Genomic DNA, 57,671 nt, shown 5'->3' with positions numbered 1-57,671 from the left:
TGGCAATGTATCATAGCTGCGGCGCCATAGTTGGACTTGATCTGCGCCATATTTATCAGCGGTTTCTTGTTTATTCAAGCCTTGGAGCGCGCCGTAGTGACGTTCGTTTAAGCGCCATGATTTGTAGACGGGAATCCATAATTGCTCGGAGCCTTCTAGCGCATAATCCAACGTCTTAATCGCGCGGGTTAGGACGGACGTGAAGGCAACGTCAAATTGGAGGCCTGCTTCTTTGATCAGTTCTCCCGCTTTTTTCGCCTCTTCTACGCCTTGTTCTGACAAATCAACATCATGCCAGCCTGTAAAAAGGTTCAGTTTGTTCCATTCACTTTGTCCATGACGAATCAATACTAATTTCATTTCTTTCATCCTCTCCACGTTTCGTTTCATATTCCTTGTTCCCTACTTCACCAATTATAAAACGCCTGACCCAGAATGCAAGTCTGAGCCAAGCGCTTTTTTTATTCCCCTAAAATTTCAAAATCAAATCGGCCGTCTTGTAGTGTAATCGCGACTTCAGAATGTGGCATAATTTTTCCAGCGACGATTTCGCGGGCAAGTGGTGTTTCGATTTGACGCGTAATATAACGTTTTAAAGGACGCGCGCCGTAAATTGGATCGTATGCCTCTTCAGCGATAAAGCGTTTCGCATCGTCGGTCATCGTAATCTTTATTTCTTGACCCGCGAGGCGGACTTGCAATTCAGCGACAACTTTCTCCACGATGCCTTTAATATTGTCCAGTGTCAGCGGTTTGAACAGAATAATATCGTCTACACGGTTCAAAAATTCAGGCTTAAACGAGGCTTGCAAAACTTCGAGGACATCTTCTTCCAGTTTTTCAGAAATTTCACCATCCACCGTTCGTTCCAGCAACATCGTAGAACCGATATTCGACGTCATAATGATCACCGTGTTTTTAAAGTCAATCAGGCGTCCTTGGGAATCGGTAATCCGGCCATCATCCAGCACTTGAAGCAAGATATTGAACACGTCGGGATGCGCTTTTTCAATTTCGTCTAGCAAAATAATCGAGTACGGGTTGCGGCGAACGGCTTCGGTTAACTGACCGCCTTCTTCATAACCGACATAACCAGGCGGCGCACCGACAAGCCTTGATACCGCGTGTTTCTCCATGTATTCCGACATGTCAATCCGAATCATATGATCTTCCGAATCGAAAAGATTGAAGGCCAGCGCTTTGGCAAGTTCGGTTTTTCCGACACCAGTTGGGCCTAGGAAAATAAACGAACCGATTGGGCGTCGTGGATCTTTAATCCCAGCGCGCGCACGAATCACTGCGTCACTTACAAGCCCGACCGCGTTTTCCTGACCGATGACTTTTTCTTGGAGCGAATCTGCCAATTTCAGCAACTTCTCCCGCTCTCCTTCGACCAATTTCGCCACTGGAATCCCGGTCCATCTACCAACGATATCCGCAATTTCATTCTCCGTTACCTCTTCTTGCAAAAGTCGATCCTCATTCGCCGTCTTCTCGCGGTTCTCCTCTTCCAATCGCGCCAATTCCTTCTCAACCTCAGGAATGCGACCGTGACGGAGTTCAGCGGCTTTATTCAAATCATAATTGTTCTCCGCTTCCTCTAATTCATGACGCAAATGATCGATCTGTTCGCGAACTTCACGGATTTGGCTAATTTCATTCTTCTCAGATTCCCATTTGGATTTCATCTTGTGGGCTTCTTCTTTGTAATCTGCGAGTTCTTTTTGCAACATTTCCAAACGGCGCTCACTCGCTGGGTCCTTCTCTTCTTTTAGCGCTGCTTCTTCGATTTCCAGCTGCATCACTTTGCGCGTTACTTCGTCAAGTTCACTTGGCATCGAGTCAATTTCCACGCGAATCGTAGCGCAGGCCTCATCGACCAAATCAATCGCCTTATCTGGTAAAAAACGATCCGTGATGTAGCGATTCGACAAGCTCGCCGCCGCAACAAGCGCGTTATCGTGAATATTAACCCCATGATGAATTTCAAAACGTTCTTTCAAACCGCGCAAAATCGATACGGTATCCTCGACGGTTGGCTCTGGAACAAGAACCTTTTGGAATCGGCGTTCTAAGGCTGGGTCTTTTTCAATGTATTGGCGGTATTCGTCCAATGTTGTGGCGCCGATACAATGAAGTTCACCGCGGGCAAGCATTGGTTTCAGCATATTTCCGGCATCCATCGCGCCATCCGTTTTTCCAGCGCCGACAATCGTGTGGATTTCATCGATAAATAGCAAAATTTCGCCGTCGCTGTCTTTCACTTCTTGTAAAACGGCTTTCAAACGCTCTTCAAATTCACCGCGATATTTAGCGCCGGCAATCAAGGAGCCGATATCAAGCGAGATAATCGTTTTATCTTTCAGTCCTTCTGGCACATCTTTGCGTACAATCCGTTGCGCCAAACCTTCCACAATCGCAGTTTTACCAACGCCTGGTTCCCCGATTAAGACTGGGTTATTTTTCGTTTTTCGCGATAAAATTCGGATGACGTTGCGAATTTCGGCGTCACGACCAATGACTGGATCGATTTTTCCCGTGCGAACTTCGGCGACTAAGTCACGACCGTATTTTAATAACGCTTCATATTGTTCTTCTGCATTTTGTGTTGTCACTCGTTTTCCTCCTCTGATTTGTAAAATTGCTTCGTTTAGTTGTTTTTTCGGAATCCCTATCGCTTCTGTGATTGGGCTTTTTTTCTGGTTCATCACGGCTAGCAATAAGTGCTCCGTGGATACGTAATCGTCTTCTAATTTTTGACGTTCTTTCTCAGCATCTGCCACCAATTCGTACAGCGAAGAACTCATCGCTTGGCCGTACTGCACATTGCTTCCCGTCACGCTCGGTAATTTTTCTATTTCGTTTTGTATTGTTTTTAGTAACTGTTTCGCGTCTACTTCCGCGACTTCATACACCCGCTTCGCAAAATCGCTATGCTCTAAAAGTGCCGCGAATACATGTAGCGTGTCGATTTGTTGTTGTTTGCCTTCGATGGCTAATTGTTGAGCTGACGCGATCGTCTCCTGGACTTGTTGTGTAAATTTCTGCATTTCCATAAGTTTGACGCACCTCGTTTCAAATGATTATAGTTTCCATTATAAGTGGTCATCCGTGAAAAATCCTCCGCTCTAAGAACGAGTTTTTTCTAATCTGACCTTTACTGACCATATAGTTATTATAGTCTTTTTTATCCTTTTTGTCCAAGGAAAACGGTCGAAAAACGGATACTTTTTATTTCCAATTTTTTCGGTATAATAGAGTTATCAGGAGGCGATTTTTGTGGGGAGAAAAGATGATTACTCGATTCAGCTTGAAAACGTAACGTATTTGGCGCCGGAGGATTATGCTGGCACAACGATTCTCTTTGTGATTCAGGGCGAGCTGGTGGTTTCGCTTTCGGAGCATGATCTTTCGCTTGGTGAGGATGATTTGGTTGTTCTGAATCATAATGAAGCCTACACTGCGCGCGGTGCCAAAGATACGATTGTGATTCGCTTACATATTACGAGTCCTTTTTTCACGTCGTATTATGCGGATTATTTTCAGCTGGCTTTCGATTGTGTGTCGAGTCGGATTGATCCTGGCCGGGAAAAAATGATGACGTTATTGCGGAAGTATTTGGCGGAAATGATGATTGCGCAGTCGCATAAAGCGGAAAGTAGTAAATTGGAGATGCAGAGCGCGCTTTTTCAGATTATGTTGCTTCTGACACGATTTTTCAAGAAAGAGTTGCCGGCGCAGGATGGTGTTAGCGTTCATGATACGCGGATTACACGCATTACGCAGCAATTGGAACAGCAGTTTGATGAGCCGATTACGTTGCAGGATATCGCGGAGCAGGAATTTCTGTCTACCTCTTATTTATCGCGTTATTTCAAAAAAGTGACGGGGCTTGGCTTCCTGCAGTATTTGACGCAGATTCGGTTGAAGCATAGTTTGGAGGATTTGCGCACGAGTTCGGCTAATATTTCGCAAATCGCACAGAAAAACGGTTTTTCCTCGCCGAAGAATTTCACGACGTCTTTTAAGGCTCACTATGGAAAAACGCCTGCTACGTATCGGCAGGAAGCGTTGGCTGGTGGGGTCGCCGTTGCTGAGAAGTCGGAAGTGTTGACGACGCAAACGAAGCGTGTGGCGCAATCGCCGAGTATTTTGGCGCGACTGGTATCGTACCGCCAAGCTGCGGAGCAAGTGCATTTTGTGGATGAGGCGCCGTTTGAGAAAAAGACGATTTCGATTGCTTCTAGTAAGCCGACTGCGATTCCGGACGCGATGCATATTTTGACGATTGGTGAGTTGCGTGAGGTGTTGAAGGAGAATGTACAGACGCAGCTTGTGATGGCGAAGGATGAGCTTTCTGTGCGGTATGTCGGGATTCGGCATTTGATTCAGGGCTCGACGCTTCTGCCGGATAAGGAGACGGATGAAAAACTCCCGACTTCTTCTCCGTATGCGAACGCGGATTTGGCGATTGGGTATTTGAAAAAGCTGGATTTGGGATTGTTTATTCGGATGGAGTATCAGGAAATTGCGGTGGATGAGGAGGCTTTTTTTGAAAAATTGGAGCATTTTCTTCGTCACATGATGCACGTTTTTGGACGGCAATTTGTGAGTCGATGGTATTTTATGTATTTCGAGAAGCATTTGACAGTGATTCCTAAGAAGGAGTTGCAGCGTGTGTATGTGAGGTTGCGCGCGGTTTTGAAGCGTTTTGACGTGCGGATTCAGGTCGGGAGTTATTTGCCATTTTCGGAGCGACGGGAGGCGCCACTTTCGAACCATGAATGGATGGCGGAGACGGCGAATCAGATTGATTTTATCGCGTTTAATGCGAACCAAAATGAGGCGGTTGATTTTAGTAAGAGTGCGCACGAGGAATTCATGGTGACGCGGGATTATGTGTTGTCGAAAACGCGGAAATTGAAGCAGTATTTGCGGTCGCATCACTTGGATAAGCCGCTCATTCTCATTAATTGGAATACGTTGACGGGAAACACGCGTTATACGAATGGGACTTTTTTTCGGGGGGCATTGATTTTTCAGACGGTGCTTGCTGTGAGTTCGGAAGTAGCTGGGCTTGGTTTTTGGATTAATACGGAGCTGCATGAGGATGAGTGGAAGGAACGGAATATTCGATTGGATGGCCTGGAATTGTTCCATTTTTTCAACGGGAAACGCCCTGCTTTTTATGCGCTAAAATTTAAGGAACGGCTGTGTGGGGAGCTTGTGGCTTGTGGGAATGATTTTGTTTTGACGGAGTTTGAGGATGGGTATCAGTTGGTTTTGCTGAACTGTACGCATTTTAATCCGCTTTATTCGGTGGAGGATTCGCTTTTGCAGGATTATCGGAAGGAGTCGCATATTCGTTTGAAGGGGCTTTTGCCGGGGCATTATCAATTGCGGATGTTTCAGTTTGATCGGGATAATGGTGCGCTTTATTCGATGTATTGGGAGCTGAATAGTCGGCATGGATTAGATCAGGAAGTGCTAGATTATGCGGCACAGGCCTCGGTTCCAAAGCTTTCGGTGAGCGATGAAGTGATGACGGATGATTGGTCGTTTTATGCTTATTTGGATGTGAATGCGATTCATTTTTATGAGTTTCGGAGGACGATTTAAGAGTAGAAATGTGCCGGCGAAGTAGGAAAGCTCGCCGGCACATTTTTTATGCTTTTTGGATGGTTTTCATGTTGGGTATAAATACGACGAATAAGCATGTGACGAGCGCGGCTACTGCGATGGCTACGAAAACGGCTTGGTAGTTGCCGAATGCGCCTACGAGTTGGGCCACGATCATTGGTGCAAAAACGCCGCCGAGTGTTGCGCCTGTGTTGACAACGCCGGTCGCTGTGCCGACAATGGATTCATGCAACCGCTTGAGTGGTAAGGTGAACATGGTTGAGAAAATCATGACGGAGCACATGTAGCATAGGAAAAGCCAGAATGTGAGCACCGCGATGCTTTCGGATTGGTACACGAGGAGCGCGGAACCTGCCGTGATGAGCGCCAAGACAAAGATGACGCGTTTTTCGCGATGTTGGAAAAAGCGCCCGACGATGTAGGCTGTTCCGAAACTTCCGAGTAAACTGCCCAGTCCTGCGATGGCGACGATGATGGAGATCATGCCGAGTGAGACGCCGCGCTCGTCTGCTAAATAGGTCGGTGTCCAGTTGGCGATGGTGTATAGGACGATATTGATGCTACACATCGCGATAAATAGCAGGACAACGACGGGATTCGTGACTACTTTCCAAAATGGCATCGCAGGTTTGACTTTTGGCTGGTTGCTTTGTTTTTTCTCCTTATGCGTATTTGGCAGTTTCCAGATGACGAGGATTAAGGCTAATACGAATAGAAACGCGATGCAAAAGACGGCGCCGCGCCAGCCGAATGCTCCGATAACAATCGGGATAAGTAGCGGTCCAACGATGGATGCAATGCCTGATGTGGAGATTAAGATGGATTGGGCCCACGTTCTTTTTTCCATTGGATACGTGTCGGTGACGGTTCTGGCTGAGGATGTTGGATAGCCTGGGCCGATTCCCGCGAAGAAACGGGCTGCTATAAGGGCTATGAGCGTTGATGCTGAGCCAAAGACGATGGACGCCACGGTAATGATAGACAGCGAAATAATGAGCACGAATTTGGAGCCTAATTTGTCATTTAAATAGCCGAACGGGATTTGCATAATGGAGTAACCGATAAAAAAAGCTGAAAATATGTAACTCTTCTCGTCGATGCTAAGATGCAATTGTTCTGCGAGCGGGACTGCGATGACACCAATTACCAGTTTATCGATGTAAATCGCGATGTACCCTAGAAATAAAATCGGCAATATACCTTTTCGTTGTTGCGTTTTCTCCATGTTTCTCTCCTCCGAATGTAGCGCTTTCTTTTTATTATAGCACCATAATTTATCGTAACAAGGAATTATCTAAACATTTGAAAAATAGTAAAGAAAAGACGCCCCTTTTTGTCCATCGCTACTTTTACGATTTTCGAGAGGACAAAAATTAGCCGTTTTGATAGCAAAAATTCTCTTATATATTCACCGTGTTGTGTCTATAATGGACGGTGAGGGAACTTTTTAATAGAGATGGAGGAGATACGATGAAGCAACAATTATTGAAGAAGTTAACGGAAAAACAGGATCGAATGGTTGAGATACGGCGGTTTTTGCATGCGCATCCCGAACTTTCTTTCCAAGAGGAGAATACGGCGGCTTATATCGCGGATTTTTATAAAGGAAAAGACTGCGATGTGCGGACAAACGTTGGTGGGCATGGCGTTGTCGTGACGATCGATAGTGGCAAACCTGGTCGGACGCTCGCGATTCGCGCGGATTTTGATGCGCTGCCGATTCAAGAAGAAACTGGGCTTCCCTTCGCCTCCGAAAACCCTGGCGTGATGCATGCTTGCGGGCACGATGGGCATACGGCATACATGCTGATTTTGGCGGAAACCTTGATTGAAATGAAAGATCAGCTCCACGGCAAAATTGTGGTGTTGCATCAGCCGGCCGAGGAAACGCCTCCTGGTGGCGCGATCGCGATGATTCGAGACGGTTGTTTGGACGGTGTCGATGAAGTGCTTGGTATCCATGTCATGTCAACGATGCCAACTGGTGAAATCGCGTATCGGGAAGGTCCAATTCAGACTGGGCGAGCCTCATTCAAAGTCAAAATCACAGGTCGCGGCGGGCACGGTTCTTCGCCACATATGGCCAATGACGCGATTGTGGCGGCGAGTGAGTTCGTTGTCGCACTGCAAACGATTATTAGTCGCCGGCTCAATCCTTTTGACGTCGGTTCCATCACGATTGGTTCTTTTGATGGAAAAGGCAGTTTTAACGTGATTAAGGATGCGGTGACGCTGGAAGGCGATGTGCGTGCAATGACCGAGGCGACTCGAATATTGATTGAAAAAGAAATCCGCCGTATTTTAGACGGGCTAGCCGTGATGTTTGGCATTACGTATGATTTAGACTATAAAAATGATTATCCGGTACTTGTAAACGATGTGGCACTGACCGAATTCGTGGCGAAATCTTTGCAAGAAACAGCGATTGCAGAAGTAACCGAGATTACCCGATGCGAGCCACAGCCGCCTTCTGAGGATTTTGCGTATTACGCGCAGGAACGCCCAAGCTGTTTCTTTTACGTAGGTGCAATGCCTGCGAACGGCGTTTTTTATCCCCATCACCATCCTAAATTCGATATAAACGAAGCGTCACTACTCATTGCAGCTAAGGCGATGGGCGCGATTGTGGCGGACTATACAACCAAATAACAAGGAGTGAATACGATGCGTGCAAAATTAATGCAAATGATTGATCAACGAAGTGAGGAAATGATTGCAATCCGGCGCCACCTTCACGCCCATCCAGAGTTATCGTTTCAGGAACAAGCGACAGCCGACTACGTAGCCAAATTTTATGAGGGAAAAGATGTGGTGGTTGAACGCGAAGTTGGCAATGGGCACGGTATCATCGTCACGATCACAGGCGACAAACCAGGAAAAACATTGGGATTGCGTGCGGACTTCGATGCGCTTCCGATTCAAGAAGAAACCGGCCTCCCCTTTGCTTCAGAGAATCCAGGCGTCATGCATGCGTGTGGCCATGACGGGCATACCGCTTACCTACTAATCCTTGCCGACTGCTTGATTCAACTAAAAGACGAACTTCCCGGCACAATCAAAATTATTCACCAACATGCAGAAGAAACACCACCCGGAGGCGCGAAAAGCATTGTAGAATCTGGACTTTTAGATGATGTCGATACTATTTACGGCATTCATGTTTTCCCTTTTTTCAATGCTGGAGAAATCGGGTATCGGAGCGGTTTTTCAATGGCTGGTCGGAGCTATTTCAAACTCGGCATCCAAGGCACTGGCGGGCATGGCTCCTCGCCACATATGGCCAACGACGCGATTGTAGCCGCATCCTATTTTGTCACTGCGATTCAAACCATCGTCAGCCGTCGCCTCAATCCTTTTGATACCGGCGTTGTGACAATTGGTTCCTTCGATGGAAAAGGCAGTTTTAACGTGATTAAGGACTATGTCGAGCTGGAGGGCGACGTTCGCTACATGACGAGTGAGACGCGCGAGCTGATTGACAAAGAAATTCGGCGTATCGTGGCCGGTTTAGAAGCCATGTACGGCATCACCGCCACGCTTACTTACACCCATGATTATCCCCCACTTTACAACGATCCCGAAGCAACAAGCGACGCTGTAACCTACTTACAAAAAGGGCTGGGCGACTATCTCATCGCCGTATCCGAAGCCGAAATGCTCTCCGGTTCAGAAGATTTCGCCTACTACCTCGAAAAAATTCCTGGCGCGTTCCTCTATGTCGGAGCAAAACCAAAAGGCGTCGAAAACCCGTATTTCAATCACCATCCAAAATTCGATATCGATGAAGATTCGTTGCCAGTAGCGGCAAAATCGGTTGCTGAGATTGTATTGGGATATTACGATTTGAATTAAGTTCACAATTACTTGTACTTGAGCTACAATACCAATAGGCCTATGAAAAACTTTTCCATGCATTTTTGGAGAAGTTTTTTTACTTATGAATTTTGTTATTTTTTTATCGACACATTTCCCACGCATTTGTATGATAGCTAAAGAATGCATAGGATATTATGAATCTTTCGTGTCAAGTCATTATATTAACTATTATTATTCCTCTCACCATGCTAAGATACGTTGGTAATCGATTTAAAAATAACTAGAAAGGGAATTGTTAGAAAAATAGCATAGAACACCCTTGTCTTACTAACATATTTTCCACAGCAGCAAAAACAAAAAATGAAAGAGGTATATAACAAAATGAAGACTCCAATGAAGAAAATAGTCAGCTTTTTGACTGTAACATCCATATTAGGAACGGGTATTGTAACACCATTTAACGTCCTCTCTGAAACACCTGTACAAGCGGCATCCGCCAGCTCTAAAATGGCGAGCGATGCCGTAGTAGCACTTTTCGCAAACAATAACCCAAGCACCAATGTCCTTAAAGTGACGACCGATCAACAAGCCATTGATTCCGCACAACAATTAGTGAACCTTGCCGTAGGTATAACCGAGGACGTAAGAGCAAACATGCAGGTAGCTATAGATCAAGCAAAAGATCTACTGAAAATAAGAAATACACCAGCAGATTATAGTCTTTTTGCAGATGATGCAGATATAACATCCGTAGCTATTACAGGAATAATGGGTAAAGGAATTACAAGTGTACGCCTACTTATAGACGGTGTTGCGAAGGCGACTGGAACACTGCATCCGGATGGAACCTACAGCATTTCCACAAACGATTTCATCACACAAGGCTCAAAGGTAGAAGTAGCGGGATATAATGGTACAAGTGAAGTATCACGCAAAACAGTAAGAGTCAGCAACAATGAAAAACCTCTCGTTCCTGGAACCAATGACACTTTAGCAAAGAAAATGGCATCCGACGCAATATTGAACCTGTTCCAAAATAATAATCCCAGCACAAATACACTTAAACCGACGACTGCTCAAAAAACAATTGATTTTGCCCAAAATTTGATTAACGTAGTCATTGATCCAGTTGTAAAAGCAAATATGCAAAAGGAACTAGATAACGCACAAGTTTTACTGAATGCTGCGAATATTAGCTTAACTGTCACTCCATTTAAACTAGGTAGCGACAACTATGTCACTGGTCAATTTTCTGGTGATGTGGCCAAAATCAGCCTTACTGTCAATAACAAAGAGGGCGTTAAGGTTGGCGTTACACCATCAGTCCTTAAATATTACGCAAAAAATGTTATTCTAAAAGATACAGATGACGTGCTGTTGACCGCTTATGATACAAAAGGTACTGTACTAGGCACGAAAAAGGTCACTGTTGAAAAACAAGTGGTTACAACTGGATCTATTGATTCTATTACCCCATTTAAGATTGGCACAGATAACTATGTTACCGGAAAATATTCTGGCGATGTGGCGAAAATCAGCCTTACTGTCAACGGTGTGGAAGGCACTAAAGTCGGTGTCACTCCACCAGACCTTAAATACTATGCAAAAGGTGTTATTCTGAAAGATACAGATATCGTGAAGTTAACAGCATACGATGTCACTGGTAAAGTGCTTGACACAGAAACTGTCACCATCGCAAAACAAGTTGTCACAAGTGGATTTATCACTTCCATCGCTCCATTTAAAATTGGGACAGATAACTATATTACTGGACAATACACTGGGGATGTCGCAAAAATCAGTCTAACTGTCAATGGTGTAGAAGGTGTTAAAGTTCCCGTTACACCATCAGCCATTAAATACTACGCAAAAACGGTCATTCTTAATACAACGGATAAAGCTGTATTAACGACATACGACATCAATGGTAAAGTACTTGATACAGAGACAGTCAGCACAACAAAATAATAATAGCTTATTGAAAAAGAAGAATTTCTCCTCTGTGGGTGAAATTCTTCTTTTTTGACTATGAAATTAACTACGCCCCGTAAACAAACGCAACAAGAACAAGAATAAATTCAAGAAATCCAAGTACAGACTAAGCGCCAATACCGGCACATCTTGCATCGTCACATCGCGCTTCATAATCTGGTTGAAATCAAACAGGATATACAGCGAGAACAGCAACGTCCCTGCTCCTGCAAAAATCGTTGACATCAGCGAGCTCAGCGGGAAGAAGATCGAGATCAGCGAAATAACAACGACAATCAGCAACGCCGCGAACAATCCTTTTGCCATGAATGATAAGTCTGTTTTCATTTTCGCTCCAACAAATCCGAGTACAGTGAACGTAACGGTTGCCGTCGCGAACGCCATCAAGACTGCGTTTCCGGCCCCTGCATCTAAATAATATTGTAACGTTGGCGCCAAGACTAGCCCGGTCACAAACGCGAAGGCGAGTAATAACCCGTATCCAATTTTAGATGCGCTCTTGCTTTTACGTACGAAAATCATCGCGATCAGTAAGGCGAACTCCAACACGACAAGCGGGATATAAAACGCCCACGGTATTCCTCGTCCGATTACAGTTCCAAGCGTTGCCATTACTAAAGATATGACGAACCAGTTCAGTACTTTTTGCATAATTTCTGCTTTCGTTGCGCCTGTTACCGCATGCTCGGCGCTTCGATATGTTTCATTCATTATATTCTCTCCCATCCTTTGATTCTTCCGCTAGTATACCATGTTGCATCCAATTTTAAAAATAAATTCTGTGCCAAACAGCACTACTCCCAAATCGTTGAAACAGCGCTTCTTCTTTATTATAAATGGTTTTCATTTTGATTAGATTAAAGATGTTCTAAATCACTTCGATCATGCCAAAACCCATACCGCGCATCGAGCCGATACCGCCTTGGACAAAGTGGTTCAATAAGTATGGCTGTCCGACAAGTTCAAATTTACCGAGCGAACAGGCCACGTGAAGATTATAACAAATAACGACAGTTTTCTTAATCGCGACTTTGCGAAACTCTAACGCGTCGATGTCTGATTTGACATATTCCCCGAATTTATCACGTAGCTGAAAATATAAATTCCGCTTTAAAATGGCTTCGAAATCTTCTTCTTCCCACCAATAAAACCAGTCTTTCTTCGTTTCCTTGTTATGATCACGACATACGATGGGTGACAACGTTTTGAACGCCATGCGCTCTGAGACGATTTGTTCTTCCTGTACAATCTGGATATTTTTCACTTTGATTTGGTTCATCTGCGAAAATGGAAGCAATTTATCTTTCACATTCACTAATGCATTATAATAATTAATACCAAGTTCGGCGTCGGCCGTCGCGAAATTAATCACGATTTTTTTCTGTTCTAACTCAATGATTTCCCCATTAAACTTTGGTTTTGGAAGGTATACAGAGAACGTGAAGTTTTTTTGTTTATTCCCGCTGTACATTTCTTTGTATTTTGCCTCGTTTGATTTTGAGAGCCCTGCCTTCATCACGCTGACGACTTTACGCCGGTAGTCTGCGGGAATCTTATTGGAACTAAGCTCGCAACTTATTTTTAGTCTCATCCCAATCCTCCTCTTGATTGTTTCCACCCGATACTAATATATCACTATTTGCCATATACATCCAATGAAAACCTTCTCTTTCTTTCTCAAACTTTCTTTAGTACAATAAAAGCAGATGCTGTTTAAACAAATCAGCGAAATCGGAGGGAAAGACATGGGTAAAGCAGTGTATCATGATATATATTTAGAATTGAAAAAAGAAATTGACGAGGATCACTACGCTTTCAAGGAAATGTTACCTACAGAACATGTTCTTGTTGAACGCTTTCATTGTAGTCGCAACACGGTACGGCGTGCGATTTCAGAACTGGTCAAAGATGGCTACGTCCAAAGTGTGCGCGGTAAAGGCGTCATGGTTATTCATCAACATGAGTCGATTGAATTCATGTTTGGCGGCGTGGAAAGCATGAAGGAATCCCTGACTCGTAACCACAAAACTTTTCAGACCAAGGTCGTTCATTTTGAGGAATTGACGGTCGATGCGGCTTTGTCAGAGAAAACGATGCTGCCTATCGGGACCGAAGTTTACTATATCAAGCGCTTACGTTTGGTCGAAGAGGAAGCACTCATTCTTGACGTGAATTATTTTGACCGGAAAGTCGTGCGTGATTTGACGCCTGAAAAAGCCGCGCAGTCCATCTATGAATACATTGAAGACGAGCTCCGCGTGAAAATCGTGACTTCCAAACGCTACATTGTCGTTGAAAAAGCACTCACCGATGACAAGCAATATCTCGATTTAGCCGACTACGATTGCTTGGCGGTCGTCAAAAACTATGCGTACGACGCCGATGGGACCATGTTCGAGTACACCGAATCACGCCATCGCCCTGACCGCTTCGTTTTCTTTGATTCTGCGCAACGATTAAAATAAACTACTCCACCGTAACTCCACCTTTGTACGCTATAATGAGGTGAGTCGTGTTTTCAAGGAGGTTTACATGAAGAAAATATTAGTTGTAGAAGATGATCCGAATATTCTGGAAGTCACCCGCGCATTCCTGATGGCAGAGGGATACGAGGTCTTTACATCCGAAAATGGGATGGAGGCTTTTGGCATTTTCGAATCGCAGACGTTTGACCTGATTATCATGGATATTATGATGCCAAAAATGGACGGCTACACGCTTTGTGAGCTCATTCGGACCAAATCAGACACCCCTATTTTAATGCTAACCGCGCTTGGTGAAGAAGATTCCGAATTAAAAGGTTTCGAACTAGGCGCCGATGATTATATTCAAAAACCTTTTTCCTATAAAGTGTTACTAAAACGCGTGGAGGCCTTACTTCGCCGTACTTCTTTGGGTCAGACGGATGAAGATGCGTCGGTTTTGAAACTGGCTGAAATCGAGCTAAATACCGAGACATTTCAAGTCACATCAAACGGTCAACCGGTCGAATTAACCCGAAAAGAATTCGATATTTTACGATTGCTGATGAAAAATCCAGGCCGCGTCTTCACTCGCGAAATGTTGCTGGAACAGGCCTGGGATTACGAATACATCGTTGACACGAAAATCATCAACACCCACATCAAGAATCTGCGCAAGAAACTCGCCACCGACAAAATCCAAACAGTGAGGGGTGCTGGCTATAAAATGGATCACTAAAATTCGCGCTAAAATCAGTGCTAAGATTTTTTTCATCACGTTGGCGCTATTACTCGTATTCACCGCCCTGATTTACGCGATGTTGCTCTTATTCCTGCCTAACTTTTACCTCGATTATAAAAAACAAAAATTAGAAAATGGCGCGGATTTGGTCGTGGCGGCATCAAAAACTGGCACATTAGATGACGTCGAATCCGCGATTGATGATTTTGCGTCGACGAATAACATCTCGCCGTTCTTATTGAATAGCATGAATCAAATTATTTACATCCCTTTTACCGAGATTAATACGATGGGGAAAGCTACAACTGCCATTACCACAGAAGCTCCTGTCGCCACTTTTTCATCCACGGGTGATACGAGTGTTGAGAAGAATTTGACGATTGATGGCGTCCCTTACACCTTACGTTATTTTATTAATATTCAACCGTTGACGGATATTTCGTCTGTATTGCTGCTTTTTGCCCCCTACTTCTTGATTTTTGTGCTCATTCTCAGTTTTATCTCGGCTTACTTTTTCTCGAAAAGAACCGTGAAGCCGCTCTTGCGTATGAATGCTGTCGCGAATAAAATGGCGCGACTCGACTTCTCTGAGAATTTGCCGGTCAATTCAACGGACGAAATCGGCCAATTATCGCAACATCTCAATGAAATGGCGCATGAATTAGAAGGTACTTTGATCGATTTACAGCGAGTCAATGTGCAACTCGAAACGGAAATTGCGAAGGAACGTGCGCAGGAAGAGACGCGAAAACAGTTTATCACTGCTGTGTCGCATGAACTGAAATCACCTATCGCATCCGTGATGGGGCAACTCGAGGCGATGATTCACCGTGTTGGACCTTACAGCGATCGCGATACCTATCTGAAGCTTTCATACGAGACGATGGAGCAAATGTCCGCGCTCGTGCAAGACATGTTGGAAATATCTCGCGTGGATAGCGCTGATTTTGAGACGAGCAAAACTACCTTCGACCTTTCCGCGTTTATCATGGATTGCGTCCAACAAGAACAGTGGCATCCAGAAGCTGCGAATCGTCGCCTGAATAACCAAATCACGCCTGATATACACATTCATGCTAACCAAAAACTCGTCGAAAAAGCGATTTCGAACGTCATTCATAACGCCTTCCAATACTCTCAAAACGACGATACAATCGCCATCACGCTAACCACAACAACAGACGGCTGGCATTTTTCCATCTATAATGACGCACCAAAAATTCCAGACGAAGAAATCGCCAAACTTTTCGATGCGTTCTATCGTCTCGAGAAATCTGGGAATAAAACAACAGGCGGGAGCGGCATCGGGCTCTTCATCACCGCAACTTTCCTTGAGAAGTCAAAACTCGCCTATGCACTCGAAAATCAAGAACACGGCGTCCTATTCCGTATTTGGGAACCCAAATCCACTAAATCTACACATTAGGTCCACCATATCTCCATTTTCTTTCGGTAAAGTTAGTTTTATCAAAGAAATTGGAGGTTTTTTTATATGGATTTTATCAGAAGAGCATGCATCAGCATTTGGGCCAAGAAAGGGAAGTCGCTTCTCATGCTGATCCTACTATTTGTACTGTGTAGCCTTGTATTCGCAGGTTTCGCGATTCAATCAGCTACCGAAAAAAGCGCAGATATCGCCCGCAAAAAACTCGGTGGTGACGTCACGCTAAACTTAAATATGGACAAGCTAATGAAAGATATGGAAGCTGGAAAACAACCCGGCGAAATTCCCCCGCTTAAACTGGAAGCAATCAAAAAAGTAAAAGACTTAGAGCAAGTCGCAAGCTACCAATATCTCGTCGATGCTTCAGCCGCAAAAGTCGACAAAGGCCCCGTCAAATCCGAGAAAAAAGAGGATGCGGATGGCGGCGGAAATAGTATGACAGTCGCTGGTGGCGCAGACGGCCAAGCACAAATGCCAGACTTCATGCTGAGCGGTACGAACAACACGGATGGCCTCTCCACTTTTAAAAAGGGCAAAGAAAAAATCGTCTCTGGAAAAGGTATCACGAACAAAGATAAAGGCAATCTCGCTGTAATCGAAAAACGCTTTGCTGATCAGAACAAACTCAAAGTCGGCGATACGTTCAAACTAAAAGAAATGGAAACCAATAAACCTATCGAATTTACCGTTCATGGTATTTATACGAGCAATCAAGCCACCGGTTCCCAACAGTTCCCTGTAGATTTCATGGAGCCTGCCAATAAAATATACATGCCTATCGATGCCGCGATGCCATTCTCACATAACGGTTCCCTGACATCAGCAACCTACACCATGACCGATCCACAACTCATCAACGCCTTCAAAAAAGCAGCTTCTAAAGTAAGCGAGGTCGACAAAGATTTCTACAGATGGGATGCTAACGACGAAGCCTACAAAAAAATGATTACACCTATCCAAAATGTCGCTTCCTTCGCGAATATTATCGTTGTCATCACGGCACTTGCAGGCGGACTTATTTTAGCGCTACTCGTTCTACTATCGATTCGCGAACGCCGCTTTGAAATGGGTGTCCTACTATCACTCGGCGAAAATAAAGCCAAACTCATCGGACAATTCCTTGTCGAAGTCATCATTATCGGCATGATCGCCTTCTCCATCGCCTGCTTCACGAGCCAACCAATTGGGCAAGCGGTCACGAATCAAATGCTCGCAAAAGAAGTTCAACAAGCCAAAGATGACGAAGCTAATGAACCAAAATCAGGCGGAATGGTCGCCTCATTCGGTGGTTCCGACGAAGCCGATAAACCAAAAGGCGAAGCTATCGATTCAGTAAACGTCACCATTTCAAGACAAGACATGGTCGAAGTTGGCGGCATCGGCATGCTCGTTGTCATCATCGCAACCTTACTCCCATGCTTATTCATCATCAGACTCCAACCAAAAATGATCTTATCAAAAAATGATTAAAGGACAGGTGAACCAATATGGAAAACATTCTAAGTTTGAATAATATCTCGTACAAATACCAATCCGGTGGCAAAAGCCAAACCATTCTACTCGACACATCCTACTCCTTTGATGCCGGCACGTTCTATACCATTCTAGGCCCCTCAGGATCTGGAAAAACAACGATACTCTCCATCGCGTCAGGTCTCGATGTCCCAAGCGCCGGCCAAGTTTTATTCCAAAAACAAAGCCTCAACAAATCACTCAGCTTGCAAAAGTACCGCAAAAACCATTGCGCCATCATTTTTCAAGCGTACAATCTCATTCCCTACATGACCGCGCTGCAAAATGTCATCACCGCCATCGGCATCCAACACCCCGGCATGAAAAATAAGCGCGCCCATGCCGTCAAAGTTTTGACCGAAGTCGGGCTCACCGAAGACCAAATCAAGCGCCCAGTCTTGCAACTCAGCGGCGGACAACAACAACGTGTCACCATCGCCCGAGCCCTTTCCGGTAGCGCCCAGATCATCTTCGCCGACGAACCGACTGGAAATCTAGATGGCGAAACCGCAGAGAAAATCATCTACTTGTTCAAAGCACTCGCACATCAAAAAGGAAAATGCATTGTCATGGTAACGCACGATAAATCCATCGCTAAACAATCCGACATCACCTTAACACTAAAAGAAAAACAATTAATCCAAACATCGTAACCCCGAAACCTCGCCTTGGCGGGGTTTCTTTAAATTTGTTTAAACAAATTTAAAGAAAAGGCTTGCATAAGTTGTTTAAACAACTTATAATAAATCTAATGAAATCGATTACATTTTATAGTTAGCTCAGAAAGAGGGGAATTTAAGATGGCAAAGGTTACAAAAAAGAATGTTGCAGCGATTATTGCAGCAATTGGTGGCGAAGATAATATCAACATGGCGACGCACTGTATCTCCCGTCTCCGTTTTCAACTCAAAGACGAATCCATTGTGGACGAAGAAGCACTAAAAGAAATCGACATTGTACGCGGTAATTTCAGCTCCAATGGCCAGTATCAAGTCGTTATCGGCCAAGGAACCGTCGACAAAGCTTACGAAGAACTCGTTCGCCAGACAAATGTCAAAGAAGTCACAACCGCAGAACTAAAAGAAGAAAACGCGAAAAAATTGAATCCACTGCAAAAAATCGTGAAAATGCTGGCAGATGTTTTCATTCCAATTTTGCCAGCGATTGTTGCTAGTGGTCTTTTACTCGGTATTAATAATGTGCTTGTTGGTGTTGGCATTTTTGTTGAGGGTAAATCGCTTGTTGATATGTATCCGAACTTGGCTAGTATTGCCGGGATGATTAGTATGATTGCTGGGACCGCCTTTGCTTTCTTGCCAGCGCTTGTTGGTTGGTCGGCGGTGAAATATTTCGGTGGGAACCCGCTGATGGGGATTGTGCTCGGACTTGTGCTCGTGAATCCTGCGCTGATGAGTGCTTATGATATCGGCGTGAAGGAGCCGCATTACTGGAATTTCTTCGGGCTGGAAGTCGCGCAAATTGGCTACCAAGGTCAAGTATTGCCGGTTCTCGTGGCCTCTTGGGTATACGCTTCCATTGAAAAAGCGTTGCGTCGTGTAGTTGCGGATGCCTTCCAATTGTTGGTTGTCGCTCCTGTGACGCTGCTTGTGACGAGCGCCCTTTCCCTGATTGCGATTGGTCCGATTACATTATGGATTTCCAATTGGATTACGGACGGTATTGTTCATCTATCTAACATCTCACCGATGATTACCGGAGTTCTATTCGGCGCATGTTTTGCCCTACTCGTTATTACAGGAATGCATCACGCTTTTCTTGCCGTCAATTTGCAACTTATTTCAACAACTGGCAGAACGATGTTTTGGCCAATCCAAGCACTTTCCGATACCGCACAAGGCTCGGCAGCTCTTGCCATGGCTTTTGTCACACATGATAAAAAGAACCGTAGTATCGCGCTCACTTCCGCGCTTTCCGCCTATCTCGGCATCACAGAACCCGCGATGTTCGGAGTCAATTTACGCGCCAAGTACGCCTTCGTTTGTTCGATGATTGGCGCAGGGCTCGCAGGTGGTTTCATCGCGTACAATGGTGTCATCTCCCAATCCATTGGTGTCAGCGGCTTGTTCTCGATTCTGTCGATTACACGGGCTGGTTGGGGCGCCTACGCTATTGGCATGCTAATCGCGATTGGCGTACCATTTGTACTCACATTTATTATCGGAATGGCAAGACGAAAACAAGGAAATGCAGGATTTTAGGAGGATTTTTAGATGAATAACGAATGGTGGCAAAAAGGAACGGTTTACCAGATTTACCCGCGCAGTTTTAACGATACGAACGGTGATGGCATCGGGGATATCCGCGGTATTATTGAAAAATTAGATTACCTTGCAAAACTCGGCATCGATTTGCTCTGGTTAACGCCAATGTACGTGTCGCCGCAACGCGATAATGGCTATGATATTGCGGACTATTTCGCGATAGACCCGCAGTACGGAACGATGGCGGATTTTGAAGAACTTTTAGAAGAAGCGCACCGTCGTGGGTTGAAAATTATGATGGATATGGTTGTCAATCACACGTCCTACCAGCATCATTGGTTTCAGGAAGCGCTAAAAGGCAAGGATAATCCGTATCGCGATTACTATATTTGGAAAGACCCGGCGACAGGCGGCGGACCTCCGAATAACTGGCTATCGAAATTCAGCGGTTCGGCGTGGGAACTCGACGCGGCATCTGGCCAATACTACTTGCATCTCTATGAAGTCGGCATGCCCGATTTAAACTGGGAAAACCCGAAACTGCAAGAAGAAATCTATCAAATGATGGCTTGGTGGGGCGAAAAAGGCATCGACGGCTTCCGTTTGGACGTCATTAATAATATCTCGAAAAATCCCGATTTCCCGAATGATTCCTTGGCAACCGCGCAAGACGATGGTCGTAAATTCTACGTTGATGGGCCGCATGTCCACGAGTATTTGCATCACATGAACCGTCGCGTTTTTGATAAATACAACCTCGTGACGGTTGGCGAAATGTCATCCACGACGCCGGAGCAATGCATCAAATATACGAATCCAGAACGACAAGAGCTTTCGATGGCCTTTAATTTTCATCACATGAAGGTCGATTATCCAGGCGGGAAAAAATGGGCTAGCGCGAAGTATCGCTTGACGGACTTGAAACGCGTCATGGCAGAATGGCAGTTGAAAATCGCGGCGGGCGGTGGCTGGAACGCCCTATTTTGGACGAATCATGATCAACCGCGGGCGTTGGCGCGTTTTGCCGATGATCAGGCGTACCGGGAACAGAGCGCGAAACTTTTAGCGATTATCCTGTTCGGCTTGCAAGGAACGACGTACATCTATCAAGGAGAGGAAATCGCGATGACCGATGCGAACTTCACGGATATTTCGCAGTATGATGACGCAGAATCACGGAATGCGTACAAGCAAATGCTTGCGAATGGCGTCTCCGAGACCGATGCCTTGCAGATTTTGCGTGAGAAATCACGTGAGAATTCGCGGATTCCGATGCAGTGGAATGACGGTCCAAATCATGGTTTCACAGATGGGACGCCTTGGCTGGCACCGATTCACGAAGATAGCTGGACCGTCGAGAAAGCCCTCGCGAATCCCGACTCGATTTTTTACACGTATCAGCGTTTAATCGCCTTGCGCCGCGGTCACGATATTTTTGCGAATGGTGATTTCGCGTTACTGGACGCCGCCAGCGAAACGATTTACGACTACGAGCGCCAATGGAACGGCGAAACATTGCTCGTAGTTGGTAATTTTAGCGCGGAGGAACAAGTTTGGAACCTTCCAGAACGCCACCACGATAAAAATTGCCAAATTCTCGAGTCCAACTATCCGCATAAGGCGATGACAAATAAGATCGTGCTGCAACCATACGAGGCTTTGATGCTCCACCTAACAATCTAGAAAAACGGCTTTTTCATGATTTCCCGCACCAAAGACTACAAATTCGCTTTGCTTCAAAGAACCACAACAAATAAACCTTTACATTCCCCTTATCGCGTGGTAAGATTACTTCATGCGATGAGCCTACAAGCAGTGTGAAGATTCCACTGCCAACCTCTTAAACATCAATGCTTTGTGGAAGGCAGTTTAAGAGCGCTAGAAAAGACCAGATGGGCAATCATCTGGTCTTTTCATGTCTTCTTTTAAAGTAAACCACACAATCGCAGTCCTTTTTCAATCCCATCGCTATTATTATCCGCTGTCACAAACTCGGCTTTTTCCTTAAGCGCTGGCACTGCATTCTCCATCGCAATCGCGTGATCCACCGCCCCGAACATCTCCAAATCATTCATGCCATCGCCAAACGCATAAGTCGGAACATCCTCAAAACCCATCACTGTAAGCAACTTAGCAATGCCCTGCGCCTTCGAACCGCACTTTGGCACCACATCATTACTAAACGGCGTATTGCGCACAAACTGGAAATAAGGAAAGCGCTCCGGAAAATAATCGTCCCCTTTTTCCAACAACAATAGCAACATATAAATCGGTTCCTTCAAATAAAGCGCCGCATCCACATCCGGCGATTCCTCACCCAAATACCGATAATGCTTCTCCATAACCTCATTTTGCGCCGTTCCACGAATTTTTGCCTCCGTATAAAAAGCCATTTCCACGTTTTGCGACTGCGCACCTTGGTGAAGCGCCTTAATCTCCTCCACATCAATCGGATTCGTATAAACCTCTTTTCCATCATACAAAACATACTGCCCGTTCATCGCAATCACAGACGTCATCTCCGTCGTCGCGAGTACATGCTCAATCTCGCATAACGTCCGCCCCGTCGCAATAATCGGCATGACATTTTTCACGCGCAATTCCCGTAACGCCCTCACCGAACTCTCCGCCACGACCGAATCACTCGTCAATAACGTCCCATCCAAATCAAAAAAACAAATCGCTGCTGGTTTCAACTCATCAAATCCCTTCTCCAAACAATGTATCTTCTCACAATACCATAACTTTGACATGCACGCATCGTTCCGCTTCCCAATCAAAAAACCGATTCGCATCCTATTTGGACACCAACCGGTTTTCGCTTACAAGTTACTATAATAAACATCACCAATTTTTAGCATTGCGCTAATCGTATTGTATTTCTCGTCACCAATATGAATCTTATCTTCTTCCTCTTGATAATGAATCGGCATGGACAAGATTGTTTCCTTATCCTGTTTAAAATAATGAGCATCCAAACCTAGCTTTTCAGTTATATTCACTATGTATTTATTGAATTTCGCATTACTTATGACTTTGCCATTCAAAATCGCTTCCGCCGTACTTTGAGAAAAATTCGTAGCCTTCGCAAAAGAGCGTTTCGTAAAGCCGTTCAATCTTATATATAAATTGATATTCTCTGCAATTCTTTTCTTTTCTAATCTATTCATTGTTTTTTCCTCCCGTAGTGGGTTTGTCTATAATGCTAGTATGCCCGAAGAAAATGAGAATATGATTAAAACTAGATAGTATTATGATAACAATTTTGAAAGCGTTTTATTTCATTGCGCTACAAGCTTTTCTAAGTACGCCAAAACCGACGCTTCCCAACCGAGTTTGAGTCTCTTAGATCTGCTCTCTCTATTTTTTTATGCTATGATTGGATTATAATACAAAAATAAGGAGATCCTACTTATCATGAATCACACAAAAATTCTATACAGTATTTTAATTTCTGGGCTTTTACTTTTATTAGCCTTTGGAGGAACGTATGCCGCTTTTATCGGATTAGGTTTCGTCTACGTCATTGCTCTTTTGGACGATATATTGGGTCGTAAACTCAGCGTGAAATCACTCCTCACCAAAACATTGCTATTGATCATCGGGCTACTATTATTAGCCTTGGTTCTAAGCTTCCTATGAAAAGATGCTTGTCACCGAACCAGATGTCAAGCATCTTCTTTTTTTATTGCCAAATTCCTCTAAACCCGCACGTCTAAATCATCCAAAAACGCCAAAACCGACGCCGTCCCGTCTTTCCCCTGCCGTACACATTCTGACAACTCGACGCCGTCAAACGATGCACCACCAGCAAAGACGCCCGGATAGGCTTCCCTAAATTCTTCAAAAATCGCTTCTTTGCGCTGCACATGTCCCACGGTATATTGCGGGATACTATTCCGCCACCGCGTAACCATCGTGTACTCCGGCGCCTGATTAATCGTCATAATCCGATTCAAATCGCTCAGAACCGTCTCCTCAATCGCCTTATCCGCCAGCTCCACGATCGATTCCTCTTTCCTACGACCAACAAACGCACGCAGCAAAATTTTATCATCAGGAACCGTATGCGGCCATTTTCGGTGAATCCAAGAACACGCCGTCATCGAAAAATCCTCATTTCGCGACACAACAAAACCGCTTCCCTTGATATCCTTCTCAATCGCCTCTTTCGGAAAAATCATCCCGACCGTCGCCACACTCGCAGCTGGAATCTCGCCAATATCCTCAAAAATCGCGTCATCTCGGAACATCGGAATAATCTCATGATACGGTAACGCGATAAAAATACTATCCGCCAAAAGCTTCTCCTGATTCGTCACCGTTAACTCATAGCCGCGCGTCTGCTTCGAAATTTTATGCACACGTTTGCCTTTTTTAATAATTTTAGCAGAGAGCTCTTTTTCCAGCGCCTCTACAATCGTCGTCAAACCTTGGCGCAGGGTCAAAAACGTTGATTCTGTGCTCTGTTTCGCCGTCGTTTCATTATAAATCGCGCGAATCCCTTTGATCAAACTACCATGCTCCCGCTCCAATTTTAAAAATTGCTCACCGGTCGCCTCAGCACTCATTTCATCCAGATCCCCTGCATAAATTCCTGACATCAGCGGCTCTAAAACATTGTCGACCATCTCATCCCCAACACGCGCACGCAAAAATGCCCCCAAAGACATATCCGCGCCGTCCACTTGCTGCTTTCCCATAAACAAATCACCCATCACGCGCAGTTTCCCACTCGCCGATAATAATCCGGTCTTGAAAAACGGACGGTATCGCGCTGGAATCCCCATAATCGAACCACGAGGAATCGCATGCAGTCCTTGTTTTGCGAGCACATAATTATCCCCCGTCGCATTCTCCACCAACTGGTCCGCAAGTCCAAGATCCCGTACCAATTCCTGCATCTCCGGTTTTCGCCGTAAAAACGAATCAGGTCCCCGCTCAATCACGTAGCCATCACGCCTCACGGTTTCGATCTTTCCCCCAACTTTTGTTCCAGCCTCCAACAACACTAATTCGTAGTCCAGTCCTTTTTTTTCAAGCTCCCTTTTCAAGTAAAACGTACTGGATAATCCTGTAATACCTCCACCAATCACAACTATCTTTTTCTTAACCACAGGAAACACTCACCTTTTTAATCATATTTCTCTCTATTTACTCCAATTTTTCCATACAACCGTTGCCAGCACATCTAAAAACTCTTTATCATCATTCGGCATCGGTGGACGGTGATATGTCGCTCCAATTTCGTCCGTCACAACTTTACACTCATAATCATTGTCGTACAGCACTTCCAAATGCTCCGCCACAAACCCCACCGGCGTATAAATGAAATGCTTGTAGCCATGCTCCTCAAATAAAGCACGCGTCAAATCCTGCACATCAGGGCCAAGCCAAGGCGTCCCAGTCTTGCCCTCACTTTGCCATCCCAACGCATAATGCGGCACGTCCACTTGATCAAAAATAAGTTTCGCCGTCTCCGCCAACTGGTCAGGGTACGGATCGCCGTGCTCTTTAATCTTCTCCGGTAAACTATGCGCCGAAACAACAAGCACCGTCTGATCCAGCTCCTCTTTTGGAATCGCCACATCATTAATACGTTTCGCCCACATCTCGATAAACGTCGGCTCATCATACCAACTATCAATCGTCTGAATCGTGGGCCCGCCAATCTCTTCCGTCTTCTTCAGCGCACGCCCATTATATTCCTTCACGCTAAAACTCGAATAATGCGGTGCCAAAATAATCGAAATTGCCTCTTCCACGCCATCATTTTTCATTTCCTGCACCGCATCTTCAATAAACGGCTCGATATGTTTTAATCCAATATATGTCTTAAATTCAACATCCGATTGTATACTATTCAACGTATCCGCCAACCCAAAAGCCTGTGCTTGCGTAATTTTAGCGAGCGGTGAAAGCCCCCCAATCGCATGGTAACGCGAACGAAGATCATCAATCAAATCCTGACTCGGCGTACGACCATGCCTAATATCCGTATAATAACGCTCAATATCCTCATCCTTATACGGCGTTCCATAAGCCATTACCAACAATCCAACCTTTTTACTCACTTGTCTCCACCCCTTAGTAAAATTTCACTTTGCGCGTGTACAAAAGCCGTTAATTCCTTCAACATCGCAGGCGACACCTCTGGAAAAACGCCATGTCCCAAATTAAAAATAAAGCCCGGTTCCTGCGTTCCTTCTGCTAAAATAAGTTCCGCTTGCGTCAAACACTTCTCACGCGCCAAAAGTAGCGATGGGTCCAGATTCCCCTGTAACGCCATGCCACCAGCTCGCGCTCTCGCATCCGCAATCGACATCCGCCAATCCACGCCAACAACGTCAACGCCAAGGTCTTGCCATTCCGCTAACAAATGCGTCGCGCCAACTGCTTGCATAATCACAGGCGTCATTGGACTCGCTTTCTTCACGGTCGCCACGATTTGCATGATTGCCGGTTTAATATATGTACGGTAGTCCGCCGCACTAAGCGCTCCAACCCACGAATCGAAAATCTGCACAGCACTCGCGCCAGCTTTAATTTGCGCTAACAAATAATCCGCCGTCATGACCGCCAATTTTTGCATCAGCATATGCCATTCCGCCTCGTGCGTATACATAAACGCCTTCGTTTGGTGGTAACTTTTCGATGGACCGCCTTCGATCATGTAACTCGCGAGCGTAAACGGCGCACCCGCAAAACCAATAAGCGGTACACGAAGCTGCGCCTCCGTCAACAAACGAATCGTATCCAGTACATACGGCACATGCTCGTCCGCCTGAAACAACGCCAACCGTTCAATATCTTGGCCCGTTCGAATCGGATTCGCAATCACTGGCCCAACCCCACTCTTAATCTCCACATCCACACCCATTCCAGGCAGTGGCGTCATAATATCTTTATACAGAATCGCTGCATCCACACCATACTGCTCCACAGGAAGGCGCGTCACATAAGCACATAGCTCCGGCTGATGCGTAATTTCAAATAATGAATACTTTTCCTTAAGCTTACGATATTCTGGCTGTGAGCGCCCTGCTTGCCGCATATACCAAACCGGAATCCTATCCACAGATTCTTTTCTAGCGGCACGCAAAAATAAGTCATTCTCTAACTTTTTCATAACAAAACCCCTTCATTGTTCATTAAAGCACATAAATTTCGAGCACACTTTATAATTATTACAATGTACAGCATACCAAAAAATCGACGCAAAAACCAGATAAGTAGCTCCATAACGTTTTATTTTTGCAGAAAGAGGAATATAGTTGTACTATCTAGGTATGGAATAATTTATCCCTATTTTGTATAACATTTTAGAAAGAAGGCCATTATTATGAAATATGCGTATATCACAAGTGGAACTGAACATTATCTTCGTCAAATTCTTTCGGACAACCCGACCCGCGACATCATCCTGCTACACAATTTCGGCGACTCCCTTTTGCTCGAAGAAACGACGGAATCAACCGTTTTCAAAGAAGGAACAGCTTACCGTATCAATCAAAGCTTTGGCGAAATAAAAGGCCATGGCACAGTGACATTCGAGTACCTATACCTACGTTCCGAAGAAATTCCGATTTTCCAGAAATTATACCAATCCATTTCGTTAACACTACACGAAGCACGCGGCTTACAATGCATGCAATTACTACAATCCAGAACCGAAAACAAGTATTTAATCATCACCTTCTGGAATAGCGGCGACGACTACCAACACTGGAAAAACGGCGCAGCACACAATAAAATCATGGATCTCATTCGCACCAACAGCTCACAAAGCGGTTTCTCGCACGTAGATGTTTATCACTTCCCAGAATACTTCCATGATGAGAAATAAAACCATTAAAAAATACGTTGTTGAAGCACGTTTTCAACAACGTATTTTTTTGCTCACTGGTAAATCTTCTTCACCCGATACGGCACATACACAAACGTAAACACCGCAACAAACGCCAAGTTTATCCCCAGTATAATCACGCCGCCAATCGATCCATTCTGCGCAATCCCGACAATCCCAAACAACAACGCCTGAGCCACGAGTAAAATCCGCAAAAAGTGAATGAACGAACGCCGTCTGAAATGGTCATCAATCGGATACAGTTTCAACATGACCTGCCCATCGAAATGGCGCAACATCGGGATAAACTGGAATCCTGTCAAATAAATAAACAGCAACGAAAAGATAATATTGAGATAGAATCCTTGTACAAAAACGAGCAACAAGAACGCAATCACCGTTAAGCGCACATACAAGCCCATAAACTCATTCGTCCGCACAAACGTACGGCTCCACAAATACGCAAAACTCTTCTCTTTCGCATACGGAATCGGACGATACAAGAAATCCAAATACGCACGACGACGCACGGTTCCTTTTAGATGAGGGACATCCGTAAACAAGTTCGCCAGACGATAGAACCTGTTCATCCGCGCTTCCTCTTTATCAATCAAATACTCCCACTTAATCGTCAGCCCCACCGTTTTGCGCTTCATCCACACATAACTCGCGAGTAGCACAACCAATGCGACCGGAATCGACCAAATCAAGTTGAACGCCAGCACCAAATAAAGCAGCGCCGCACTCACGATAACCCGCGTAAACAACCACGTCGTATCGGTATTCTCAAGCTTCATCGTCTCCCACTGGAAATACACATTCCACAGTTTAATCAAAAGCATCACGAGCAATAACGGGAAAAATCGCGAAAAACTAAATCCAGTCACGGCGGCGTACATCGGCATACATGCGGCTAAAACTAAAATAAAGATATAAATCTGCATCCAGAAACTAGCTATATTCGCCTTTTTGAAATACTGATTCATCGCTTTTTCCTGTACAATCAAGTAAACCGCATCCGGCCGTTTGAGCAACGTATTAATCGTCGTCACCGCAATCGCCGCCGTTAACAAAATCACCATCAACGGAATCGCCGGAAACACAGGCGTCAGCGTCTTCACCCAGCCAGAATACGAGTAAACGAACGCCCCAACACCAATAATCAACACGAACAGCAGATGGTCATTCAACATATAGCGCATGTATCGGCTAACTTCTTCCATATAACTACCAAAACGCTTCTTAAACAAACCTACCGCATCAAACTTCATCGGCCTGCTCTTCTTCCCTTGTTAATTGTACGTAAATCTCATCCAACGAGGCTCCTGGCATTTCAAAATCCGCCTGCAAATCAGCGAGTGTCCCTTGCGCGCGAATAATCCCATCATGCAAAATAATAAAGCTATCACAATACTTCTCCGCCGTAGCCAAAATATGCGTCGACATCAAAATACTAGCACCCGTATCCTTCATCTCCTCAATCCACTGCAACAGCGACTGAATACCAAGCGGATCAAGTCCCACAAACGGCTCATCGATAATATACAAATTCGGCTCAATCAAAAACGCCGACATAATCATCACCTTCTGCTTCATCCCTTTTGAAAAATGCGCAGGAAACCAGTTCAGCTTTTTCTCCAAACGAAATTCTTTAAGCAACGGCGCCATTCGCGTCTTCATTTCCTCTTCCGTCAAACCGTAAGCCATCGCCGTCAGCTCCAAATGCTCTTTTAGCGTCAACTCTTCATACAGCACCGGCGTTTCCGGAATGTAGGCGAACTGTTTGCGATACTCCTCCGTATTTTCCGTCAGCGTATGCCCATTAATCGTGATAGTGCCTTTCTTCTGCTGCATCAACCCTGTAATATGTTTAATCGTTGTACTTTTACCAGCACCATTCAAACCGATCAACCCGACGATTTGGCGCTCCTCAATTGTAAAGGAAATATCTTTTAAAACCGGACGTTTCGTATAGCCACCAGTTAAATTCTGAACCTCCACTAAAGCCATGTTATCACTCCTATTATCCATCTTATTGTCCCTATAATAGCACAGTTGATACCGTTTTCGCTATAAATTCACTATTTTGACCTTGTTTCAGACATGCGTTTTCCGCGTTTTTATGGTACATTAGATACAAAGAGAGTGAATTTATTCGGAGGTGTCTAATTCAATATGGATGATTGTATTTTCTGCAAAATAGTAAACGGCGAGATTCCTTCTGCTAAAGTTTACGAAGATGACCAAGTATACGCTTTTCTTGATTTAGGACAAGTAACAGAAGGCCACACGCTGGTCATTCCAAAACAACACGCGCGCAATATTTTTGATTTGCCGGAAGAAACGGCCGCAGAAATTTTCAGACGTGTTCCGAAGATCGCGGCAGGCCTCAAAAAAGCCTTGCCATTAAAAGGACTCAACATTCTGAATAACAATGAAGAAATTGCGTCACAAAGCGTCTTTCATTATCATATTCACCTTATTCCCCGCTATACAAATAAAGATGATTTCGGCTTGAAATGGGCGGACAATGCCAACTGGTATTCCAAAGAAGCCTTCCAAGAGCTAGCCGACAAAATTGCCAAAGAAGTCTAAAGGAGTGTTAAATATGAATGCAAAATCCGTACTACTCGGCGTACTTATCGGCGGTCTCACAAGCGCCGCGACAGCTATTATGTTAGCACCTAAATCAGGTCGCGAACTGCGTCAAGATATCGCCTCTAAATCAGGTGAAGCGAGCGTTATTTTGAAAGAACTAGCCTACAATGCGACAGATTTATTCCAATCCGTTCAAGTTTTAGGAACAGAAGGCACGACTTTACTAAAAGATTTATCTACAGACATCAAAGAATCCGTTGCCAACTGGAACGAGGAAATGGAGCCCGAAAAAGCCCGCCTCAAAGACGAGATTAAAGATATGCAAAAAACGATCTCAGATTTAGAAAAAACACTAAAAAAAGACAAAAAAGAAAACAAATAAAAGAAAAGGCGCAAATCGTTCTCTCGCAGGACTTTTGCGCCTTTTCTAATAGTGTAAAAAGCTACATTTGTCACAGTTTATTCACAGCGCATGATTTATTAGTCGAAAAGGGGTTGAAAAAAAGCGCCGCAGGGACTACAATACTAAGGTGATCCAAGGAGGTTACTATTTTATTATGTACTGGAGGATTAGTTATCCATGCGTTGTTTAAAGACAATTAATGTGGAACGAAGAGATGAGTATAATCGCGTCTTTTTTAAATCCAGCTTAATTTCACTTCTCGTGATGTGCATCCTATTTTTAATTGAAAATCTGGTTTTTCCTGGCCAATTTGTGATGGTTTTTGAATTGCCGACGTTTATTGCTTTGCTTCTATTGTATCCGATTCATAAAGGGCTTCATTTACTCGCCTTATTGCGTTATCGTGATGGCGTGCAGATGCGCTTTAAACGGCACTTCTACATCGTGCCATGCTTACAAGTGAAAGTAAAACGCGTCATCCCGAAATGGCAATACATTGCGTCACTTGCCTTGCCATTTGTCGTTATCTCAGCGCTACTAATTGTTGCCATGATTGCGACACCTGTACTCCACTCGCCGCTATTTCTTATTTTGATTGCGATTCATGCAGGCATGTGCTACCCAGATTTCATTCATATTAGAAACATTATCGGAACACCAAAACACACTTTTGTAGAAGATGCTGATCGCGGCTTTTCGGTGCTTGTTTCAGAAGAGTAAGGAGGGATACAGTGTTACTTTACGTCTTGTACACCGTTTTTGGAGTCGTCGCTTTATTGGCTTTTAATTTGCTAGTCGAGCGTTACGCCACAAAACAAGATTTTAACCCAAGACAATGTCAATTATTTTATCGAATTGTGAATGTCACCGTCCTGTTGCTTCTGTTTTCAGCGACCTTAGAAGGAACTATGTTATCCTGAGGAAACGCCATGTGAGAGAAGCAACTGGCAAGATTAGAAATAGATTAGATTTTTGACATTTTACTTTATTATCACCCATTATGTGGTATGATAAGTATGTAGTTAAGCAGAACTTATTTAAAACTTTGAGGAGCGTGTATTATTTAATGAAGAAGAAATTAGTATTAGGTATGGTATCAATGATGGGTCTATTCAGCTTAGCAGCTTGTGGAAATTCAGCGAACGATGCTGTTGTTGAAACCAAAGCAGGAGACGTAACACAACAAGAACTTTACGATGCAATGAAAGCTAAAGTCGGCGATCAATATGTATCGCAATTAGCCATGACGAAGATTCTTGAAGATAAATACAAAGTAACAGACAAAGAAATCGATGCAGCTTACAAGACTTTCGAAGACCAATATGGTGACCAACTTGCGAGCATGTTACAACAAAGTGGTTACACTGAGAAATCATTCAAGTCTGACTACCTGAAATTCGATCTACTAAGCACAAAAGCAGCAGAAGCTTCTGTTGATACTAGCGATAAAGCATTAGAAGCATATTACAAAACGTGGCAACCAAACATCACAGTAGAACACATCTTAGTTGCTGACAAAGCGAAAGCAGATGAGCTTCACAAGAAAGTAACAACTGGCGGTAACTTTGAAGAATTAGCAAAAGCTAACTCTACAGATACAGGTTCTGCTACACAAGGCGGTAAATTAGCTCCATTCGGTCCTGGTAAAATGTTACCACAATTCGAAAAAGCAGCTTACGCATTGAAAAACAAAGGTGACATCAGCCCAGTTGTTAAAACAGACGCTGGTTACCACATCATCAAAATGTTAGACCACCCAGCAAAAACAGACTTTGCAAAAGACAAAGCACAAGTGAAGAAAGACTACTTGGCATCAAAAGTAACTGCTGAATCAAAAACTGCAGCACTAGAAAAACTTTACAAAAAAGCTGACGTTAAAATTGATGACAAAGATTTGAAAGATGCATTCAAGCAATATGACGGATCCGCATCAACTGATTCATCAACAACTAAGTAATAAATAGTAGAAGACCTGAAATCTGTGATGGATTTCAGGTCTTCTTTTGCTTATTTTTGAAGGATTGCAAAATAATTGTTTTCAGGATCAGCGAAGTTGAAAACGCGGCCCATGTTTGGAATATCTACAAGCGCACCAACTGTAACACCTTTTGCTTTAAAGTCTTCATACATTGCATCTAGATTATCCCCATAGAGTAAGATTGATGGCGTTCCCAAGTTCATCTCAGGTTGAGCTTTGGCCACTGCCACTTTATCTTGAAGAACAAATGTCGTTGCAGCATCTTTGGTTGGCGCGATTTCAATCCAGCGTTCTGGTGCACCGGCTGCGTTTTCAGATTTAATTACGAATCCTACTTTTTCTGTCCAAAATTTCGCAACTGCCTCTTGATCGTTGACGTAAATCATCACTTGCCCGATTTTATTAATCATGTCTTATTCCTCTTTTCTTTTGCTTTTTGATTGCTTGTTTGAGCGCATGTTATGAGTCTTGGAAAATATATCTCCATTTCAAGTGAATAATGAAGCTATCTTCCCGTTCTCCGCCTCTCGCACTCATATGGAGATACTATGCTGCTTTTTAGAGTCTCCATATGAGTGCGAGAAACGTGAGCATGTAACCCCATGACCTGCGCCTCCGATCTAGCTTCAACGACCAACTCCTCGAAAACATCATGCCCTCCACAAAAAGCAAGTACGGCTTTTTGTTGTAACTCTTATGGGGCATCGTTTGCCGATTTAGAGCCTCAATACGAGTGTGAACAGAGTGAGCATTCGTCCCTTGCCTTCTGTCGAGTCTAACGGGCCGTTTCAGCTTTTCATTTAAAATTAGGATTATAAAACGACCGATTATCCAACCCAAACACCCGCTCTGAAAACTCGCCAGGTTTCGTATGACGCAACGCCTTGTCCATCATGTTCATCGTCGCATCCATCAAATCAATCTGATGCAAAATCTCAGCCTCTCTCACAAGCGGCGGTTTAGGGCTACCCCACTCGCCTTTCCCATGATGACTCAAAAGAACATGCTTCAATATCACAACTTCCTCACCATCAATCCCAAGTTCATCCGCCATCTTGCTCACTTCTTCTACCACAATCGAAATATGACCAATCAAATTCCCTTCCAATGTATATGTAGTAGAAATCGGCCCAGAAAGCTCAATCACTTTTCCTAAATCGTGCAAAATCACGCCAGCATACAATAAATCACGATTCACTGTCGGATACAAATCCGCAATCGATTTCGCCAATCGCAACATCGATACCACATGAAAACTAAGCCCCGAAACAAATTCATGGTGATGCCTCACAGCCGCCGGATAATCAAAAAAATCATCCTGATACTTCTTCAAAAGCGCCCGCGTAATCCGCTGTAAATTCGGATTTTGCATCTCAAAAATATACTTCGTTACCTCTTCACTCATCTCCGCCTTATCAATCGGCGCCGTCTCCATAAACTGTCCAATACTCACACCATCAAGCCCTGATGACTGACGAATTTGGCGAATTTTCAACTGTTTTCTACCACGATAATTCTGCACTTCCCCAACAATATTCACGATATTTTGGCTCGCATAATTTTCCTCATCACTGTCCGAGATATCCCACAGTTTCGCTTCCAATTCCCCCGATTTATCCTGTAAAACTAATGATAAAAAAGGCTTCCCATTGCTCGCGATTCCCTTCGTACTCGATTTTATTAATAGAAACAAATCAAGTCCTTCTCCAACTTCATAATCCAGTAATTTCTTATCCATCTTCAGATCGCCTACTTTCTCCGATTCCATTTTCGCCTCTACTTTACCCCTTTAGTATAGCATGTGTTGCTCTTCCTTGGAAAAATATTTGCTAAGCTGCTTATGACACGTAAAAAATATCACCTGATTTTCCCGCCGTATCTCCTGCAATAATACCATAATTTCTTCCAAACGTTCCTCATCAAAATTCACAAAACTATCATCAATAATAATCGGCAATCGCAATTCCCCATGCAGCATCTGAATCACCGCAAACCGAATCGCCAAATACAACTGTTCCTTCGTCGCCTGGCTCAACTCCTCAGGGAAAAAGCGCATCCCATCATACCGTTCCACCTGCAACCTATTCTCCGAGAACCTAACCAACTTATAGCTCCCCATCGAAAGCACATCAAAGAAATGCGTCGCACGCGTCAACACTTTTGGTAGCTTCTCCTCCTGTAACTTACGCATAATCTGACCAACCATTTCCTTCGCCAACTTCACACGCATCCATTCCTTCGCCAAATCCTGAAAAGACTCCTGCTCCGAATAGAAATGCTGCATCCGATTCGAAAAACTTTGCCCATCCTCAAGCGTCTCCCGTGCCAATTCCTTCTCCGCAATCACCTTCCGATAACGATCCAAATCCGTGTCCAGCACACGCAACCGATCCTTACGCTCCAAAACCTGCGCACTAATCTCACTCTCCTGCTGAATCCCCGCTAAGCTCTCCAAATGCGAATCTGTAATCTGCGCCCGAAGCAACACAGCCCGCTCCTGCCATTTCCACTGCTGCTCCACCTGCAACCCCTTCTGACGGAAAAATTCCTCATTCTTCACATTCGCCGCTTTCAACAATTCCGACTTATCAAACGCAATCGAAGCCTTCTCCCGCTCCAAAATGGCAATCTGATTCCGCAATTGCTCCTCTTTCTCCTGCGACTTCGCAATCTCCGCGACAAACGTTTTCCGAGCCTTCCGCTTTGTTTTCAAAAGCATCACTTGCTCATTCACAGGCAACGATTCCAGATCCAACTGCTGTACCAACTCCTCCAATTTCGCCTTCCATTCCGCCATTTTCCCATGAAGCAACTGCGCATCTTCTGAAATCTTCCTCTTATTCTCAATCCCCTGCCTAATCTCGCGCCACACAAACAGAATACTCTCCAAACGCTTCCCAGAAAAATCACTAGGTAAGAAAAACAGCTCCCGATACGTCTGCCATTTAGCATCCAAATCCGCATCCACAGCCTGCCATTCCCTCAAACGCCGCTCATTCTGCTCCACCTGTAACGCCAAATGATCCATCCCGTCATAGCATTTCTTAAGTGCCGCTCTAGCCTGCTTCTGCTCCATAAAAGCACCATATTCCGCCGGATCATAAGAAGATTTCCCTCCCTGTTTCCGAGCAAATCCAAGCAAAGCAAAGCCCATCCCAACAAGAAATAACGCCGCAACACCATACAAAATAACCCACTGCAAAACACCAGCTAAAATCAAGCTCACTAAAAACAATAAAGCAAAACCAATTACTGGAATAGGATAAACCGTTCGCTTCCTCGTTTCACGACGCTCCACTTGTTGCTGAACCTGTTGAAATTTCGCCGAAGACCACAGATCCCGCTCCAAATCCTCACATTGCTTTTGAAGCTGCTCCAACTCACGCTTCTTCCACGCCTGTTGCTGTTCCAATTCCGCAACCTGAACCCGATTCTGCTCAGACTCCTGCTGCAGCATCGCCAAATCATGTTCCACCGAAACATCCAGTCGCATCGCCAAAATATCCTCGTCCTCTGGAATCACTTTCACCGCATCCAACGAAGCAAACTGTTGCGACTCCTTCTGGTCCAAATAACGAATATCCTGCTCTAACTCACCAGCACGCCTCTGCCACTCCTGAAAAAGCGGCCACGTCTCAAGCAAACCATCCACTTTCTCCGCATCCGAATCACTCCACAAATCACTCGTCCGCTGCTGCTCCACAAGTTGCACCAATCGCTCTTGCCACTGAATAAGCTGCGCGTTCAACTCCTTTTCCCGCGACTCTAAATGCTCCAATCGCACAATTCCATTCGCCGGAAAATCCAAATCACCCAACTGCTCCATCTGCTTCCGTAAAAACTGCCACTCCTCATAAACCGGCCAAATCTTGAGCAGCGCTTCCTCCTGCTCCATCTCCATCCGCAGCGCCTGCCGCTCCGTAAATACCTGCGAAACACCAGCCTGCGCCTCTTCCAATTCCTCCACAATACGCAAATACTGCTGATTATTCCGCTTCCCATCCTGATACGTCGCAAACGCCTGCTTCACCTTCAACAACTGCTGATTCAACTTCGGGTTTTTCCCACTCGGTTTAAAAAGTTCATCCAAACGCTTCTGCAACCGCTCCTCCGCCCGAATCAGCACATCCGAACCAATCGTCCCAGTTGCCAATAAATACCTCTCGAAATCCACTTCCTTCAAATTCTGCACATTCTGCAACCCATGAATATCAAACGAAAAAATAGACTGGTAACGCGCCCGATCCATCCCGCCAAGCATCTGCTCCAAATAAGCCTCTGTCCCGGTCGTTCCATCCTCAAAATAAACCGTAACATCGCCCGTGGCCTTCCCGCGCAATCGCTCCACCGTCACCCGACCAAATATCGTATCCTCCAACACCAGTTTCCCGCCATAGGCCCCCTTACTCTTTGGCTCCATCCGCGGCAAACTCTGCTGTTTCGTCGGAAAACCAAATAAAATACTATGAATAAAAGCCATAATCGTCGACTTTCCAGCTTCATTCGCTCCGAAAAACAATTGAAAATCCTGTAATCCTTCTATCTTCTTACCTTCCCATTTACCATATCCGACAATTTCCAACGCACTAATCTTCATTTGATGTCACCCTTTAACTGTTCCAACATATTTTCAAGCAAACTTGCCGATTCTTCCACAAGTCTTTCTCGATCCGTCTCCCCTAAATCCTCCAAAAAACGATTCGTCGCCCCATTTGCAACTAAACTCTCTGTTGCCTGATAAAACGCACTCTCTTGTTTCAAATCCGCTTTCGCCAGCTCCCACTCATCCAAAAGCCCCGATGTAGCTAACCAATCCGTGTCCAGTTTCGCCACCTCATATGTCACCCGCATCACCCAAACAAAATTAGGCTCGTCCATCCAAAGCTCCTGCAACATATCCAGCCATTCACCACTATCCATTCGCTGCTTCACATCACTACTAAGCGCAACTTCCGACTTCACAACCAGCGACAATAACACAGCCTTATTCAGTCTCGTAGCCTCTTTCACCGCCTGCATCAACAACTGAAAAAGCCCCGAAAAATCCATTTCCGTCTGAATCTCAAGCGTTTTCTCCTCCCAAATAATTGGCGCCGTATCAACAAACGTCAATTCCGCTCCCGTTTCACACAACGAAACAAGCGTCACACCTTTCTCACCCGTTTCCTTGCGATGTCTTCCTTGAATATTTCCCGGGAAATAAATCATCGGATCCTCCGCCAAAACCTGACGCATATGAATATGTCCCAATGCCCAATAATCCATCTGCTTCATATCACTCACTCGAAATGGCGCATACACATCCTGCACTGGATTTCCCGTCTTCTCCGAACCATGCAACAAGCCAATATGAAAATCCGCTTCCCCTTCACGCTTATATCTCGTATAAACAGCCTCTCGAATATGCCGTTCCCCATAACTAAATCCATACAAATTCACCTTGTATCCCTGTGCACTGAGAAACGTATGGCATTCCAATTCCGTATCAAAAACCGTCACATTATCAGGCAATTGCAACCGATCCTGATATTTCGCCACATAATCATGATTACCGTGAATCATATAAACCGGAATCCCACTTCGCTTCAGACGCTCCATCTCCCGATAAAATCGCGCCTGCGCCTTAATACTCTGATCTTCTTCATCATATATATCCCCTGCAATAATTACAAAATCAACTATTTCTTCCATCGCCACATCCACAGCCTTCGCAAACGACACAAACGTGCTATCCTTTAACTGTCTAAAAACCGCATCCGGCAATTGCTTCAAGCCTAAAAACGGGCTATCCAAATGTAAATCCGCCATATGTACAAATCGTATCTCTTTCATTGTAGCCCTCCCAAATTACGAATATACGTTCTATTATACCCTGAAATCCCTTATCACACAATGAATTCCCTCCCAAACTTTGATAAAATTTTCCCAAAAGGCTCCCATTTAGAAAGAAAACATGCTATCCTAAACGTAACAACATCACAGGAGGTAAGAACAATGGGCAACTGGCACCGAAGTTTTGGCGTATATGGCGTCGCAGAAGATAACGGCAAACTTCTCATGATACAATGCGAAAACGATCCGTATAAGCAGAAATGGGATTTACCTGGGGGCAAACTAAACGACGACGAAACTCTGATGGATTGCCTCAAAAGAAATGTAGCGGAAATTGGCGGAAAACCTGATATCACAGCTAATCTTGGCGTCTACGATTTCCTTGTTGGCTATCCTTTTCTCGATAAACGAATTTTGCAACATATTACCGCACTTTTCTACATGAGCGTTGATTTTTCAGCGGAGAAAGCCGTTCCGCTCATCTTCCAATCCGAACCTACGAAAACGCGTGCCTATCAATGGGTTCCAATGGATTTACTCACAGACAAAAATGCAACACCAGCTGCCCTAAAAGCCGCTGAAATCCTGCAGAAATAAAAAGAAACGCCGCACAAAAGCCACTCATTCGCAGCTTTTGTACGGCGTTTCCCTCATTCTTACTTCTCTTTTACATCATATAATTCTTGCAACGGGGTCATGATGATGCGGTTTAAGTCATTGATAATCAGGCTCATCGCTTGCTCTTTTTCCATCAAGTTCGTGATTGCCGCGTTGCTTTGCACTTCTTCTGCCACTTCTTGCGCTAAGTCAATCGTTTCATCATCGATTTCTTGACCACTCATTTGTTTCTCTTGAATCGTTACTTGTACTTCGCGGAAACGGTCGAATTTCACTTTTGCCTCAGCATCAGCATTCACATCCGCATACGCTTGTTTCAAGTTCGTAAATTGTTCTGTTTCACGAATACCACGTTCTAATTCGTTCGCAATGTCATAAATATTGATAGTCATTTTATGTTCCTCCATATATACGAAATTTTCTTCCTTCCCCACTATATCAAATTTCACGGACAAGGGCAAAAGTTAAAACCAAATAGCAATAATCCCTTGAAGTATCCCGATAAATCCTCCTAAAAAACCGCCCAAATACGTAATCATTTTCAGCTCTTTTCCAGAAATATCAAGCACAATCTGCTCCATTTCCCGCAATGAAAAAGCTTCAATCTGATGTTGCACCATCTTCCCAATTTCCAAACGCTGCATGACCTCTGCGCTATGCTCACTCGCAAACTGCAACACCGCATCCACCAAAAATGGCACGACTTTATCCAAAATATCCTGCTCATACGGACGAATCCAGTCCTGAACCGGCGTATCCATCCACTTTTCCAACTGCACCGTGCGCATAATCTCCGCAATCAACTGCTCGGAAAACTGCTCCTGCTTCTCAATCGGCATCACGTCCACCAAAGCACGCTCCGAAAACTGCTGCCATTCCGATACAATCAATGCCTCCAAAACAGCCTCCGTCTCCGGCTTCCCGATAAATTTCACGACCTCTTTTTGCATCCGGGTCACGAACGTATCATTATTCAAGAAAAGCCCGACCATACCGCCGACTTTCCCGCGTTCCGCCAAAATCCGCTCAATCATCGCCTTAATCTGAAGTTTCCCAGCATCACTCGCCGTAAACAATCCGATTTTCGCCAATGTTTGCGTCGAAATCGCCGGAATTTTTCGAGCCAACTCTTCGTGCACCACATCCGGTAACACATTTTTCACAGCCAGCTCATTGCGCTTCACAAAAAACTGGTCCAACTGTCCTTTTAAAACCGTCGCGATTTTGTCATGCGCTGTGTCCCCAATGGCCGTCATATCCCACTGCGCCAACAGTTCCCTCGGTGTCGTCTCAATCGCCAACTTCTCCTGAACCAGCTCGTTTGCCGTCACAATCAACTCCGCTCGCAGTTCTTCCTCCGAAAGCTTCGCCTGCACCGCCTCATTCGTCAACAAATGTTCCGCGACAACTTCACCAATTTTCACAGCCAATTCCTCGCGTCGTTTCGGAATCACACCCGGCGTAAATGGAATCCGCCACTTACCAATATATTTTGCCTCGAACGGTCTAAAAAGCATCCGAATCGCAATAAAGTTCGTCGCAGCACCGATAAATGCCCCAACAATCACCATAAATAAAATCGTCATCCAGCCACTCAAAATAGCATCACCCTCTAATTTCCATGTAGTGCTATCATCTTACGGCATTTTAGCCAGCGATACAATGGTTTCGCCCAAAGTTCAGCCTAAAGTATGATTATGCCTCTAAATTCGTCATTTTCAGCGGATCAATCCACAAATCAAACTGTTCTGCTGTCACAAAACCTGACTGAATCGCCGCCTCTTTTAACGACAAATCCTCCGCAAACGCGCTCTTCGCAATTTTCGCCGCTTTCTCATAACCAATATGCGGATTTAGCGCCGTCACAAGCATCAGCGACCGATCCACCAACTCCTGCATCACCGCTTCGTTCGCCTCCAAGCCCTCCAAACAATGCACCCTAAACGACCGCATCCCATCCGCAAGCAAACGCACCGACTGCAAGAAATTGTAAATAATGACAGGCTTATACACATTCAACTCAAAATTCCCTTGACTCGCCGCCACATTTATCGTCGTATCATTGCCCATCACTTGCGCCGCAACCATTGTGAGCGCCTCACATTGCGTCGGATTCACTTTTCCAGGCATAATCGAACTACCTGGCTCATTCGCTGGAATCGTCAACTCACCAATCCCACTACGCGGCCCACTCGCCAAAAACCGCACATCGTTCGCAATTTTCATCAAGTCAGCAGCCAGCGCCCGCACCGCACCATGCACAAAGCTAATTTCACTATGACTCGTCAACGCATAGAATTTATTCGACGCCGAGCGGAACGGATATCCCGTATCAGCCGCCAAATGTTTCGCGACCCGATCACCAAAATCCGCCGTCGCATTCAGCCCAGTACCAACCGCTGTGCCACCAATCGCAAGCTCCAGCAAATGATCACTACTTTGCGAAATAAACGTTTCCGCGTGCGCAATCATGCTCTCCCAACCGCTTATCTCCTGGCCCAGCGTCAGCGGCGTCGCGTCCTGCAAATGCGTCCGTCCAATTTTGACCATCCGCCAATATTTCTCTTTTTTCTCCGTCAACACTCGTCGCATCGCCTCAAGTTCCGGCATCAACTGCTCCACAACCGCCGTATACGCAGCAATGTGCATCGCCGTCGGAAACGTATCATTCGAACTCTGCGACATATTCACGTCATCATTCGGATGCACTGCCTCCCCCGCAACATGCGCCACGACCTCATTCACATTCATATTCGACTGCGTCCCACTCCCCGTCTGCCAAACCACAAGCGGAAAATGCGCATCCAGATCCCCAGCTACGATTCGATCACACACCGTCGCAATCGCCTGCGCCTTCTCCGCGCCCAGCTTCCCAAGATCCGCATTACTCCAAGCCGCCGCCTTCTTCAACCGCGCAAAAGCCTTCACGACCTCATCCGGCATTCTCTCCTCGCCAATTTTAAAATTCAACCGACTCCGCTCCGTTTGCGCGCCCCAGAACTTATCCTCCGCAACCGCAATCTCACCAATCGTATCTCGCTCCATTCTCACCATCAAAAAATCCCCTTTCAAAACTATGTACTTCCTTATATCCTACCAACAAAAAAGACCCAAAGCAACAATCCGCCTTGAGTCTTTGTAATTATTTAATTTCCAAACGAGTCGAGAATATTATGGAATCCATCCGCAATCTGTCCACCAATTTCTTTCGCCTTATCAGCGCCTTTTTTGATGGTTTCGCCTGCACCTTTCGCAGAGTCCTTAATAGAACCCCAGAAGTCGCCAGCTTGCTCGGTTACTGCATTCTCCTGATTCTTCTCTTCTGTCTTAGCAGATGCGCTCTTCGTTCCAAAGTCCACCGGTTTTTGATACTTCAACCCGCTCTTCATCACGTAATGCGCAAGCGATGCCACACCGTCAGAACTCGTCGTTTTCAAATAGTGCGCTTCGTCTGTTTTATCAAAACCAATCCAGACTGAGCCGACCAATTCTGGTGTATAACCAACGAACCACTGATCTTTCGTGCCGTCTGTTGTGAACGGTACTTGTGTTGAACCAGTTTTACCAGCCATTTCGTAACCAGAAACGCCTGCATTTTCACCGGTACCACCATTATTAATCACGTCAATCAGCATGGACGTCATATCCGTTGAAACTTTCTTAGATATAATCTGTTTCGTCGACGCTTCATTCTCATACACTACTTTTCCGGTCGGATCGACAATTTTGCGGATGAGATGGGATTCTGGTTTCGCGCCATCGTTTGCAAATGTCGCATAAGCCGTTGCTAGCTCTACTGGTGAAACACCTTTATTCAAGCCACCCAGCGTTAAACCTAGGTACTCATCTTCCTTCGTCAATTGAATGCCAAAACGCTTCACGGAATCGACACCTTTTTGTAAGCCAATCTTATCCAATAGCCAGACTGCTGGTGCATTAATTGATTTCGCTACAGCTGTGTACATCGGCACTTCACCGCGATAAACTCCACCAACATTGGTCGGCGTATATTTGCCGTACGTTGTCTTTTTATCCTGCAACATATCGTCTACTTTCCAACCTTCTTCAAGCGCTGGAACATAGGTCGCAAGTGGTTTCATCGTAGAACCTGGTTGAGCTTTCATTTGCGTCGCGCGGTTAAATCCACGGAAAACGTGCTTGCCACGACCGCCGACAAGCGCGCGAACACCGCCACTCGCAGGGTCCATCAATACAGCGCCACCTTGCACAAGCGTACCATCCGCCGCATTGGACGGGAACAAGCTATCATTTTCAAATGTGCTCTCTAGTGCTGCTTGGTAATTCTGATCAAGTTCGGTATAAATTTGATAGCCTTGCTTCATAATATCATCTTGCGTCAGATCCGTTTCTTTCAAAGCCTCATTGATGACAGCATCGGTATACCAAGGATAGTGATAGTTATCCGGGTCATTCGATTTATCCGTCAACACAAGCTTCGTCGCCTGATATTCCTTCATTTGTTCCTTTGTAATCTTGCCATTTGTGTACATCGCACCAAGCACGATATTACGTCTATTCACTGCTTTATCTGCGTGCGTATACGGATCATAGGCAGACGGAGCTTGCAACAGACCAGCAATCGTCGCAGCTTGCGGAATCGTTAAGCCAGAAGCACTCGTTCCGAAATATTTCTTCGCCGCATTCTCCACACCCCACTCATTATTCCCAAAGTAGGACGTATTCAAATACATCTCCAAAATTTCATCCTTCGTATACGTCTTCTCAATTTCGCGCGCCATAAATAACTCTTTCGCCTTCCGCGTAAAAGTCTGATCCTGCGTCAAGAGCGCATTCTTTGCTACCTGTTGGGTGATTGTACTACCACCACCCGTGATGTTTCCTGTCGAAGCGAGTCCCCAAATAGATCGGAAAATCCCTTTCATATCGAAACCACCATGTTCGTAAAAACGTTTATCTTCAATCGAAATAACAGCATTTTGCAGATTCGGAGAAATATCCTTAATACTCACAAACGTAGCATCCGAAGCGGAAAGTTCGCCCGCCTTGTCGTTATCCTTATCATAAATGACTGTCGTCGTTTCAAGTCCCTTTTTTAAAGCATCGATATCGGCTGTTTTGGCTACGATGACCAGTGATACGATAAAAATCAGTACACACGTCAAGCCGATAAGTGTTAAAAATTTCCCGATATGCTTATTCTTCCAAAAACGGCGGAATTTACTCCAACCGATCCCCAACCACTTCTTTAGAAAGAGAAAGAAGCTTTTTAAATAGGTCAAGATAGATTTGTTCTCATTATTCACGCATATCTCCTAGCTTTCTACATTTAGTTTGGTAAGTTAAACTCAGCTGTATACATCCATTTTACGGCAAAAGCCTGATTTGCGCCACCAACTTTAGACCGATTTTTGTAATAGCTTTGTAATAATACACAATTTCGTAACAATATTTACGCTTTTTTAATTTTATTTTCGAAATCAGGTTTTTGTCTTTTCATATGGGGTATTTACCTAGTGTTAACGGGAAAGGCCAAACGAATGAATCGTATATATTATCACGTCTTTCATAGAAGGCACTTAAACTGCAGAAAAACTACTTACGTGATTTTTCGCAAAACCTCAGCGTGTCGACAAATGCTTAGTTTTTAGGCAAAAGCGAGTACCAGCGCGGAGCGTACTGGGGTACGTGAGCACTGGAACGGAACTTTTAACGACGAAAATGAGCGTTTGTCGACACGCGAAAGGCGTTATGACCTGCTTCCATTTAGACCTAATTGAAAAATAACGCAAAAATCGCATTTTTTCAGTCTAAAGAGCAAGAAAGGATTTGGAGCATGAAGAAAAAACTCATTTATTTCTTATCACAAAGACACATTCGCAGTTCCATGGCAGAAGCCTGGGCCTCAAAACTCGCCATCAATAACGCCCAATTTATTAGCGGCTCTTGGTGTCACACACAGACATCACCATTTGTCGCCGATGCACTTTTGGAATACGCCATGGAACCACCAGCAACAATGCCCGTAACTCCTAGTCAAAAATTGTTAAACGAGGCTGACCTAATCGTCACGATTTACGACTCCGCCTCTGAACTCGCCCCTGGATTTCCAGACGAGTTGCGCGACAAAATCGTGTATTGGGACATCAAAGACCCTGAACAAAGTCCCGATGAACCTGTGAAATGGGCGTATTACCAAGAAGTTTGCGACAATATTGCCACATCCGTTAAAGGTTTAGAAAAAGCACTCTTATAACTTTTCTGATCTCTCTAGCCAATCGTATTTCGATACGCCTCGCTAGTGGGATTTTTATTATCTAACATATAATGAGGGAAACGAGGTGAAGTCAGATGGAAAATTACGAAGACCTAAAAAGAGGCGAACGAGGCGCATGGCTCAGTATCATCGTCTACATTTTCCTAGCTACGCTAAAAATCGTCGTTGGTGTGGTGGGGCATTCCGACGCGCTGCAAGCCGATGGTTTAAATAACACGACCGATATTATCGCTTCTGTGGCCCTACTTGTCGGCCTTAAAATTTCCCGCATCCCGCCAGACGAAGATCACCTGTACGGTCATCGGCGCACCGAAACCATCAGTTCCTTACTCGCCTCCTTCATCATGTTTCTCGTCGGTCTCCAAGTTATTTGGCAAGCGTTTCTGGCCTTTATCCACCAAGAATTCGCGACCCCATCCGCGCTTACCGCAGTCGTCGCCCTATTTTCTGGCGTTGTCATGTATATCGTCTACTTAATCAATAATAACCTCGCGAAAAAAGTCGATAGTTTAGCCGTCAAAGCCGCGGCCTACGATAACCGCTCCGATGCTTACGTCAGTTTTGGAACCTTCATCGGGATTACCGGTGCAATCATCGGCATTTCCTGGCTTGATAACGTCACCGCATTTCTTGTCGGCGTGCTCATCATCTACACCGCCTGGAAAATTTTCTACGACGCTGCACACACGCTCACCGATGGCTTTGATATTGGTAAAATCGAGGATATTCATACTATCATCGCAGCCGTCCCGCAAGTCCATGAAGTTTTAGATATTAAGGCTCGCATGAATGGCAACCGTATCTGGATTGACGCTACCATCTCTGTGAAAGCTGAACTGAGCGTCGCCGAAAGCCACGCCATCACAGAGCAAATCGAAACCGTGATCCGCGAAACCTACCCAAACGCCTATACACTCGTCCACATCGAGCCTTATTTTGATAGCGATTAAAATGTAAAAATTTAGATTAAACACATTATCTTATTCGCTTGTCTTATTCCCCCGTTTGACTTATAATTTAGATTAAGTATATTCTACGCAAAATGATTGGGAGGGAAAAACACAGTGGGGCAGACAAACTAAGAAACCGTATAAAAAGAAACAATAAATATAAATCGTTGCTGTCTCGTGTTTCCTTACCGAATGGATAAACCTTCCGGAACAGACACAAACACAGCATAAAAAACTTTAGAACCCATAGGAGGTGTTCGCCATTTCTGGTGCTTTATCAGGGGTGGCCATTCATTGATACTAACCACTAAATTTTTAATTATCGCTTTACTAATTGCAATTTCCGCATTTTTCGTCGCGACCGAGTTCGCCATCGTGAAAATGCGTCCGAGCCGTTTGGACCAACTAATTTCAGAAGGTAACAAACGCGCGACCTTAGCAAAACATATTTACGCGCACATGAACGCCTACCTTTCTGCCTGTCAGTTAGGTATCACGATCAGTTCTCTTGGACTTGGTTGGCTAGGAGAATCAACCGTCGAAGCAGCCCTTCATCCACTTTTTGTGATGTTTGAACTGCCAAGCTCGGTGACATCCGTTCTTTCCTTTACCATCGCGTTCGTCCTCATCACGTTCTTGCACGTTGTCGTTGGTGAGCTCGTGCCAAAAACGCTTGCGATTGACAAAACGGAGGCTGTCGCGCTTGCCGTTGCACGCCCCTTGCATATTTTCTACAAAGTGATGTTCCCGTTCATCTGGCTTTTAAACGAATCTGCGGTTGTCATCGCGAAACTATTCGGTTTAGAAACAGCGAACGACCACGAAATTGCGCATACAGAAGAAGAATTGCGCATCATCGTCGGCGAAAGTTACAAAAGCGGTGAAATTAATCAATCCGAATTCAGCTACGTAAATAAGATTTTTGATTTTGACGAACGAATGGCAAAAGAAGTCATGATTCCGCGTACAGAAATCGTTACCGTAGATACAGGTGGCACGATTGCCGACCTATCCGATATTATGAAATACGAACGCTACACTCGCTATCCAGTTATCGAAGGCGACAAAGACCATATTATCGGCGTACTGAACTTGAAAGAAATCCTTTCCGCATACGTCGAAAATGGCTCCGATCCATTGTTTAGCATCGATCCTTACGTAAAACCAATCATCCGCGTTATTGAAACGATTCCAATTAAAGAATTACTTATCCGGATGCAGCGCGAACGTTCCCATATTGCGATTCTGCTTGACGAATACGGCGGAACATCTGGACTTGTAACGGTTGAGGATATCGTCGAAGAAATCGTTGGTGACATTCGCGACGAATTCGATGCGGACGAAATCCCAGAAATCCGTAAAATCAAGGACGGCCACTTCATCATTGACGCAAAAGTTCTGATTGATCAAGTCAACAACATGCTTGGCACAGACATCGAAGAAGAAGAAGTGGATACCATCGGCGGCTGGTTCCTAACACATAACTACGAAGTCGAAATTGGTGACGAAATTGAAAACAACGGCTACATTTTCCGCGTAAAAGAAGCCGAACCTCACCACATTTCCTACATCGAAGTTTTCAAAAAAGAGAAACACAAAGAAACACCAGAAGCATAAAAATATCCCGAAATCCGGCAAAAATGGGTTTCGGGATATTTTTATTTTTTCGCGACTAATTCTACCTTTATTCGATCTGGTCCTTCCGCGAAAACGGCATAATAATTCGGTCCTCCAGCAAACGGATGGCGGTCTTCATACAGAATCGGAATCCCCTGCGCGCGAAAACGCTCTGTCCAAGCATCCACGTCGGCCCGCGTTGCCACATGAAACGCCAGATGATTCAGTCCCGTATGCCCGCGATGATACCCAGCCTCCAAAAAGCGTTCCTCCGTCTGCACAAACACCAAATACGTCTCCCCGTATATCCAACTAACGCCCTTCTCCCACTCCGAATAAAGCGTATAACCCAGTTGCCCCAGCAAATCATCCCAGAACAACCGCGCCTCTTTCAAATTCGAAACATTCATCTCCACATGATGCAACAATCCGCTCTCCTCCTAAAAATGCTTCAGCGCCTCTCTCCGACTCAGTGGTGCCAACGCGTGCGACTCCACAAATTCAAGCACCGCCTCTGCATCAAATTTTGCATATTGACGCAACGCCCAGCCAATCGCCTTTTGAATGAAAAACTCATCCGAATCCAGCCATTTTTCACAATTCGCAAATAACAGCGCCACGTCCGTTTTTTCCTTATATTTCAGCTGAAACAAGATCGCCGTGCGCGCCAGCCAAATATCGTCCCCTTTAATCCACTTCGCATTATACTTCTCAATCAATTCCGGATACATCGCAAAATGCCCACCAACGAGCGTACTCGCCAATAAATCCACCGTATCCCACCAAGGCTCCGTCCTAATCAACTGCTCATAAAAGTCCACAACCTCGACTGGCTGCTTCTTCACATTTTTCGCCAAAATATCAATGGCCATATAGTAAAATTCCCGCTCCGCCTGCGCATAAAGCTCTTTTGCAACGACCATCACATCTTGTGGCTTCCCGTATTCCGCCACAAAATCCCGATAAATCAAACGTCGCTTAGGGCTTCGCAATCCAAGAAAAACAAACTGGTTTCGCATATACTGCTCCATCACCTGCTTCTCCTTAGAATTCGCATGTTCTCTCATATATAAAATTAACTGCTCCGTATAATTATCCATCTAAGCCTCCTTACAACGATATTATGAAAACATCGCCCGTTCCTTCTCCATGCTCGCTATCATGAACTCCACATCATCCGGATCTGGCCCCACACGTTTCCCGCTCTCTAACTGACCAATCCGCTTTCTATCACTCGCATCCAACGAAAAATCAAACAATTGCGTATTCTCAAGTGTCCGTTTTGCACTGATCGACCGCGTCATCGTAATCGTTCCCCGTTCCATATGCCACCTTAAAATCACCTGATCCACATGAACGCCATGTTTCGCCGCAATTTCACCAATCACCGGATTTTGAAACAATGCACCTTTTGCAAGCGGCGACCAAGCACCATGCGCAATACCGTGCTCCGCCAAATACGACCGCAACTCATTTTGAGGCAATAACGGATGCGTCTCCACCTGATCAATCGCCGGCTTCACATTCGCCTTCACAGCCAAACTCGCCAAATGATGCTCCTTAAAATTCGCCACCCCAATCGCGCGCACCATTTTTTCATCATATAATCGCTCCATCGCGCGCCAAGTTTCCGGATACATTCCCGTCAGCGGCCAATGAATCAAATACATATCCAAATAATCCACGCCCAAATTTGCCAATGTATGCTCAAATGCAGTCAAAACCTTATCATAGCCCTGATCCCCATTCCAGATTTTCGAACTAATAAATAACTCATCTCGCGGCACGTCACTGTGACCAATCGCTTGCCCGACCAGCTTTTCGTTGTTATAAACCGCACCCGTATCAAACGACCGATAGCCGAATTCGAGCGCCTTCTCAACCGCGCCAGCCACATGTTGCTGATCTGTCACCTGAAAAACACCCATACCAAGATAAGGAATCATCACACCATTATTTAAACGATAACGTGCTTGAAAGGAATTGACCATTGATAAAACCTCCTGCTTTTGTAGTTTAACCGATACTTGCCGCATTTTCTTTCATTAATACTTAAAATCAGTATACAGAAATCCGTCTCCCTTATCCATTAAAATGCAACCCCCACCATCATACTACGTGAAAAAACAAACTTTTTCCCTTTCCAAATAATGCTTCCTTACACCGTCTTTCCCAGCATAAACAATAATCGTCCCTTTCTACTAAAAAAAATACAATTACCAGTTCATCTCAAAAACCCGTCACATAGCAATTGTAACCGATTTCAACTAGTTTTTGCCTATTTCCCCTCAAAAAAAAGATACCTATTGCCGCCATCCTATGTTAGTATTAATGTGTAGTAAATTTCTATCCTTGTTATGATTTTTTTACGTATATTTTTTGTAAACATCCGCTCACTAAACATCAACGAAAAAGTGGGCCCTATTATACTGGGAAAAATCACACAAAAAAGATCGGGGGAATTAAAAAAATGGCTTTTAAAAACAAAAAGGACCGTTTTGCTTCATTATTACATGATATGGCAGTAAACCTACGTGAGGGCGCCAACTATTTCGCTTCTTACAACATCGAAACTGGGGAAGACTTACATACTTTTTCGGAGAAGATGAAGGAATATGAAACACACGGTGACTCACTGGTTCACAAAATGATTTTAGAACTAAATGATGCCTTCATCACGCCAATCGAGCGCGAAGACATGTTAGAGCTAACAAACCGATTAGATGACGTAATGGACGGCTTTGAGCAAATTGCCTTCACATTTGAAATCTGTCATATCAAACGATTTGACGACTACATGCAGAAATTCATCGACGCGATTGAAGCAAGTACTGTGGAAATTGAAAAAGCAGTAGATCTCGTTTTCGACAAAAAATTAAAAGACGTACGCACATTAGCTATTAAAATAAAGAACTACGAATCGATTTGTGATGAAGTCTACCGCGAGTCTCTGATTCAACTATTCCAAAACGAAGAAAACCCAATCCGCTTAATTCGGATGAAAGAAGTGTATGAGAATTTTGAAGAAATCGCAGACAGTTGTCAAAGTGTAGCCAATACGCTTGAATCAATTGTTATGAAAAACGCGTAAGGGGCCGGCTAAATGGAAGGTATGTTATTAATAACGGTTGTCATTGTTATTGCAGCGCTAGCGTTTGACCTTATCAACGGATTTCATGACACAGCCAACGCGATTGCAACCAGTGTCTCAACGAAAGCATTAAAACCAAAACATGCAATTATACTAGCCGCAGTGATGAACTTTGTCGGCGCGATTTCCTTCACAGGGGTTGCCAAGACAATTACAAAAGACATTGTCGATCCATTCTCCTTACCGCATGGCGACCTTGTTATTCTCGCAGCGCTAATTTCCGCAATTACCTGGAACTTAGTTACGTGGTACTTCGGTATCCCAAGTAGTTCCTCCCACGCTTTGATCGGTTCTATCGCTGGTGGTGCCATTGCCGCAGCAGGATTCGGCGCACTCGAATATAAAGGCTTTTTAACAATTATTATCGGCCTTATCGTGTCCCCATTCCTCGCGTTTGGCGTTGGTTTCCTACTTTATAGCCTGTTCAAAGTTTTCCTGAAAAATCTAAACTTAACATCAACAAATCGCCGTTTCCGCTACATTCAAGTCGGAACAGCAGCGCTCCAATCTTACACACACGGTACAAATGACGCTCAGAAATCAATGGGTATCATCACACTTGCATTGATCGCGAACGGGTTCCAACATACCGATGACGTTCAACTGTGGGTACAAGTATCCTGTGCGATCGCGATGGCCGTTGGTACATCGATCGGTGGTTGGAAAATCATCAAAACAGTTGGCGGTAAGATCATGAAAATCAAACCAGTAAGTGGTGTAGCAGCAGATTTAAGTTCCGTATTCATCATCTTCGGTGCGACTTTCATTCACTTGCCAGTAAGTACAACACACGTTATCAGCTCCTCCATCCTTGGTGTTGGAACAGCCCATCGTGTGAAAGGCGTTAAATGGGATACAGCACAACGCATGATTATCACTTGGATCATCACGTTGCCAATCTCCGCCGCACTTGCAGCAGCTGTCTATTACGTACTACGTTTCCTATTAGGATAATATCAAAAGCTCGTTTCTGGCTATCAGAGACGAGCTTTTTTATGTTTTCACCAGTAAATAAAGGGAATAGATTGCTATAAGACTGTAAAAAAACGTTTACTTAAAAATTGGATACTACGTCAGGAGATGAATAATATTATGCCAAGCTTTCACTTCCAAAAACCACTCGTCCTAAGAAAAAGCAATCCTATCGAAGTTAAAAACGAAAACGATGAGCACGTCGGGACCATCGAAAAAATTTCATCACGTATCTCTTTTCAAAATAATCATCCTTTATACAGCTATTCCAACGACGAAACAAAGAAAGAGCTCGCAACACTGACTATCGAAATTGGCTGGCTTGGGGAAGACGGTTCCTCCGTTGTGTACCATAATATCCAACCAACTTTTGATATCTCACTCAAAGAAATAACCAGCAGTGACCATAGCCTCCATATTCGCGGACTGAAGCAAGATCATCGTATCGATATTATCCAGCCTGAAGCAAAAGGAACTATCAAAATATTACTTGATCACACAGACATCTGTCATATCGCCATTGATAAATCCTTGTCCGGCAGTGCTGTAACCATTGAATATCAAGAAAATGAAATTCTGCCTCCTGCCTTCTTCCTACTTTCTTTTTTCATTGTTCGTCTGATTAAAGAAGAATTCTAGCTAAAACGCCAATCCACTCAGCTAAAAACTGGTTAGATTGGCGTTTTTTTCAATTTCTATTCCCGCTTAATATTCCTCATCCATTTCCCCGTCCAAACTTCCCAACATCTTCGCCAAAATCGCGTCCGCATGTTTCGCCTGAACATCTGGATCATTATACACCTGAATAAAGCCATCGATTCCCACATTCGCAAACTCAATCTCCTGCTCCGGTGAAAACAACGCGCCGAGTCCAACTTCGAGCGCCTGAAAAAGCGCATCCAAATGATGTAGCGGCCTGATATCCTGCTCCTCTTCCATTCGCTGCTCAAACACCTTAAACTCGCCCTGAATCAAGCCATTCACAAGACGCCGATCCTCCCTGCGCAACATCGGCTCCCCACTTTCCGCATCATAAGCCGCTTTATTCTTAGCCACGAAAAATTCCAAGCACAATAGCGTTCCATCAAATACCCCTCTAGAATCATTCGGAAATTCAACTTCCTGCATAACAAGCTCAAATTCTTTCTCCATTTTGAATCACACCTTTTTATTTATTTTTCTATCCACGATATAATATCCTTACCTTCAATATAACACGGCACCAACATTCCAGCCAAACGAAAAATCAGCCTCTGCGTGCTTTCTATATTTTTTATTAAAAACACTATTGCATAATTACTCAAAAAGATGTATTATTATATCTATCGAAAGAAGTTATAGATTCTATGTTCATCTTCAATAGTTATTCATGAAAATGCATAAACTACCGAGATGATATACATTATAAAGGAGTGTAATCATGATTAAAGGGAAGTTTTATCTCAAGTTAACCGCTATATTTTTTATACTAATGATGGTATTTGCTAGCTTTTCTCCCGTTTTAGCAGCAGAAAAAGACACGTCACTGGCTGATGTGAAAGAAAGGGGACGACTCACTGTTGGTCTATCCGCCGATTATCCACCGTATGAATTCCACAAAACAGTGAAAGGAAAAGATACCATTGTTGGTTTTGACATTAGTATCGCTAAAAAGATCGCCAAAGACATGGGTGTTACGCTAGATATCAAAGAAATGGATTTTGACAGTCTACTCCCAGCTTTAAAAACAAATAAAATCGATATGATTATTTCTGGCATGTCACCAACGCCTGAACGTCTAAAAGAAGTCGATTTCTCCGATCCATACATGACTGTGCAACAAAAAGTCGTGATTCGGAAAACAGATAAAGACAAATTCAAAACAACAAATGATTTCGCTGGTGCCACAGTTGGCGCACAAAAACAAACGACACAAGAAGCACTCGCACAAGATGAACTAACAGGTGCAAAAGTGAAGTCGCTATCTAAAGTAACGACATTAATGCTTGAATTACAGCAGAAGAAACTGGACGCCGTTGTACTCGAAGGCCCCGTTGCTGATGCGTATATTTCACAATATGATGACCTGATGATTTCCGATGTCCAATTTGTCAATGGTACGAAACAAACCGCCATTGCGATGAACAAAGGAACAACATCACTACAAAAAAGCGTTAATGCCTCTCTTCAAGAAATCAAAGACAAAAACTTGCTAAAAGAATACCAAGAAGAAGCCAATAAAGCGATGTTCAAAGATGGTAATTTCTTCACGCAATACGGTTCTTATTATGTGAAAGGCGCGCTTTATACGATTGGAATCGCTGCTGTCGGTGTTCTTTTCGGTTCCATTCTCGGTGCCTTGCTCGCCCTAATGAAACTTGCCAAAACAAGATGGTTACGTTGGCCAGCAAATTGTTACATTGAATTCGTACGTGGAACACCATTACTCGTTCAAATTTTCCTTGTTTATTTTGGGACAACCGCTGTATTTGGCGGACTTAACTTGCCTGCGATCGTTGCCGGTTGTATCGCCCTATCACTGAACAGTGCCGCTTATGTCGCGGAAATCATCCGTGCTGGAATCATGGCCGTTGATAAAGGACAAGAAGAAGCCGCGCGTAGCCTTGGTATGACGAAGGTCGCGAGCATGCGCTATATCATTTTGCCACAAGCGATTAAAAATATTTTACCAGCGCTCGGCAATGAATTTATTACCGTTATTAAAGAATCATCAATCGTGTCCATTATCGGTATTACCGAGTTGATGTTTATGTCCGGAGTCGTTGCAGGAGCTAGCTTTAACGCCGTGCTTCCATACGCAGTCGCTGCCGTAATTTACTTCATCCTAACGTTCGGTCTATCCAGACTTCTAGGCGTTGCTGAAAGGAGAATGAGAACAAGTGATTAAAGTAACCAAACTACAAAAGCATTTCGATAAATTAGAAGTTTTAAAAGGCATTGATATAGAAGTAGCGCAAGGCGAGGTGGTCGTTGTCATCGGCCCCTCAGGATCTGGAAAAAGTACCTTCCTACGTTGCTTAAACTTACTCGAACAACCAACTGGCGGCGTCATCGAATTCGAAGGCACTAACCTCACCGACAAAAATGTCAACATCAATGATTTGCGTCAACGAATGGGAATGGTTTTCCAAAGCTTCAACCTGTTTCCGCATAAAACCGTGCTCGACAATCTCACCTTGGCACCGCTAAAAGTCAAAGGCGAAACCGCAGAATTAGCGAAAAAACACGCCCTAGAATTGCTTAACAAAGTTGGGTTGGCAGACAAGGCGGACAGCTACCCATCATCCCTATCCGGCGGGCAAAAACAACGGGTTGCCATCGCGCGCGCCTTGGCGATGAATCCAGACGTGATGCTTTTTGACGAACCAACATCCGCGCTCGATCCAGAAATGGTCGGCGAAGTACTTCAAGTAATGAAGAGTTTGGCCAAAGAAGGCATGACGATGGTCGTTGTGACACACGAAATGGGCTTTGCAAAAGAAGTAGCCGATCGCGTCATCTTTATGGACGGCGGTTACATCCAAGAACAAGGCACACCAGAACAAATTTTCACAAACCCGCAAAACGAAAGAACACAAAGTTTCCTCGGAAAAGTGTTATAATAAACAAAAAGGGGTTGGGACATAACCTCGATAAATCGGCGACAAGCGTTCGCATTCAGGAGATTTAGCAGACTTCCGGTTCTCACATACACCAGTATGCTCCGCTTCCGGCTTCCACTAAATCTCCTGAATACAAACGCTTTCGCTCAATTTGTTTAAAGCAGGATTTTCGTCTTACCCAAAGAAATGGGATTCGTAATATCCTGCTTATTTTATTTATGAATAGATTTTGTCCTGTCCACTTTTATCTACATATGGAGGTTTTTTAATATGAAATTAGCTAAAAAATATCAACAAGCGCCCGTCAATATCCTATCTCAAATCACGACAATCGCGAAAACAACGCCGAACCTGATTGACTTTTCGATTGGCGATCCGGACCTGATTACCGACCAAGAAATCATCGAGGCATCCTTCCAAGACGTGAAAAACGGTCAAACCAAATACACCGAAGCGTCCGGCGATCTCGAATTACTCGAAGCTATTTCAGGATTTTACAACCGCACATACGATTTACAATTCCCGACCAGCGAAATCCGCGCGACAGTCGGCGCTTGCCACGGCATGTATCTCGCGCTCCAAGCCATCATTGATACCGACGATGAAGTCATCATTCACGAACCTTACTTCACGCCTTACAAAGATCAAGTTTTGGCTGCAGGCGGCGTCCCCATCTTCATTCCAACCTACGAAAAAGACGATTTTGCGATCAATTTAGATATTTTAGAAGCCGCGATCACCGATAAAACGAAAGCGCTGATTCTAAACTCGCCGAATAACCCAACAGGCGCGGTGTTCTCCAAAGAAATTTTTGAAGAAATCGCTACACTCGCGCAAAAACACGATTTTTACATCCTATCCGATGAAGTTTACGATGGCTTTAGTTTTTACGAAAAGTTCACCCCGATGGCAAAATTCGCACCAGAACACACCATCACGCTAGGCAGCCTTTCGAAAAATTTTGCGATGACCGGTTGGCGAATTGGCTACATGATTGCGGGCGAGTACATTATCCAAGCCGTGAAAGCAATCAATGAAGGCATCACGTTCTCCGCCCCTTCACCGTCCCAGAGAGCCGCTGTGCACGCGATGAACAACGCCGAGAAGTTCATACCCGCCGTCACAAAAACCTTCCAAGAACGCCTAGAATACGTCGGAAAACGCGTCGCTGAGATACCATACTTATCGATTCACCCTGTCAAAGGCACGATTTACGCCTTCATCAACATCAGCGGCTCCGGCATGACCTCCGTCCAGTTCTGCGAGTATGTCTTGAAAGAAACGCAAGTCCTATTGATACCAGGCTTGGCATTCGGCGACACGGGCGACAACTACGTCCGCCTAGCCGCGACGCAAAACTTGGAGGTTTTAGAAGAAGCCTTTGACCGCCTAGCAAAACTAACATTCTAATACCAAATAAGACCATGACTCCGCGTCATGGTCTATCTTCTTTCCCAATCGTACTTCCCAATAAGCCCTTGACCGTGCCGCCGAACCTCAGCGGAGCGAGAAATGCTTAGATCCTAGGCAAAAGCGAGTACCGGAGCAGAGTGTACGACTGTACATGAGCACCGGAACGGAACTTTTAACGACGGAGATGAGCGTTTGTCGCTTCGCTGAGAGCATTAGCCGATGGTTGGAGCCATGGATACCTGCCAATTCGTAATCATCCGGTCCATTTCTTCCGCCGTCAAAGCATTGAAGCCAATAATCTGATCCACAGAAATCGTCAACCCTTTCGAAAAACGATTCACCCTTGATGCCGAAACACAGTTAATATACACGTCTTTCAACTTCACCACACTATGTGGAATCTCATCCGGAATATCCGTAATCCCAATAATATATCCAATCGACGTCACAAAAAGCACAGGCTCACCATGCTTCATTTGCTCAAATAACTCAACTTCTTTTATCGTATTTTCAATCATTCCAATCACTCCTCGTATAATAAGTTTATAGCTTCTTAATTGTTCTTTGAAAATTTCATATAACAGCCTGTCGGCTTGTAAATGGTT

General features: G+C 44.5%; 53 protein-coding genes (1 of these 53 running past the window's edge). 28 read left to right on the top strand and 25 right to left on the bottom strand.

Annotation, left to right across the window (positions count from 1 at the left end; translation table 11 throughout):
* Positions 1–360 carry the 5' portion of a 2,3-diphosphoglycerate-dependent phosphoglycerate mutase gene (gene gpmA, locus EP58_RS08495; RefSeq protein WP_036092436.1) on the bottom strand. It extends 330 nt beyond the left edge of the window, so 360 of the gene's 690 nt are visible here — the first part of the coding sequence; its start codon is at positions 358–360; its stop codon lies beyond the left edge, outside the window.
* A 101-nt stretch (positions 361–461) separates the two neighbouring features.
* On the bottom strand, positions 462–3,056 hold the full coding sequence (clpB, locus tag EP58_RS08490; protein ID WP_036092408.1) for an ATP-dependent chaperone ClpB: 2,595 nt from the start codon (positions 3,054–3,056) through the stop codon (positions 462–464).
* Positions 3,057–3,279: 223 nt separating this feature from the next.
* Here clpB and EP58_RS08485 point away from each other — a divergent pair, with 223 nt between their 5' ends.
* On the top strand, positions 3,280–5,619 hold the full coding sequence (locus EP58_RS08485; protein ID WP_036092405.1) for a helix-turn-helix domain-containing protein: 2,340 nt from the start codon (positions 3,280–3,282) through the stop codon (positions 5,617–5,619).
* A 46-nt stretch (positions 5,620–5,665) separates the two neighbouring features.
* On the opposite strand, the gene EP58_RS08480 is transcribed toward EP58_RS08485, so the two are convergent.
* On the bottom strand, positions 5,666–6,865 hold the full coding sequence (locus EP58_RS08480; protein ID WP_036092402.1) for an MFS transporter: 1,200 nt from the start codon (positions 6,863–6,865) through the stop codon (positions 5,666–5,668).
* 245 nt (positions 6,866–7,110) lie between these two features.
* Between EP58_RS08480 and EP58_RS08475 the strand changes: the two genes are divergently transcribed.
* The 3 genes from EP58_RS08475 (at position 7,111) to EP58_RS08465 (ending at position 11,424) form a co-directional block, all read left to right on the top strand.
* A complete protein-coding gene (locus tag EP58_RS08475) occupies positions 7,111–8,289 on the top strand; it encodes a M20 family metallopeptidase (protein ID WP_036092399.1) in 1,179 nt (392 codons plus the stop codon).
* A 15-nt stretch (positions 8,290–8,304) separates the two neighbouring features.
* The gene (locus EP58_RS08470; protein WP_036092396.1) at positions 8,305–9,492 is read left to right on the top strand and encodes an amidohydrolase; all 1,188 of its coding nucleotides are present in this window, start codon (positions 8,305–8,307) and stop codon (positions 9,490–9,492) included.
* A gap of 345 nt (positions 9,493–9,837) precedes the next feature.
* Entirely contained in the window at positions 9,838–11,424 is a 1,587-nt protein-coding gene (locus tag EP58_RS08465) for an immunoglobulin-like domain-containing protein (RefSeq protein WP_036092394.1), read from the top strand.
* Positions 11,425–11,490: 66 nt separating this feature from the next.
* Here EP58_RS08465 and EP58_RS08460 read toward each other — a convergent pair whose 3' ends face one another.
* Complete coding sequence (locus tag EP58_RS08460; RefSeq protein ID WP_036092393.1) at positions 11,491–12,159, bottom strand: Bax inhibitor-1 family protein; 669 nt, start codon at positions 12,157–12,159, stop codon at positions 11,491–11,493.
* Positions 12,160–12,316: 157 nt separating this feature from the next.
* Complete coding sequence (cas6, locus tag EP58_RS08455; RefSeq protein ID WP_036092391.1) at positions 12,317–13,039, bottom strand: CRISPR-associated endoribonuclease Cas6; 723 nt, start codon at positions 13,037–13,039, stop codon at positions 12,317–12,319.
* 154 nt (positions 13,040–13,193) lie between these two features.
* Here cas6 and treR point away from each other — a divergent pair, with 154 nt between their 5' ends.
* From treR to EP58_RS08420, 7 genes are all read left to right on the top strand, one after another.
* The gene (treR, locus tag EP58_RS08450; RefSeq protein WP_036092388.1) at positions 13,194–13,913 is read left to right on the top strand and encodes a trehalose operon repressor; all 720 of its coding nucleotides are present in this window, start codon (positions 13,194–13,196) and stop codon (positions 13,911–13,913) included.
* A 67-nt stretch (positions 13,914–13,980) separates the two neighbouring features.
* On the top strand, positions 13,981–14,649 hold the full coding sequence (locus tag EP58_RS08445) for a response regulator transcription factor (RefSeq protein ID WP_036092385.1): 669 nt from the start codon (positions 13,981–13,983) through the stop codon (positions 14,647–14,649).
* Positions 14,624–16,078 carry a sensor histidine kinase gene (locus tag EP58_RS08440; protein WP_052171407.1) on the top strand — a complete coding sequence of 485 codons (1,455 nt, stop codon included), beginning with the start codon at positions 14,624–14,626 and terminating at the stop codon, positions 16,076–16,078. The genes EP58_RS08445 and EP58_RS08440 overlap by 26 nt, the downstream gene beginning before the upstream one ends.
* A 66-nt stretch (positions 16,079–16,144) precedes the next feature.
* Positions 16,145–17,566: an ABC transporter permease gene (locus tag EP58_RS08435; protein WP_036092382.1), complete on the top strand. Its 1,422-nt coding sequence runs from the start codon at positions 16,145–16,147 to the stop codon at positions 17,564–17,566.
* A 17-nt stretch (positions 17,567–17,583) separates the two neighbouring features.
* Positions 17,584–18,261, top strand: a complete 678-nt coding sequence (locus tag EP58_RS08430) for an ABC transporter ATP-binding protein (protein WP_036092379.1) — start codon at positions 17,584–17,586, stop codon at positions 18,259–18,261.
* Positions 18,262–18,408: 147 nt separating this feature from the next.
* Positions 18,409–19,827 (top strand): PTS trehalose transporter subunit IIBC, encoded by a 1,419-nt coding sequence (treB, locus tag EP58_RS08425; RefSeq protein WP_036092376.1) that lies wholly within the window; start codon positions 18,409–18,411, stop codon positions 19,825–19,827.
* A gap of 12 nt (positions 19,828–19,839) precedes the next feature.
* A complete protein-coding gene (locus EP58_RS08420) occupies positions 19,840–21,513 on the top strand; it encodes an alpha,alpha-phosphotrehalase (protein WP_036092374.1) in 1,674 nt (557 codons plus the stop codon).
* Between the two features lie 242 nt (positions 21,514–21,755).
* Here EP58_RS08420 and EP58_RS08415 read toward each other — a convergent pair whose 3' ends face one another.
* Positions 21,756–22,526: a Cof-type HAD-IIB family hydrolase gene (locus tag EP58_RS08415; RefSeq protein WP_036092430.1), complete on the bottom strand. Its 771-nt coding sequence runs from the start codon at positions 22,524–22,526 to the stop codon at positions 21,756–21,758.
* 126 nt (positions 22,527–22,652) lie between these two features.
* On the bottom strand, positions 22,653–23,000 hold the full coding sequence (locus EP58_RS08410) for a hypothetical protein (protein WP_036092373.1): 348 nt from the start codon (positions 22,998–23,000) through the stop codon (positions 22,653–22,655).
* Positions 23,001–23,247: 247 nt separating this feature from the next.
* Here EP58_RS08410 and EP58_RS08405 point away from each other — a divergent pair, with 247 nt between their 5' ends.
* Positions 23,248–23,472, top strand: a complete 225-nt coding sequence (locus EP58_RS08405; protein ID WP_036092370.1) for a hypothetical protein — start codon at positions 23,248–23,250, stop codon at positions 23,470–23,472.
* A 59-nt stretch (positions 23,473–23,531) separates the two neighbouring features.
* Here the strand turns inward: EP58_RS08405 and hemY are convergent, their stop codons facing one another.
* From hemY to hemE, 3 genes are read right to left on the bottom strand one after another with little or no spacing between them, the layout of a single operon-like run.
* Positions 23,532–24,947, bottom strand: a complete 1,416-nt coding sequence (gene hemY / locus EP58_RS08400) for a protoporphyrinogen oxidase (RefSeq protein ID WP_036092366.1) — start codon at positions 24,945–24,947, stop codon at positions 23,532–23,534.
* Positions 24,948–24,980: 33 nt separating this feature from the next.
* Positions 24,981–25,904 (bottom strand): ferrochelatase, encoded by a 924-nt coding sequence (hemH, locus tag EP58_RS08395; RefSeq protein WP_036092363.1) that lies wholly within the window; start codon positions 25,902–25,904, stop codon positions 24,981–24,983.
* A complete protein-coding gene (gene hemE, locus EP58_RS08390; protein ID WP_036092360.1) occupies positions 25,901–26,959 on the bottom strand; it encodes a uroporphyrinogen decarboxylase in 1,059 nt (352 codons plus the stop codon). The genes hemH and hemE overlap by 4 nt, the downstream gene beginning before the upstream one ends.
* Positions 26,960–27,172: 213 nt before the next feature.
* On the opposite strand from hemE, the gene EP58_RS08385 reads away from it, so the two are divergent.
* Positions 27,173–27,676, top strand: coding sequence for an antibiotic biosynthesis monooxygenase family protein (locus EP58_RS08385; protein ID WP_036092356.1), 504 nt, complete (start codon positions 27,173–27,175; stop codon positions 27,674–27,676).
* A gap of 53 nt (positions 27,677–27,729) precedes the next feature.
* Here the strand turns inward: EP58_RS08385 and EP58_RS08380 are convergent, their stop codons facing one another.
* Positions 27,730–28,947: an ABC transporter permease gene (locus tag EP58_RS08380; RefSeq protein WP_036092353.1), complete on the bottom strand. Its 1,218-nt coding sequence runs from the start codon at positions 28,945–28,947 to the stop codon at positions 27,730–27,732.
* Positions 28,937–29,686: an ABC transporter ATP-binding protein gene (locus EP58_RS08375; RefSeq protein WP_036092350.1), complete on the bottom strand. Its 750-nt coding sequence runs from the start codon at positions 29,684–29,686 to the stop codon at positions 28,937–28,939. Before EP58_RS08375 ends, EP58_RS08380 begins: the two co-directional genes overlap by 11 nt.
* 165 nt (positions 29,687–29,851) lie before the next feature.
* On the opposite strand from EP58_RS08375, the gene EP58_RS08370 reads away from it, so the two are divergent.
* From EP58_RS08370 to EP58_RS08350, 5 genes are all read left to right on the top strand, one after another.
* The gene (locus EP58_RS08370; RefSeq protein ID WP_036092348.1) at positions 29,852–30,271 is read left to right on the top strand and encodes an HIT family protein; all 420 of its coding nucleotides are present in this window, start codon (positions 29,852–29,854) and stop codon (positions 30,269–30,271) included.
* A gap of 13 nt (positions 30,272–30,284) precedes the next feature.
* Positions 30,285–30,656, top strand: coding sequence for a YtxH domain-containing protein (locus EP58_RS08365; RefSeq protein ID WP_036092345.1), 372 nt, complete (start codon positions 30,285–30,287; stop codon positions 30,654–30,656).
* A 198-nt stretch (positions 30,657–30,854) separates the two neighbouring features.
* The gene (locus EP58_RS08360; protein WP_036092343.1) at positions 30,855–31,397 is read left to right on the top strand and encodes a DUF3267 domain-containing protein; all 543 of its coding nucleotides are present in this window, start codon (positions 30,855–30,857) and stop codon (positions 31,395–31,397) included.
* 11 nt (positions 31,398–31,408) lie between these two features.
* Positions 31,409–31,597 (top strand): hypothetical protein, encoded by a 189-nt coding sequence (locus tag EP58_RS08355; protein WP_036092340.1) that lies wholly within the window; start codon positions 31,409–31,411, stop codon positions 31,595–31,597.
* A gap of 146 nt (positions 31,598–31,743) precedes the next feature.
* Positions 31,744–32,634, top strand: a complete 891-nt coding sequence (locus tag EP58_RS08350; RefSeq protein ID WP_036092337.1) for a peptidylprolyl isomerase — start codon at positions 31,744–31,746, stop codon at positions 32,632–32,634.
* 50 nt (positions 32,635–32,684) lie between these two features.
* Here the strand turns inward: EP58_RS08350 and EP58_RS08345 are convergent, their stop codons facing one another.
* From EP58_RS08345 to EP58_RS08330, 4 genes are all read right to left on the bottom strand, one after another.
* Positions 32,685–33,065: a VOC family protein gene (locus EP58_RS08345; protein ID WP_036092335.1), complete on the bottom strand. Its 381-nt coding sequence runs from the start codon at positions 33,063–33,065 to the stop codon at positions 32,685–32,687.
* 386 nt (positions 33,066–33,451) lie between these two features.
* Entirely contained in the window at positions 33,452–34,393 is a 942-nt protein-coding gene (gene yhaM / locus EP58_RS08340) for a 3'-5' exoribonuclease YhaM (protein WP_036092427.1), read from the bottom strand.
* A gap of 51 nt (positions 34,394–34,444) precedes the next feature.
* Positions 34,445–37,252, bottom strand: coding sequence for an ATP-binding protein (locus tag EP58_RS08335; protein ID WP_036092332.1), 2,808 nt, complete (start codon positions 37,250–37,252; stop codon positions 34,445–34,447).
* Positions 37,249–38,487, bottom strand: coding sequence for a metallophosphoesterase family protein (locus EP58_RS08330; protein ID WP_036092328.1), 1,239 nt, complete (start codon positions 38,485–38,487; stop codon positions 37,249–37,251). The genes EP58_RS08335 and EP58_RS08330 overlap by 4 nt, the downstream gene beginning before the upstream one ends.
* Before the next feature lie 162 nt (positions 38,488–38,649).
* On the opposite strand from EP58_RS08330, the gene EP58_RS16985 reads away from it, so the two are divergent.
* Entirely contained in the window at positions 38,650–39,084 is a 435-nt protein-coding gene (locus EP58_RS16985) for an NUDIX domain-containing protein (protein ID WP_052164825.1), read from the top strand.
* A 59-nt stretch (positions 39,085–39,143) separates the two neighbouring features.
* On the opposite strand, the gene EP58_RS08320 is transcribed toward EP58_RS16985, so the two are convergent.
* The 4 genes from EP58_RS08320 to EP58_RS08305 form a co-directional block, all read right to left on the bottom strand.
* Positions 39,144–39,497 (bottom strand): YlbF/YmcA family competence regulator, encoded by a 354-nt coding sequence (locus tag EP58_RS08320; protein WP_036079920.1) that lies wholly within the window; start codon positions 39,495–39,497, stop codon positions 39,144–39,146.
* 72 nt (positions 39,498–39,569) lie between these two features.
* Positions 39,570–40,703: a DUF445 domain-containing protein gene (locus EP58_RS08315; protein WP_052164824.1), complete on the bottom strand. Its 1,134-nt coding sequence runs from the start codon at positions 40,701–40,703 to the stop codon at positions 39,570–39,572.
* A gap of 97 nt (positions 40,704–40,800) precedes the next feature.
* Entirely contained in the window at positions 40,801–42,159 is a 1,359-nt protein-coding gene (fumC, locus tag EP58_RS08310) for a class II fumarate hydratase (protein ID WP_036092421.1), read from the bottom strand.
* Positions 42,160–42,251: 92 nt separating this feature from the next.
* Positions 42,252–44,390, bottom strand: a complete 2,139-nt coding sequence (locus EP58_RS08305; RefSeq protein ID WP_036092325.1) for a transglycosylase domain-containing protein — start codon at positions 44,388–44,390, stop codon at positions 42,252–42,254.
* A 530-nt stretch (positions 44,391–44,920) separates the two neighbouring features.
* Between EP58_RS08305 and EP58_RS08300 the strand changes: the two genes are divergently transcribed.
* From EP58_RS08300 to EP58_RS08290, 3 genes are all read left to right on the top strand, one after another.
* Positions 44,921–45,340: an arsenate reductase gene (locus EP58_RS08300; RefSeq protein ID WP_036092322.1), complete on the top strand. Its 420-nt coding sequence runs from the start codon at positions 44,921–44,923 to the stop codon at positions 45,338–45,340.
* A 95-nt stretch (positions 45,341–45,435) separates the two neighbouring features.
* Positions 45,436–46,311 carry a cation diffusion facilitator family transporter gene (locus EP58_RS08295; RefSeq protein ID WP_036092320.1) on the top strand — a complete coding sequence of 292 codons (876 nt, stop codon included), beginning with the start codon at positions 45,436–45,438 and terminating at the stop codon, positions 46,309–46,311.
* 294 nt (positions 46,312–46,605) lie between these two features.
* A complete protein-coding gene (locus EP58_RS08290; protein ID WP_036092317.1) occupies positions 46,606–47,928 on the top strand; it encodes a hemolysin family protein in 1,323 nt (440 codons plus the stop codon).
* Positions 47,929–47,969: 41 nt separating this feature from the next.
* Here the strand turns inward: EP58_RS08290 and EP58_RS08285 are convergent, their stop codons facing one another.
* Genes EP58_RS08285 through EP58_RS08275 form a run of 3 tightly spaced genes read right to left on the bottom strand, consistent with a single transcriptional unit; the run spans position 47,970 to position 49,919 of the window.
* Positions 47,970–48,356 (bottom strand): VOC family protein, encoded by a 387-nt coding sequence (locus EP58_RS08285; protein ID WP_036092316.1) that lies wholly within the window; start codon positions 48,354–48,356, stop codon positions 47,970–47,972.
* 12 nt (positions 48,357–48,368) lie between these two features.
* Positions 48,369–48,995: a DNA alkylation repair protein gene (locus EP58_RS08280; RefSeq protein ID WP_052171408.1), complete on the bottom strand. Its 627-nt coding sequence runs from the start codon at positions 48,993–48,995 to the stop codon at positions 48,369–48,371.
* A 54-nt stretch (positions 48,996–49,049) separates the two neighbouring features.
* Complete coding sequence (locus EP58_RS08275) at positions 49,050–49,919, bottom strand: aldo/keto reductase (protein ID WP_036092312.1); 870 nt, start codon at positions 49,917–49,919, stop codon at positions 49,050–49,052.
* A 479-nt stretch (positions 49,920–50,398) separates the two neighbouring features.
* On the opposite strand from EP58_RS08275, the gene EP58_RS08270 reads away from it, so the two are divergent.
* From EP58_RS08270 to EP58_RS08260, 3 genes are all read left to right on the top strand, one after another.
* Positions 50,399–51,019: a DUF47 domain-containing protein gene (locus tag EP58_RS08270; RefSeq protein ID WP_036079902.1), complete on the top strand. Its 621-nt coding sequence runs from the start codon at positions 50,399–50,401 to the stop codon at positions 51,017–51,019.
* 12 nt (positions 51,020–51,031) lie between these two features.
* Positions 51,032–52,033 carry an inorganic phosphate transporter gene (locus tag EP58_RS08265; RefSeq protein WP_036092311.1) on the top strand — a complete coding sequence of 334 codons (1,002 nt, stop codon included), beginning with the start codon at positions 51,032–51,034 and terminating at the stop codon, positions 52,031–52,033.
* Between the two features lie 138 nt (positions 52,034–52,171).
* The gene (locus EP58_RS08260; protein ID WP_036092309.1) at positions 52,172–52,690 is read left to right on the top strand and encodes a hypothetical protein; all 519 of its coding nucleotides are present in this window, start codon (positions 52,172–52,174) and stop codon (positions 52,688–52,690) included.
* A 66-nt stretch (positions 52,691–52,756) separates the two neighbouring features.
* Here the strand turns inward: EP58_RS08260 and EP58_RS08255 are convergent, their stop codons facing one another.
* Entirely contained in the window at positions 52,757–53,203 is a 447-nt protein-coding gene (locus EP58_RS08255; protein ID WP_036092308.1) for a hypothetical protein, read from the bottom strand.
* Positions 53,204–53,471: 268 nt separating this feature from the next.
* On the opposite strand from EP58_RS08255, the gene EP58_RS08250 reads away from it, so the two are divergent.
* From EP58_RS08250 to EP58_RS08240, 3 genes are all read left to right on the top strand, one after another.
* Positions 53,472–54,938, top strand: coding sequence for an ABC transporter substrate-binding protein/permease (locus EP58_RS08250; protein ID WP_036092307.1), 1,467 nt, complete (start codon positions 53,472–53,474; stop codon positions 54,936–54,938).
* A complete protein-coding gene (locus tag EP58_RS08245) occupies positions 54,931–55,653 on the top strand; it encodes an amino acid ABC transporter ATP-binding protein (RefSeq protein WP_036092305.1) in 723 nt (240 codons plus the stop codon). The genes EP58_RS08250 and EP58_RS08245 overlap by 8 nt, the downstream gene beginning before the upstream one ends.
* A 270-nt stretch (positions 55,654–55,923) precedes the next feature.
* Positions 55,924–57,063 (top strand): pyridoxal phosphate-dependent aminotransferase, encoded by a 1,140-nt coding sequence (locus EP58_RS08240; RefSeq protein WP_036092303.1) that lies wholly within the window; start codon positions 55,924–55,926, stop codon positions 57,061–57,063.
* Positions 57,064–57,278: 215 nt separating this feature from the next.
* On the opposite strand, the gene EP58_RS08235 is transcribed toward EP58_RS08240, so the two are convergent.
* Positions 57,279–57,671, bottom strand: a 393-nt coding sequence (locus tag EP58_RS08235; RefSeq protein WP_241481007.1) for a hypothetical protein, incomplete at its 5' end; no start/stop codon positions are given.

It is taken from the genome of Paenilisteria newyorkensis, assembly GCF_000766145.1.
In the GTDB taxonomy this organism is placed as follows: Bacteria; Bacillota; Bacilli; order Lactobacillales; family Listeriaceae; genus Listeria_A; species Listeria_A newyorkensis.
The sequence above is the reverse complement of the archived record's forward strand: the minus strand, read 5'-3'. Positions and strand labels throughout refer to the sequence as shown.

Bases quoted from the DNA above. Each gene is read 5' to 3' on its own strand.
- clpB (WP_036092408.1), bottom strand. From the start codon at position 3,056: ATGGAAATGCAGAAATTTACACAACAAGTCCAGGAGACGATCGCGTCA.
- EP58_RS08480 (WP_036092402.1), bottom strand. From the start codon at position 6,865: ATGGAGAAAACGCAACAACGAAAAGGTATATTGCCGATTTTATTTCTA.
- EP58_RS08475 (WP_036092399.1), top strand. From the start codon at position 7,111: ATGAAGCAACAATTATTGAAGAAGTTAACGGAAAAACAGGATCGAATG.
- EP58_RS08470 (WP_036092396.1), top strand. From the start codon at position 8,305: ATGCGTGCAAAATTAATGCAAATGATTGATCAACGAAGTGAGGAAATG.
- EP58_RS08465 (WP_036092394.1), top strand. From the start codon at position 9,838: ATGAAGACTCCAATGAAGAAAATAGTCAGCTTTTTGACTGTAACATCC.
- EP58_RS08460 (WP_036092393.1), bottom strand. From the start codon at position 12,159: ATGAATGAAACATATCGAAGCGCCGAGCATGCGGTAACAGGCGCAACG.
- cas6 (WP_036092391.1), bottom strand. From the start codon at position 13,039: ATGAGACTAAAAATAAGTTGCGAGCTTAGTTCCAATAAGATTCCCGCA.
- treR (WP_036092388.1), top strand. From the start codon at position 13,194: ATGGGTAAAGCAGTGTATCATGATATATATTTAGAATTGAAAAAAGAA.
- EP58_RS08445 (WP_036092385.1), top strand. From the start codon at position 13,981: ATGAAGAAAATATTAGTTGTAGAAGATGATCCGAATATTCTGGAAGTC.
- EP58_RS08435 (WP_036092382.1), top strand. From the start codon at position 16,145: ATGGATTTTATCAGAAGAGCATGCATCAGCATTTGGGCCAAGAAAGGG.
- EP58_RS08430 (WP_036092379.1), top strand. From the start codon at position 17,584: ATGGAAAACATTCTAAGTTTGAATAATATCTCGTACAAATACCAATCC.
- treB (WP_036092376.1), top strand. From the start codon at position 18,409: ATGGCAAAGGTTACAAAAAAGAATGTTGCAGCGATTATTGCAGCAATT.
- EP58_RS08420 (WP_036092374.1), top strand. From the start codon at position 19,840: ATGAATAACGAATGGTGGCAAAAAGGAACGGTTTACCAGATTTACCCG.
- EP58_RS08410 (WP_036092373.1), bottom strand. From the start codon at position 23,000: ATGAATAGATTAGAAAAGAAAAGAATTGCAGAGAATATCAATTTATAT.
- EP58_RS08405 (WP_036092370.1), top strand. From the start codon at position 23,248: ATGAATCACACAAAAATTCTATACAGTATTTTAATTTCTGGGCTTTTA.
- hemE (WP_036092360.1), bottom strand. From the start codon at position 26,959: ATGAAAAAGTTAGAGAATGACTTATTTTTGCGTGCCGCTAGAAAAGAA.
- EP58_RS08385 (WP_036092356.1), top strand. From the start codon at position 27,173: ATGAAATATGCGTATATCACAAGTGGAACTGAACATTATCTTCGTCAA.
- EP58_RS08380 (WP_036092353.1), bottom strand. From the start codon at position 28,947: ATGAAGTTTGATGCGGTAGGTTTGTTTAAGAAGCGTTTTGGTAGTTAT.
- EP58_RS08375 (WP_036092350.1), bottom strand. From the start codon at position 29,686: ATGGCTTTAGTGGAGGTTCAGAATTTAACTGGTGGCTATACGAAACGT.
- EP58_RS08370 (WP_036092348.1), top strand. From the start codon at position 29,852: ATGGATGATTGTATTTTCTGCAAAATAGTAAACGGCGAGATTCCTTCT.
- EP58_RS08365 (WP_036092345.1), top strand. From the start codon at position 30,285: ATGAATGCAAAATCCGTACTACTCGGCGTACTTATCGGCGGTCTCACA.
- EP58_RS08360 (WP_036092343.1), top strand. From the start codon at position 30,855: ATGCGTTGTTTAAAGACAATTAATGTGGAACGAAGAGATGAGTATAAT.
- EP58_RS08350 (WP_036092337.1), top strand. From the start codon at position 31,744: ATGAAGAAGAAATTAGTATTAGGTATGGTATCAATGATGGGTCTATTC.
- EP58_RS08345 (WP_036092335.1), bottom strand. From the start codon at position 33,065: ATGATTAATAAAATCGGGCAAGTGATGATTTACGTCAACGATCAAGAG.
- yhaM (WP_036092427.1), bottom strand. From the start codon at position 34,393: ATGGATAAGAAATTACTGGATTATGAAGTTGGAGAAGGACTTGATTTG.
- EP58_RS08335 (WP_036092332.1), bottom strand. From the start codon at position 37,252: ATGAAGATTAGTGCGTTGGAAATTGTCGGATATGGTAAATGGGAAGGT.
- EP58_RS08330 (WP_036092328.1), bottom strand. From the start codon at position 38,487: ATGAAAGAGATACGATTTGTACATATGGCGGATTTACATTTGGATAGC.
- EP58_RS16985 (WP_052164825.1), top strand. From the start codon at position 38,650: ATGGGCAACTGGCACCGAAGTTTTGGCGTATATGGCGTCGCAGAAGAT.
- EP58_RS08320 (WP_036079920.1), bottom strand. From the start codon at position 39,497: ATGACTATCAATATTTATGACATTGCGAACGAATTAGAACGTGGTATT.
- fumC (WP_036092421.1), bottom strand. From the start codon at position 42,159: ATGGTGAGAATGGAGCGAGATACGATTGGTGAGATTGCGGTTGCGGAG.
- EP58_RS08300 (WP_036092322.1), top strand. From the start codon at position 44,921: ATGAAGAAAAAACTCATTTATTTCTTATCACAAAGACACATTCGCAGT.
- EP58_RS08295 (WP_036092320.1), top strand. From the start codon at position 45,436: ATGGAAAATTACGAAGACCTAAAAAGAGGCGAACGAGGCGCATGGCTC.
- EP58_RS08280 (WP_052171408.1), bottom strand. From the start codon at position 48,995: ATGAGAGAACATGCGAATTCTAAGGAGAAGCAGGTGATGGAGCAGTAT.
- EP58_RS08275 (WP_036092312.1), bottom strand. From the start codon at position 49,919: ATGGTCAATTCCTTTCAAGCACGTTATCGTTTAAATAATGGTGTGATG.
- EP58_RS08270 (WP_036079902.1), top strand. From the start codon at position 50,399: ATGGCTTTTAAAAACAAAAAGGACCGTTTTGCTTCATTATTACATGAT.
- EP58_RS08265 (WP_036092311.1), top strand. From the start codon at position 51,032: ATGGAAGGTATGTTATTAATAACGGTTGTCATTGTTATTGCAGCGCTA.
- EP58_RS08260 (WP_036092309.1), top strand. From the start codon at position 52,172: ATGCCAAGCTTTCACTTCCAAAAACCACTCGTCCTAAGAAAAAGCAAT.
- EP58_RS08255 (WP_036092308.1), bottom strand. From the start codon at position 53,203: ATGGAGAAAGAATTTGAGCTTGTTATGCAGGAAGTTGAATTTCCGAAT.
- EP58_RS08250 (WP_036092307.1), top strand. From the start codon at position 53,472: ATGATTAAAGGGAAGTTTTATCTCAAGTTAACCGCTATATTTTTTATA.
- EP58_RS08240 (WP_036092303.1), top strand. From the start codon at position 55,924: ATGAAATTAGCTAAAAAATATCAACAAGCGCCCGTCAATATCCTATCT.